Origin of the sequence: Metabacillus litoralis (assembly GCF_020524045.1) — a bacterium.
GTDB classification, from domain to species: domain Bacteria; phylum Bacillota; class Bacilli; order Bacillales; family Bacillaceae; genus Metabacillus; species Metabacillus litoralis_C.
Genome location: NZ_JAIVKL010000015.1, coordinates 1 through 57,671, shown reverse-complemented (window position 1 = coordinate 57,671; position 57,671 = coordinate 1). Strand labels below are relative to the sequence as shown.

The window sequence follows — 57,671 nt, the reverse complement described above, 5'->3', positions numbered from 1 at the left end:
TCTTTTCTTCATAAAAAAGTACCCTTATTGTGAAAAAACACTGTTTTCACTCCAAATTTTGGTTACATAGCAACAATCGTTCAGAAAAGAGCCTTTAATTAATTTACTTTAGATTCGTGTTCCATATCCCATAGCTTTTCAAAAAAGGGTTGTCCCTTTATAAGACGTTCACATAATTGAATATGCTTAGGCGACCATCCGTATAAGGTTTCTTCATACAATTGATTCCACACTTCATTGAACTCTCTTTGTTGAATATCCTCATACTTTGTTGGATTCCACTCTGTGTACCAATATTTAACTTCTGCAGCATTTTTAGTCGCTTGTAATTGATCAAGTGCCATAAATAATAACTGTTTTAATTGTCTTTCTTTTCTCGTTAAGCCTCTCATATACTCTGGAGACAATGACAAAATATGATATTCCTTTGCTGCTGATTCATCATTCATAATTTCAGTAGAAAATTCCTCTGGTTCAATATCCTTAACCATCTCAAAAACTAGCTGCTCTTGACGAGGTATGATTCTGCTTTTACGAATAGGAATCGTGTAACCAATTGTATCAACAGCAACAATCCCAATTCCATCTGTCACAACAAAACAATAATCTAATTGAATTCTTTCATGGTTTTTTCTAATATAAGCCTTCTGAAAAATATCTTTCATTAGACCAGGTGGTAACTCTGCTAAGTTATTTTCTATGTAGTCAAAAAGCAATGAATTAACCTTTAATAGTGGAACCTGATCAAGGAGTTCAACACTGTCATCCTTTCTCCATTCATGGAAATGACATACATTGTACCCATTCTCTTCACCTTCAAACCAATTTACCCAAACATCATGAAGAAATAACATTTTTTTATCCCTCACTTCAGTACCATTTGTCAAACAGTATAGGCAAAAAATAGAAAGTCTATTCCTATATGATTAGATAATCTAGTGTTTTTTCGCTTTTTTATCTTTCAACATCGCTTAGCTTCGTTGTCTGAAACTTGTCCATATCTAACTTTATGTAAAATAAGAGCGAAATATTCAATGGTATAGGTTCATCCCAGCGGATTTCCCTATAGATTACCTCGAACTCTACATTCTACAAATGGATATTATAAAAGGCTCTTTTCTAAAGGCTCTTTTCTGAAAGATTGTTGCTAATTGACCTAATTATGCAGTGGAAACATTGTTGTTATAGCAAAATAGGTACTATCCTATGAAGAAAAGATACCACTATGCTTTAAATAGTGCTGTTTACTTGGAGTTGTTAAAGCAACAAAGTTTACGAAAACAGCCTTTCTAAAAGATTGTTGCTAATTGACATAGTTCTTTATTAGAAACAGTGTTTTCATCGCATAAAAGGTACTATTCTATTAGAAAAGATGCCACTAGACTTTATATAGTGCTGTTTCCATCAAGTATTTAAAAGCAACAAATTTTACGAAAACAGCCTTATAAAAACACCTCTGCATCAACTGCTAATAATTGTTTTGTCTTCTTGCTACTATTCTCCATATATTTCTTCACTAGATAATATCCAACCGAATAACCCAACATAGAAGGATAAAGCCCTGTACCAAACATCAACTGTGAAAACTTTGGGTTTTCTCGCGTTACCTCTTTATTAGGAAGAATGATTCTATCTAAAAATCTTTGACATTGCATTTCTGTGTACCGCTTTGTCCAAGATGCTACAGAATCTTCACCAAGCTTCTCTCTTACAGCATTTTCTGCTAATCCCTCCATAATCATGGTGTCAATGATTGTAAAACTTTTCTCTTTTTTAGATACCACAGCTAAACGACAAACATGATGATATTCATGGATAAAAAGAGATTTTATATGATTCTTTTTTACATCCTGTGATAAAAAAAGAAATAATTTATTATGAAAAGCCAAACCTGATCTACCATCATATTCAATTTGAATTTTACGATTATTTTGTTCGCAAGGAAACGTGAAAATAGGTACATCAGGTCCTCCCCATTCTTCTTTTAACATACTCTCCAGCCTTTTTACATATTTTAATATTTGATCGTTCTCAATTCGTTCAACCCATTCTTCAAGATAGGTTGAACGTTGATACATCCCAAAAGTTTGTAAGTATTTAGCAATTTCATCTTCTTTCATGTTTGTGAAATATCGTTCTAATTTCTTATAAATATCTTGATTAGTTGTTGCTTTTTTTAACCATTCTACTGTATCAATTACACTCACAATCAGCGCCCCTTCCACAAATATTGTATGAAGTTGCTTGAGTTGTTGTGAAAGCTTGATGAGTGCGATGATGACCTTTAGGTGATGGATTTCTCCTTCTTATGGGTTTCATTGGCTCGATGAATGTATACACTTCAACCGAAAAAAAGCATGAATTCTAAATAGAATTCACGCTCTTTTTCACATCATTACGCTTGATACTTTTTAAATATGATTGTTGCATTATGTCCGCCAAAACCTAACGAATTACTTAGAGCCGTATTGACTTCACGTTTTCTCGCTTCATTTGGAACATAATCTAAATCACAATCTGGATCAGGCGTTTCAAAATTAATTGTTGGTGGGATGATCCCTTCTTGAATCGCTAAAATACTTAGGATTGCCTCAACTCCTCCGGCTGCACCTAATAAATGTCCTGTCATTGATTTCGTTGAACTGATTGCAAGCTTTTGTGCATGATCTCCGAAAACCTCTTTGATTGCTAATGTTTCAAATTTATCATTATATGGAGTACTTGTACCATGTGCATTGATATAATCAATTTCATCAGCTTTAAGTCCACTACCTTCAATTGCTTGCTTCATTGCTCTTGCACCACCCTCACCATTTGGTGCAGGTGCTGTAATGTGATGAGCATCACCTGTTGCTCCGTAGCCAACAATTTCAGCATAAATTTTTGCACCACGTGCTAATGCATGCTCAAGCTCTTCTAAAACGATAATTCCAGCTCCTTCTCCCATGACAAATCCATCACGATTTAAATCAAAAGGACGACTTGCAGATTGAGGATCGGGATTTGTTGATAATGCCTTATTCGCTGAGAATCCCGCGAAAGACATTTCTGTTAAAGGTGCCTCTGATCCACCTGTTACCATAACATCCGCTTCACCACGTTCAATTACACGATAAGCATCTCCGATTGAATTTGTTCCTGTTGCACAAGCTGTTACAGTACAAGAATTAAACCCCTTAGCTCCTAAAGCAATTGATACTTGACCTGTTGCCATATCTGGAATAAGCATAGGAACAAAGAACGGACTCACTCGTCTTGGTCCTTTTTCTAACAATAATTTATATTGTTGTTCAAATGTTTCCATTCCACCAATTCCTGAACCGATCCATACTCCAACTCGTGGAGCATTTTCCTCTGTTATTTCTAAATTTGCATCCTTGGCAGCCATAAGTGCTGCCACAACAGCATATTGAGTAAAACGATCCATTTTTCGTGCATCTTTTTTGTCCATATACTGCTCAATATTAAAATCTTTAAGCTCTGCTGCTACTTTTGCTGGGTATTGCTCAGCATCAACTCTTGTTAATGGCCCAATCCCAGATACACCTTTTATTGCATTTTCCCACGTTGTTTGTACATCATTACCAATTGGAGTTAATGCACCTAAACCTGTTACGACAACTCGCTTTTTTTCCATCGATGACACCTCACCTTAGAGATATTAATATTTACTATCCACAATTAAATAATTAAATATGATTGTATTTTTGAAATAAACCTATATCATACAGTCATTTTATTTAGCGACCCCAACGTACAGCAATTGCTCCCCATGTTAAGCCACCGCCAAATCCAACCATTACAATTAGATCGTCGTCTTTAATCTTTCCTGCCTCTACTTCTTCTACTAAAGAAATAGGAATGGATGCTGCAGATGTGTTTCCATACTTATGAACAGTTTTAGACATCTTTTCTACAGGTAATTCCAACCTCTCTCTAGACGCTTCCATTATTCGAATATTTGCTTGATGTGGTATTAAAAAATCTACATCTTCTTTACTTAAACCAGCTTTTTCAAGTACATTAAGACTTGATTCACCCATTTGTCTAACCGCAAACTTAAACACTTCTCTACCATTCATGATAATAAACTCATCTTGATAAAGGTGTTTTCCGCCTGATCCATCAGCACCTAGTTCGAAAGAAAGGATGCCTTTTCCTTCACTAACAGGTCCTATAACAGCTGCACCCGCTCCATCACCGAATAGAACTGCCGTGTTACGGTCATTCCAATCTGTTACTTTAGATAGCTTTTCAACTCCAACGACTAACACATTCGTGAAAGCTCCGGTTTCAATAAACTGTTTTGCTGTTACAACTCCATACATAAATCCAGCACAAGCTGCACTTATATCCATCGCTGCAGCCTTTTTAGCTCCTAATCTTTCCTGAAGCATACATGCAACAGATGGAAATGGTTGATCTGGTGTAACTGTGGCAACTAAGATCATGTCTAGTTGCTCTGCAGAGATCCCAGCATCTTCAAGTGCTTTTTCCGCTGCAAAAAAAGCCATGTCAGACGTATCAATTGAATCATCTGCAATTCGTCTTTCTTCAATTCCTGTTCTAGTTCTAATCCATTCATCAGACGTATCCATCACTTTTTCTAAATCTGCATTTGTAACAATCTTATCTGGTGTGTATCGTCCAATACCAATAAACCCTGCGTTCATATGTCCAACCCCTTATTTTTAGCTTCTGTTAAACATGTTCGGTGAATTTAATACACAGAGCCTTTTGTTTGCTGTGAAACATATAGAACCTCCATCCATAGAGCTTACGCCTGTAAGAGTCTCCAATAAAAGTATCACAAACAACACTTAAATCATCCAACTGGTATTAAAATGAACATTAGCTAAATCTATTTATTTTAATAACTACGCCTTACTAATTTATGCCTCACATTATATTAATATCAATTATTATGACTTGGTACTAATATTATCTTATACAAAAAAAATTTTCAATATTAATGTTTTAGTTAATATGACTAGAACTAGTCATTATAAAAAACATAAACTATATCAAAAGGCTTTTAGTTTGGAGGTATTCAGATGGATTTAGAGGAGATTCTGGCTAATTCTAAAGGTGTTGAAAAAGAATCGGAAGAAAAGCTTGTTGAGGAAAAACAAAAAACAAAATCCACACCAAAACCTGCTGATCGATTTTCACAATTAATGTTCGGATCAAGGAGTGAAAATCATCATCCAAAAGTTGAAGAAATCCAACCAGCACAAGAAAGTGAAAAACAAGAAGTGAATTATTTTACATTAATGGAGCAGATTGATGACATAATGATTTCTGTTGAAAACCTTAAACCAATGCTAAAACAATTTTCACCACTATTAGATTATATTAAAAAGAAAAGCTAACTAATAAAAAGAGTGTAAGGAGCGAGCTCGGCTCTAATTAAAAAAAAGCTGCCAGTGGCAGCTTTTTATTGTGAATCTTTCTTTCCAAGTTCGTATGCTTCACCCATTACCTTTGTGAACAGTTCCATCATAGGTTGGATCGTTTCCATTGAGAGTTCAATACCAGATCCCTCAAGTTTTTCTTTTGCTTCAGGTAAGTATTTCATCGCAATCTGCATAAATTCCATTGTTTTTGGATGTTGGTCCATTACAATCACTCCAATCTCTAAAATATATAGCTTATCACCATGATAAATAAAAAGTTGAATGATTACAATTGATTAGGAAGAAGTCCATTTTCAATATAATCATCAATATAACCTTCGATCTCGAGGCGAAACGATTCTTCAACTAATGGACTAAATTTCCCTAAAGAAATTACACCATCCTGAAAATCGAAATATAATTCACCACTCTGAAGCTTCCCTTCATCATATGATCTTGCAACAACTTCATATAATTGATCCACATGTTGTACAGTACTTGTTAAGACCGTTCCTTTTCCTAAATCTGATTGATCTGACACGAAACCAATTGCATAAAGTCCTTCTTCTTTCAGCTTCTCAATAACAGGTATATTATACCCATCTCCGGCAACATAAACGATATCATTGTTTGCCTCAATGAGCACATCCAATAAATTTAAAGCAGTATCTGTATCATTCCAGTCTTCTACATACTTAATGTCTACATGAACATTTTCATTTTGAAAATAAGCTCCCTCAAAAAAGCCATTTACCTCAGGCTGCCATTCAAAAGCTGCTAGTACGGCAACTTTATTTGTTTTGGTCATCTCTCCAGCGACCATTCCTCCAAAAAAACCCATCGCATTCGCTTCAAAGTTTAAGCTAGTAACATTCTCACCTATTGCTTTTCCATTAAAAAGAACAAAGTGGATATCAGGGTATTCTTTACTAATTTCATTAAAATAATTGGCATATTCACTTCCATGGCCAAATATAAGGTTTACATCATTTTGTTGGAATTCTTCTAATGCAGAGCGAACTTTGTTAACATCATTCACTCCTTCTTTAAAAAATACATCTACTGCAAACTCTGATTGAATCTTTAAAAGGCCTTTATACCCTTTCGAGCCCCATACCTTATCATCAATTGTTTCGGGGACAAGTAAGCCTACATTTTGCAGATTTCCCGCTGCTGTAGGTTGTCCACAACCAAAAAGCGAAAAAAGAAAAATAAGGACAACACCAAGCTTTATGTTCATGGGTAACCATTCCCTTGCATTTTTATCATATTGTTATATTTTATATCTACAGTATTTAAATGTACAAGTACTAACTAGTAATTTTCAATTCTCAGTCATCTTCTTTAAGTATAAGATTTGTTCATTTAGCCCTTCTTCAATTGAAATAGTTGACTCCACTTTAATCGTATATATATCTTTTTGTATCTTTTTACCATCGTTCTTTTGTTTGCGAATTTTAATAGGAAGGTTACTTTCTTCTATGTTAATTATTTCACTTTCAAAGATATAGATCATTCCTGATTCAATATTTCCTAACAAATGATATGTAGCTTCAATCGCATCTTTAACATATAAAATAGAATTCTCAATAAGTATCTCTTTTGACTCATTCTTTAAATACCGAATAATGGATTGATTCGTTTTATTAGATTGCGGTTGAAAAGGTCCGATCAATTGGGGGAGAAGAAGGATTGAATGATTTCCTAAGATTTCAAAAAATATTTCATCTACAGTCTCTCCATTATAAGAGTTTATGTAGAGTAAAGAATGATTAAGATTATTAGCAACTTCAATGGACTCTTGAAGCAAAACATGATCTTCTGCAGAATCTTCTTCTCCACAATAAATAATCAAATCAGCTCTACAATCTTCCTCTGATTGTCTATAAAGTGTATCATTTATTTCAAGCAAAGCATTTCTTCCAATAAACATTAAACGTTCTTCCACTAAATCTTTCTCTTCAGAAGATCTCGTTTCAAAAAAAACACCCTTAACTTCAATGCCTTCTTTCAGTAAATGTTCACAAAGACTAAGTCCAACATACGATTGTGCCCCAAAAATAATGACTCGCTTTAGCATCAAATACCTCCTAGACTGCAGTTATTGTATAGTATGCGAGCTATATCTAGATTAGTCCTCAAGACAATACGCGACCATTTTCTCCCCATTAACAAAAGATCCTACCATACATCACAAAAGTACAAATGCTACAGCTTCACCACTAACTAATGAGTAATGCAGTAAAGGAGCATACTCAAAAACAGCTTAAAACAAAGAAAAGGCGGTATGCTAAGTACCCCTTTTCTTCATATAACCTAACCTTTTACTATGCACATCACAAAGTTATAAAACTTTCTCATATTCTTTATAAAACTTAATAACTGATTGATTTATTCTATAAGGATTTTCACCTAGATGATAAATTAGTTGAATCGGATTTTCTGTATTCTTTCTCAGCGCTTCAAATTTTTTACCATGATCTTCTGGATGATAAATGGTACCGTTCATTTTTTGCCATATCCTCACGGGGAGTTGACTTATATTTGTATGATTTAATGTTGGTAAATCAAGTGATCCTACCTTTTTTGGATCACTCATATATGCAACTGAAATTTCTTTTCTAAGTCTTTTATAGAAGAATTTATGCTCTTTTTCCTTTTCTAGATGTGCTGTAAGGTCAAGGCAAGGATTCAACATTGCCACAGAGCGGATCTTTTCTGGTATATCTTCCATTAATTGTAATGCTGTTAACCCACCCATACCATCCACTAATATGTGGATTTTATGATTCAATATTTCTTTCTTCATGACGAGGTGGTATAGTTGTTTTGCTAATGTTACTGCCCGCGAACTACCCCAATTATTTCCATACAAATTTGAATGAATCAAAGTGTAACCGTTATCCATAAGATCCAAGATAAGCTGATACCTTCCATAATGTTGGTGCCAAAAGCTTGAAGATTTATCAACAAAGTCTGATCTGTCTCCTAGTATGAAGACAGCAAAGCCGTTTGGTTTAGCTGGTATATGAATAACATTCCATTCTGTTTCAATTTGAAAAAAGCGCTCCATCATTTTCATCACTTGCCCACCACCTTTCTATACTGAGACTTTTCTTCTTTATAATGTATGTCTGCTTATTGAAAAAGAATGGGAGCGTGTCACTATTTCATTAAATATAGACGCCATCCAATAAATAACTACAATATAATAATCGTTCTTAGTTTTTATCATTCAATGCAAGTTTTGTATAGTTTATGAATATTTTTAAAAGGTTCTTTTATAATCCAAAGAATTTGTGATAATATATATAATAAGAATTCGTCTGGATAGAGGTGAATACATTGCGTTTTTTATGGACATTTTTTTGGGGATTTTTATTAATACATATGGCTTCTTATGTTGTTAATTCTATGACAGGCGGTCACTATGACTTTATGGTAGCTTCAACAGTTGCTGTCATTGCAATCGTTGTCATTTTCCTAATTGCTGAAGTGATTCCCAACGAACCAGTAGCTAAACATGATCATCATTAAGCTTTTTATCTAATTTCGAAACACAGGTTGTGAAAACTGCCTAAATAAATGATTCGATAAAAAAAGAAAAAACCCTACTTTTGAAGGGTTTTTTCTTTTTGGTTGGCTCTTATTCGCTAACTACCCAACTATCGGCAATATTAGCGCATTTTCAAAAACTAATATTAAGGTTTTCTTTTATATGTCCACTGACGATTATGGTTTGCTGTCTCAGGGAAACGATCTCCAGCTTTCAACCGAATTTGAGCAGGGTTTTTCACATTATCCCCAGTTTCACCAATTTCTACATACATGCCATTATTAGGTGCTTTCTGACCAGTTCGAAAACGATGTTGTTGACCCAATGAATTCCCTCCTCTCTACCTTAACCTTATTATCTCCAGACAGGCTTTTTTCATGAGTATCTATAAAGTTCTTTACAGAGTTCCAATCCTGTAGTTAAATGGAAAAGGATTGTAAAATTTTCACACGGAGGATACGTATATTGGATATTTTATTAATATTGAAATATTTACTTTTAGGACTTTTTCAAGGCTTTACAGAACCTATTCCTATTTCTTCTAGTGGGCACTTAGTTTTTGCTCAACATTTTCTTGGGCTTAAAATTGAAGGACTTTCCTTTGAATTACTTGTTAATGCTGCTTCATTAATTGCCGTATTAATTATTTATCGGGAAGATTTAATTCGCTTGATTGTTAATGGAATAAAATACATAACAACAAAAGATGAAAGTGCAAAAAGTGATTTTCGCTTTATCGTTTATCTCATTGTTGCTACCATTCCAGCAGGAGTCATTGGTGTTTTATTTAATGATGCGATTTCAGAACATTTGAAGTATATTCAAGTAACTGCAATCACCCTTATTATTACCGGAATTGCATTATGGACAATCCGAAATTTACGTGGCCGTAAAAATGATGGAGATTTATCAATGAAAGATGCGATTATCGTTGGTCTTGCACAGGCTGTAGCACTAATTCCAGGAATTAGTCGCTCTGGTGCAACGATTGTTGCTGCTATGGCTCTTGGAATGAAACAAGAAACTGCGTTAAAATTTTCTTTTCTTATGTTTATTCCTGTTAGCTTTGGTGGGATGATTTTAAGTGTAACAGACTTAATCGATGATCCTAATTTAGATACATTTCTTATTCCATATATTGTTGCCTTTATCGCAGCGCTCATTACCTCTTATTTTTCTTTAAAATGGTTTATGAATATTATGGCTAAAGGAAACTTAAAATACTTCTCATATTATTGCTTTATCGTTGGTATTGCTGTATTGGTATTTGTTTAAGAATGTTCATTTAGAACTAGCCTTGTTTAGATAATCGAGAATCACTGGCTTTTAACAGAGTGATCAAAAGATATTGTTCGTTAACTACGGCTTTGAATTTTTACAGAGATGTTTATTAAAGATTCTGCAACAATTTAACGAAAATAGCCTTACCAAAAAGAGCAGATACTGACTTTACCAGTATCTGCTCTTTTCATTGAGCTCTATTCTCAAAATTGTTGTTTTCACATTTTTTACATTGCGTTAAATAAGTGGAATGGAGCGTAAGAAACTTGACTCCTGCGGGTGTAGAGGAAAGGTCAAGACCCCACAGGCGGAGCCGAGGAGGCTTGACTTCCTCCCCGCGGAAAGCAAGTTTCTGGAGCGAAATGGAACGTTTATTGTTACATAACAATTTATTTAAATAAATAAATAAAAGTAATTATTTATCTGCTCTTTTCTTTGGCTTTATTCTCAAAGATTGTTGTTTTACATTTTTACATTGTGTTAAATATAGTGCAATGGAGCGGAAGAAACTTGACTCCTGCGGGTGCAGAGGAAAGCAAGTTTCTGGAGCGAAATGAAACGTTTATTGTTACCTAACAAATTTTTTATTAAAAAGTATAAAAGCAGATACTGACTTTCAAACCAGCATCTGCTTTTTTTAATCTTTTACTATAAATAGAATAGTACCTATTTTCGATAAAAAACACCGAACAAATATTTATTCTTCTTTAAACACAACAATCATTGAGATAAGACCCTATCCCAACAACTTCTTAAGTAAAGCCTTCTGAACATGTAAGCGATTCTCGGCTTGCTCGAATACTGCTGAATGCTCTCCATCTATAATTGATGCTGTTACTTCTTCTTCACGATGTGCTGGTAAGCAATGTAGAAAATGATAATCTGCTTTTGCATGACTTACTAAAGCATCGTTTACTTGGAAATCTTTAAAGGCAACCAATCTTTGCTGTTGTTCACTTTCTTGCCCCATGCTTGCCCAAACATCAGTATATATGATATCGGCGTTATGCACAGCTTCAATCGGATCATTTGTAATAACGATCTTTGCTCCAGTTTCTTCAGCAAGTTTTTTTGCTTCTTTAACAATACTTGGATCTGGTTCATATCCTACTGGACAACCTAATGAAAAATCCATACCCACCTTCGCTGCAGCAATCATTAGAGAGTGAGCTACATTATTTCCATCACCTAAGTAAGCTGTTTTCACACCATTGAATTTCTCTTTTAAACGATAAATCGTTTTTAAATCAGCTAATGCTTGGCATGGGTGAAATAAGTCTGTTAAACCGTTTATAACAGGAATGCTTGCATGTTTTGCTAGTTCTTCAATTTTATCATGACCAAAAGTACGAATCATGATTGCATCAACATACCCCGACAATACCTTTGCCGTATCTGATACAGGTTCACCTCTACCTAGCTGAAGATCCTGACTGCTTAAAAATAAAGCATGGCCCCCAAGATGAAGCATTCCAGTTTCAAAAGACACACGAGTTCTTGTCGATGATTTTTCAAAAATCATTGCCAAGGTTTTGCCTTTTAATACAGGTTGAATTGGATTTTCTTCTAAAGCAAAAGCTTCATCGATCAGTTGAATTATTTCTTCCTTGCTATAATCAAGTAGTGTTAGAAAGTCTCTTTTTTCTACTGTTGTAGGTTTTTTTTGCTTCACATTTATCATTGCTTGACCACTTCCTTCCCCGTTAACTGCTGTATCGACTCAACTGAACCATCAGAGGCTGATATTCCATTTAAACATGCATAATACGTATGAAGATTTGTAAATAGAAGCATACCTTTTTCCAGTGCGAGTTGTCTTTGTAGTTTTGCTTCATCACTATCATTTATTGAGACGAAAATTCCCTTATCTCCTTCAACCCATGACTGAAAATCACCTGCAATAACTTCAAGACCTGCTTCTTCTGTAGCTTTGTTTGCTTCTTCGTTTTCACAATCAAAGAAAACACTTGTTACATTTTCAAGATCTTTAGCAAATATCTTGCGGTAAACACTGTGTAAATTTGTTCCTACACACATACCTTCACCTGTTGCTTTCATTTCAGGTCCTAATGTAATATCTACATCATGAAGAGCATGACTTGAGAAAACCGGATATTTAACAGCAACCATATCATTGTTAGGAAACGGTTTAATAGTCAGTTCACTAAGCGGTTTACCACAAAGCATATATGTTGCATGCTTGATAACAGGAATTCCTGTTACCTTACTTATCACTGGTGCTGTTCTACTTGCACGTGGATTCACTTCAACAACAAAAATATCATTAGAGTTAATGAGGAATTGAATATTCATAATGCCACGGTAATTTAATTTCTTCACTAATTTATTTGCATAATCTGCAATGATTGTCTTCTGTTTATCTGTTATATTTTGTGACGGTAAAATAGCTAAGCTATCTCCAGAGTGAACTCCTGCTGGTTCGACATGTTCAATATATGTTGGGATAAACGCTTCTTTACCATCAGACACAAGATCAATTTCACCTTCAAGCCCTTGTACAAATTGGTCAATCAACACAGGATAAATCATATTTGTACTACCTGATAATAATGACGTTAACGTTTCTTGATTATGAACAACAACCATCCCTTTTCCACCAATAACATATGATGGTCTTAATAAAACGGGATAGCCAATTTCATTTGCTCCATTAACTGCTTCACTTGCATTGTTAGCAGTTAAACCAACCGCATGTGGAATTGAAAGCTCATCTAACAAGTGATAAAATTTGTCACGATCCTCTAACCAATCTAATGTTTCTGTGTCTGTTCCTAATAAAGATACTCCAGCCGTTTCTAATTGCTCTGCAAGGTTAATTGCTGTTTGACCACCATATTGAACAATAACAGCATCGATATTTTCAGATTCAACGACATTTAACACATATTCAAGTGTAATTGGTTCAAAATATAAACGATCTGCTGTTTCAAAATCGGTACTAACTGTTTCAGGATTGTTATTAATCATGACTGCTTCATAGCCTAATTCTTTTAATGCTTTAATACCATGAACTGCACTATAATCAAACTCAATTCCTTGACCAATTCGTATTGGACCAGAACCGATAATAAGGATTTTTTTCTTATCGTTTAATGAAGGTTGTTCATTTTCACCAAAATATGTTGAGTAAAAATAATTAGTACGAGCTTCAAATTCCGCTGCACAAGTATCAACATATTTATAAGACGCTTTAACCCCAGCCGCAAGTCGAGCTTTTCTAACATTTCCTTCTTCTGTTTGTAGTAAGAAAGCAATCGTTCGGTCTGAGAAACCTTTTTCCTTAACCGTTGTAATTAATTCTTCATCTAATGAAGTAACTGATTGTTGCTTTAACTGATTCTCGAGATCGATAATATGTTTAAAACAAGATAAGAAGTAATAATCCATTTCAGTTATTTCATGAATTTCTTCAATACCCATGCCTCTTCTAATAAGCTCCATTACAGCAAAAAAGCGACGGTCATCAGTTATCTTCATTAAATCTATAAGTTCGGCAGAAGTAGATTTTTCTAGTTCTGGTAAGTACGTTCCTATGTTATCTAACTCTAACGATTCACAAGCTTTTTGCAGAGCTGCCTCTAGGTTCCGCTCGATTGCCATAACCTCACCAGTGGCCTTCATTTTTGTACCTAGTTTACGATCTGCTTTGTTAAACTTATCAAATGGCCATCTTGGAAATTTTACAACAACATAGTCAAGAGCTGGCTCAAAGCTTGCATATGTGCTCATTGTTAATGGATTTTTCAACTCTTCTAATGTATAACCAACAGCTAATTTTGCAGCAATTTTCGCAATTGGATAACCAGTTGCTTTTGATGCTAATGCAGACGATCTACTGACCCGTGGATTTACTTCAATAATATAATATTGTTTGCTTTTTGGATCTAAAGCTAATTGAATGTTACATCCACCGACCACCCCAAGTGCCGAGACAATTTTAACAGCTGCTGTTCTGAGCATATGATACTCTTGATCAGAAAGCGTTTGTGAAGGGGCAACAACGATCGAATCACCTGTATGAACTCCAACTGGGTCAATGTTTTCCATATTACACACAGAAATACATGTCCCTTTATGATCACGAATCATCTCATATTCAATTTCCTTAAAACCAGCAATACTTTTTTCAATTAAACATTGCGTGATAGGACTTGCTTGTAAGCCACTTTTCACAAATTTCTTAAACTCTTCTTCATTATTAGCGATTCCTCCACCTTTACCACCAAGTGTATAAGCTGGACGGATAATAATTGGAAAACCAATCTTATTGGAAAATTCAATCGCTTCCTCTAACGTTGTAACAATTGAACTTTCAGGAATAGGCTCATTTAGATCGTACATTAATTGACGAAATTCATTCCGATCTTCACCTTTACGAATCGAATCAATGGATGTTCCTAAAATTTGCACACCATACTTTTCTAACACTCCAGCTTCATGAAGCTCCATCGCGAGATTTAGTCCTGTCTGACCACCTAATGATGCAAGCAGACCATCAGGTTTTTCCTTCTCGATGATTTTTTCTAAGCTCTCAACTGTTAATGGTTCAAAATACAGAACATCTGAATATTCTTCATCCGTCATTATTGTTGCAGGATTATTGTTTACAAGTATAACTGTATAGCCTTCTTCCTTTAATGCTAAACACCCTTGTGTACCTGCATAATCAAACTCTGCCGCTTGACCTATAACAATAGGACCAGAACCAATAACAACGATTTTTTTTATAGATTCGTTTTTAGACATAAAGCATATCTCCTTTTGCAGCCTTGACTAACTCTAAAAATTCATCAAACATCCATTCACTATCTGATGGTCCTGGATGTGCTTCTGGATGAAATTGTGCTGTTAATAGTGGTAATGTTGCATGCGATAATCCTTCGATCGATCCATCATTGATATGATAAAAACGAACACTTAAGTCTGTATCCTTAAGACTATCTCCAATGACAACATAGCTATGGTTTTGAGAGGTCATAAAAACCTTCTTCGTTTTGTTATCAAAAACAGGCTGATTCGCCCCTCTATGTCCGAATAATAGCTTTTTCGTTTTTGCACCAAATGCTAAGGAAATTAATTGATGACCTAAACAAATCCCAAACGTCGGATATTTTACAACCAATTGTTTAATTTGTGAAAAATAAGCTGATAATTGTTCAGGATCTCCTGGACCATTTGATAATAATAGTCCATCAGGATTCAGTTCATTTACTTGATCCATCATTTTGAAAGGAACAGTTGTTACTTTACAGCCTAATTTTAATAATGCAGTTAAAATTGATTTTTTAAATCCGAAATCAATTAAAGCAATATGTTTATCTCCTTCACCATATGTTTCAATTGATGATGAAGCAACTTCAAACACACCATTTTCAAAGATTTCACAAGGCTGTTCTTCTTTATGTTCAAAAGGAGAAATCGTTGCTGCCATTGAACCATGATTACGAATTTTTTTAACTACAGCACGTGTATCAATATGATGAATGATAGGAATATTCCACTTCTCTAAATACTCCTTCATGCTGTACTTTGCTTCAAAATGAGAATAATTCGACGTACATTCATATAAAACAACGGCTTTAACCTGTGGCTTTTTGCTTTCATCATCAGATATGTTAATGCCATAGTTTCCAATTAAAGGATACGTAAATACAACAATTTGATTTTTATATGAAGGATCTGTTAACACCTCTTGATATCCTGTCATTCCTGTAAAAAAAACAACTTCTCCGTTAACATCTTCAGTTGTTCCATTTTCAAGCTTGCCTTTAAATACCGACCCATCTTCTAAATGGAGATATCCTTTCATCTGTTTACACCTCGTTTGTAGTCATTTCTATATAATTTGAGTCTATGACTCTGGAGTAGATCAATAGTGAATATTTATTATAAATATAGTATTTTTATTCATTTAATAGTAAAAAAAATTCACTCTAAAGAGTATTCACTGATTGCTTTAGCTGTGCAAAGGATTGATCTATTTTTTCAATTGCCAAGTCAAGTTCCTCGTATGAAACTGTTAGTGGTGGAATAATTCGTATGACATTAGGACCTGCAGCGATAACTAATAAGTTATTTTCTCGTAGCTCAGTAATAATCGTCCCTGCTTGCTCTCCACAATCTATTCCAATTAATAAGCCTTTACCACGAATTTCGTTAACAATCGGATGATTGCCTACTGTTTCTTGCAATTTAGTCAACAGATAGTCACTTTTCTTTTCTACTTCTTTTAAAAAGTCCTCTGTTAATATTTTTGTAAGTGTTGCCTTAGCTGCAGCCATTGCCACCGGGTTTCCACCAAAAGTTGATCCATGACTTCCAGCTTGAAAGGATCCTATTAAAGATTCTTTACCAATCATGGCTCCAACAGGAATGCCATTTCCTAATCCTTTAGCAGAGGTAACAATATCAGGTGACAAACCAAAATGCTGATAAGCAAACGGTTTTCCTGTACGACCAATTCCAGTTTGTACTTCATCTATAATTAATAAAGCACCAATTCGTTGGCAAGTTTCATTTACTTTATTTAAGAATTCTTGGCTTGCTGGAACAACTCCACCTTCACCTTGAATAACTTCTAACATAATGGCGCCAACATCATTTCCTAACTCTTCTAAGGCCTCTAAATCATTGTATGGAAGGTATTCAAATGTCTCAAGAAGAGGACCAAATCCTTGTTGAATTTTCTCCTGACCAGTTGCTGACATTGTCGCAAACGTTCTGCCATGAAATGATTGAAGAAAAGTGACAATCTTTGTTTTCCCTGTATGCTTACGTGCTAGTTTAATCGCAGCTTCATTTGCCTCTGCTCCACTATTACAGAAAAATACCGCGTCTCCATCACTAGATTCTACAAGTAGCTTAGCAACATCCTCTTGTATTGGCTGATGAAACAAGTTACACATATGCCAATATTCCTTAAGCTGTTCTTGAATTGAAGCTAGCACATCTTCATCTGCGTGTCCTAAGTTACATACAGCAATTCCAGATACAAAGTCTAAATATTTTTTTCCATTTACATCTGTAATCCATGAACCTTTTGCTTCTTTCACAGTGATATCCCATTTTGCGTAAGTTGGAAATTGATAGCTCATGTCGACAATACCTTCCTTTCTTTCACAATTTTAGTGCCTTTAAATTCGTTATCTTCAAGAAACGCTTCCTGACCACTAACAATGATCACTTCCTGACAAATATCTGAAAGTGTAGCAACAGCAGATTGAACCTTTGGAATCATTCCGCCTGTTATTACTTCACTATTAATTAGCGACCTAATTTCAGATGGTGTAATTTCATTAATCAATTGTTTATCTTGATCTAAGATACCCGGAACATCCGTAACAAATAAGAACTTGGTAGCTCCTACAGCATTGGCAATAGCCGCAGCTGCTAAATCCGCATTCACATTTAATGTATCATGAGAGATTGTTCTAGCTAATGGTGCTACAACAGGTATATATCCATTTTTCATTAATAATCCAACAGCCTCAGTATCAACACCATTTATTTTTCCTACTAACCCGAGATGTTCTTTATCAAGGTAATCTGCTTTTAATAAGCCTGCATCACTGCCTGAAACACCAATTGATTTCAAGCCTTTTTGCTGTAACAAATTAGAAAGCTGTTTATTTATTTTCCCAGCTAAAATCATTTCAGCAACCTCTAAAACAGCTTCTGTTGTTTTTCTTTGTCCATTAAAGAATTCTGTTTCTATGTTTAATGCTTGAAGCATTTTCGTAATATCAGGTCCTCCACCATGTACAATCAGTACCTGCCAATATTGATCAATCAAAGCTTTTAAACTATGAAAAAATGACTCTGACAACTGATGAACTGTGCTTCCACCACATTTTAATACAACTGTTTTTGTCATAACATTCTCCTTATGTTCTATAGCTTGCATTGATTTTCACATAATCGTAAGTTAAATCACAACCCCATGCTTTACCTGCTTCTTCACCAACACCAAGATTCACCTTGATTTTTACTGAATCTTGTTTTAAGTATTCTGAAGCAATTTCCTCTGAAAAAGCTTGAGGGCTATTCTCTGTAAATAAACAAATATCTTCTAAATAAATATCTATTTTCTCAGGCTGTACGGATGCTTCACTATAACCAACTGCACAAATAATTCTTCCCCAGTTAGCATCTGCTCCGTATACAGCCGTTTTCACTAAGCTTGATCCTACAATCTTCTTAGCAACAACATTTGCTTCTTGTTTTGTTTTAGCGCCTGTAACTTCTACTTCAATAAGCTTTGTTGCACCTTCACCGTCTTTAGCAATTTGCTTTGCAAGCTCTTCACTTACTTCTTTAAAAGCTGCCTTGAAATCATTCCACTGTGGGTGAGTTTCATTAAGCTGCTCATTACCTGCTTGCCCATTTGCCATCACAAGTACCATATCATTTGTTGAAGTATCTCCATCAACTGTAATTTGATTGTATGTTTTATCGGTTACTTCACTTAATAATGCTTGAAGTGATGCTGAATCGATGTTTGCGTCAGTCGTCACAAAAGCTAGCATTGTTGCCATATTTGGATGAATCATGCCTGACCCTTTAGCCGCTCCACCAATCACTACTGTTTTACCGTCAATCTCCACTTCATAACAAGATGTTTTCATGACTAGATCTGTTGTTAGAATTGCATTTTGAAAAGCATTAGCTGATTCACTTGTTGCTTTTGGATGTAGCTGTTCAATTCCCGTACGAATTTTATCCATTTTTAAAAATTCACCAATTACCCCTGTTGATGCAACAGCTACATAATGTGGTTGAATGTCAAATAAACTTGCACATCGTTCACGCATCTCATAAGCATCTTTAACACCTTGATCACCCGTACATGCATTAGCATTCGCACTATTAACAATAATTGCTTGTAAAAGCCCTTCTTTACCGATACTTTCTTGAGTTACTTTTAAAGGCGCTGCTTGAAAATGACTTTGAGTATAAACAGCAGCACAATTAGCAGGCACTTCACTGTATATGACGCCCAAATCATTTTTATTATATCTAAGACCTGCGTGAACACCGTCAGCCGAAAAACCTTTTGGTGTTACGATTGATCCATCATTAATTTTTGTTATAGCAGATGTTTCTTTTGTTTCTAACACTGCATTTCCCTCCCTAGTTGTCATTATGAATGGATCTTTATACCACAATGTTTTGATTTCATGTAAGATTCCATTCTATGATGGCTGTTTTTAAATATTGCTTTATGGATAAATAGGAGCAAAGAACAACCCGGTTGTTTCTTCAAAGCCGTTCATAATATTGAAGTTTTGTACCGCTTGACCTGCTGCACCTTTCATTAAGTTATCAATAACTGCAACGATTGTTACTCTTCCTGTTCGCTCATCAACCTTTAATCCTATGTCACAAAAGTTTGATCCATACACTTCTCTAGTTGAGGGAAACTCATTATCTTTACGAATTCGAACAAACGGTGAATTCGAATAAAATTCATTATATAAATCTAGTAATTTTTCAGTTGTTGTGGTTTCTGTTAAAGTTGCATAAATCGTTGCCATAATACCTCTAGTCATTGGCATTAAGTGTGTATTAAATGAAATAAATGAGATTGAATCGTTTAAATTATGTAGCGCTTGTTCAATCTCAGGTATGTGTTGATGTTCATGAACTTTATAGATTTTCACATTCTCATTTACCTCAGAATAATGTGTTCCTGGAGATGCATTTCGCCCAGCACCTGATACACCTGTTTTAGCGTCAACGATAATTGATTTCTCATCTATTAGTTTTTGTTTAACAACTGGTGCTAAACCTAATATTGTTGCTGTTGGAAAGCATCCTGGATTTGCAAGTAGGTGAGCCTTTGCAATGTCTAGTTTATTCAACTCAGAAAGTCCATATACTGCCCCTTCAAGAATTTCTTCTTCAACACATTCACGTTTATACCATTGTTCATAAACACTTTTTTGTTTTAATCTAAGGTCCCCGGATAGATCAATGATTTTCACATCTGAGTCTATAAATTGTGGTGATAGTTTACTTGATACACCTGGTGGAGTAGCAAGAAATAAAACATCTACATTTTTTTTCATTTCTTCAACATCTATATTTTTCAATCTATGATCACTTAAGTTATTTAAATGTGGAAAAGATAGTGTATAAGGTACATCCATTTCTGAAGATGAATAAAGTATACATTCGTCGACATGTGGATGATTGGATAATATCCGATACAATTCGACTCCGCCATAACCAGTTGCTCCAACAATTCCGACTTTCACCAAATCACCTTCTCCTTAACAAGTTCATTTTCTGAATTTATTCCTCAATTATAAATATGTATAAAAATAAAATCAAGTGTATAAATAATATTTTTTACTAATTTTTCTGATAAAATTATTCTTATTTAATCATAGAATTAACTTTAAAGTATAAAATCAATTTTTATAGATATACATAAAGTTGTATATTTGAAGAATCCTTTTCACAACAGATTAGATTCTTACACTATAAATAAGAAGTTTCATTATTCAATCCTATCCTATCAAGATAGAGCTTTAACAAAAGAGAGCTGTTTAACTTTACTAACTAATTCATAGAAAAAGAGCTTTGTCTTCCCATAAAGACAAAGCTCTTCTATTCTACTAACTTCAATAATAAGGGTATGGATATGGTGGATAGTAAGGATAAGGATACAGTGGTCTTGGAGTTAATAATGCTCCTGCTGCTAATCCTGTTAAAAACGGAAATCCGAATCCAAATCCACCTAGACCAAAGCCTGGGCGACCAAATCCTATACCTGGAAAGAATCCAAAACCTGGACGACCAAAACCAAATCCCGGGCGACCAAAACCAAATCCTGGGCGGATTCTCTCATTTGATCGAAAAGCATAAATATTATCATAATAGTTATAATTCATTTTTATTTCACTCCTTGATATATAATCAATATCATCCTATTCACTAGTCATATGTCTATAAACTTGTACCTTATAAATGTGTGATCGCCTATATAAAACAAGAAAAGCGAAAGCGACTTGGTCAGCCCAGACAAACATAAGACGATTAGGAATAGAAGGTGCTCTTTACCCTCAATTCCTAATTGGCTTATGACCAAGGAAAATGGAAGTTATTTTTCCCTCGAGGGGCTAGGCGCTGGAGCTAGACATCTAAAATACGTAAAAACTTATACTTATCTTTCTTTAAAGCTCTTTTCGTAAACTTTGTTGCTTTTTTTATTAATTTCAAAATATATCGCCCTGATTGCCAAAAAATAGCCCTGTAAGGATGGAAGAAAAGAGCTGCTCTCCCGATTCAGAAATAAAATCCCTTGTATCCAGGGGGAGTATCCGCCTCCTGGGATTTTTCCGAAAGCAACAATCTATGCGAAAACAGCCTTCTTTAAAAAGCGAAACTGTATCTCTTCACTATAGTAACGGGTATTAGTTTCAGTTTCGCTGTTCATAAAATGTATATTGAACAAGGGACTATTCTATTGAAGGAATAGTAACTATATATGAGATGCCAAAAGATAAAGAAAAACAATAAAAAACTGAAGAGCCGCAATTGACTCTTCAGTATCTTGAATTGAAATAAATTGGAGATTATATTTTAAAGATAGTTTAATCATTGAACTCCTAAAGCTATTTTAGCAAGTCGTGACATTTTGTCTTTTGTCCAAGGAGGACTCCAAACAATGTTCACCTCAGTGCTTTTAACCTCTGGTATATCGTAAAGTGCTTCTTTTACTTTTTCAACGATTGTTCCAGCTAGTGGACAACCCATTGAAGTTAATGTCATTGTTACCTCTGTTTGACCATTTTCATCCATATCTACATCATACACAAGACCTAAGTTGACAATATCTACTCCAAGCTCTGGATCTTCAACTGTTTCTAATGCACCAAAAATGTTTTCCTTTAGTAATTCATCCATCATTTAAACTCCTTTCGTTTTATAAATAACCGAAGCATTCTTTTTTGTCTCTTGATTGCTTCTCCGCTCTTATGATTTCAACACAAGTATAGTAAAGAAAAATCAAGATGAAAAGAATTTTGCTTAATACACTTATAAGTATTTCACAAACCAATCTACTAATGCGAGTACACCTTCACGAGAAACCTTGTGATCTGCTAGCGGATCTGCAATAAACTTTAGCTTGTTTGGTTCTTTCTCATACATTGGTACGATTTCTTTATAAAATTGATAAGTAGGGGCAAAAGGAACCACATCATCTCTTTCACCATGCCAAAATAACAATGGGCGATTATTTAGCTTTTCTCTTTGCAAACTTAAATCATATCTTTCTAACAACTTAAGTTGTTCCTCAATTTGTTCTGATGTCAGCGGGATCTTAACTCCACTTTGCTGTAAAGAAGATAACTGACCTTTTAATAAGGTTGAATAACAAGGGCTTCCCATTAAGCTTACTGCTGCTGTAATCCAATCATATTTAGTCAGTGCACCTAAGGTTGTAATACCACCCATTGAAGTACCAGCGACCCCAATTCTATTTGAGTCGATTAATTGTTTTTGTTCAAAATATTGCTTTAACGTATGAAGTTCTTCGATTTCATTTAATACAATTTTCCAAAACTGCATACCTAATTCATTAGTATCGTATTGTTTACTTCTTTCTCCATGATAAAGGGCTTCAGGTAAAATGACTCGTATCCCTTTTTCTGCAAGATAATAAGCGTAATGTAAATTATTTTCCTTTGCACTTGTAAATCCGTGGATAAACAAAACCATTGGCGTTTTATGATCTTTATCAGATTGGTTTACAATATGTAATAGTGGAATATCTGCTATATGCATTTTTTCAACAATAACCAAAAATAACGCGCCTCCCTAACTATTTTGCCTCAAATTAATTGTAACATGTGGACACAAAACTTGGAAAAAAGATACACTAAAGGAGAATACCTTTAAAAATTCTAGCTAGGGATCGTGTAATACTTCATACGGCATATAAAATTCGATGAGTTATTTAAAATAAGATGTTACCTTGAAATACTATCGAATGCCTAACATTACAACACGCTTCCTTTGTATATGAATTTTTTAGCAATAGGCTATGTTAAAGCTTAAGGTTGTTTTTTAGCACTTGGTTGATTGGAGTGAAAGGCATGAGACTCCTGCGGGGGAAGCGTGTCGAAGGGAGACCCCACAGGCGCTTGCGCCGAGGAGGCTTCCTGACCTAGGAAAAAACGAACTGCATTTTTTCCCGGGAAAGCGAATGCCTGTAACGGAAATCAACCACAAAGTTTAACAGAGCCTAGCAATAAGTGAATACATATAAAAGAAATCGACCAAAGTTTTAATAAACTAATGTAGAATGCGAAGGAGATATTATGGAGAAAAAACCTTTCTTAATTGCTTTAGATTTAGATGGAACTCTATTAAAAGATGATAAAACGATTTCGGTTTACTCAAAAGAAATCATCGCAAAAGCAAAAGCAGATGGTCATATTGTCTGCATTGCTACTGGAAGGCCATTTCGATCAAGTTCTATTTATTATGATGAATTACAGCTTTCAACTCCAATCGTTAACTTTAATGGTGCCTATGTTCACCATCCACAGGATGATCAATGGGGCACATATCATACTACATTAGATTTAAAAGTTGTTAAGCAGATTGTAGATGTCGCAGAAGAACATGATATACATAATATGTTGGCTGAAATTATTGACGATGTTTATTTTCATTATCATGATGAAAAGCTTCTTGATGTATTTAGCATGGGAAATCCAGACATAACCATTGGGGATTTACGTAAAAATTTAGGTAATGATGTAACAAGTGTACTTATACATGCTGCAGAAAACCAAGTAGAGAAAATTCGAAGTTATTTATCTGATGTTCACGCAGAAGTTGTTGATCATAGAAGATGGGCTGCTCCATGGCATGTTATTGAAATTATTAAGGCAGGAACGAATAAAGCTCTAGGGCTAGAGAAAATTTCTTCTTATTATAATATTCCACCGGAGCGAATTATTGCTTTTGGTGATGAAGATAATGATTTAGAAATGCTTGAATACGCTGGACATGGCGTAGCAATGGGCAATGCCATTGATAAAGTGAAAGAAGTCGCAAATAAAGAAACACGCTCAAATGAAGAAGATGGAATAGCTCATTATTTAAAAGATGTTTTAGGACTTTAAGTTTTTCAAATTCTAGAGAAAACCTTAGATTTTACCATTTATATAATCCCTTTGTTCGCACACAATAGTAGTGACACTATTTAGCGTCACACTTTCAAAGGGGGGCTTTTTCAATGGGTAAAAGTAACAAATCAAAACGTTTTGTTCAGCAAGGCAAAGATACAGTTGCTAAACACGATGAGAGGTTCCCTTACCATTCAACATTATCTCAAGTAGAAGAAGCAAACAAAGACGAAGATACCTCACCTGGAGGGATATAAGTGACAAATCCATTATTTCAACAAGCTCGTGAAGCAGTGGCATATGCTAATTCAATTGCAAATGGCATTGAACAAGGTGATAAGCAAGAAGCAGTAATGAAAGCGAAAAACGCTTTATCATCTGCTTATGCGAATTGCACAGATGCTGAAAGAGCACAACTTAGTGAATTCCAACAAACTCTACAATCTATCTAATGAAGAGGCGAACTCAATTTGGGTTCGCCTTTCTTCCACTTGTAATCACCGTTTAATCTTTTCTAAAAAATCCATAAATTCCTGTTGTTTGAACAATATTCGTGAATGCATTAGGATCAACCTCTTTTATAACCTTCTCCAAATCATAAAGCTCATACCTTGTAACAACAATAATCATCATATCCTTCGGTTCATTTGTAAACCCACCCTTTGCAGGTATCGTTGTTATTCCTCTTACCAGCTTAGAATGAATTGCTTTTTTCAGATCATCAGCTTTCTTAGTTATGACCATCGCTGTTAATTTTTCATGTCTAGTATGAATCGCATCAATGACTCTTGTTGAGACATATAGTGTTACGAGAGTGTAAAGGGCCTTTTCCCAGCCATACAGTAATCCAGCCGTTAAGATTATAATTGAGTTTAACAAGAAAAAATAAGTTCCAACCGGCTTATCTTTCATTCGAGACAAAATCATCGCAATAATATCTAGACCACCTGTTGATGCACCATATTTTAATGTAATCCCAACACCAATTGCGACAATAACTCCACCGAACACAGCATTTAGTAAGATATCTTCTGACAGGGAGTGTAATGGAATAATACCTAAGAAAAACGTTGTTGCTGCTACACTTAAAAAACTGTAGAGCGTAAATGATTTCCCTACCTTTTTCCACCCTAATATAGTGACAGGAATATTTAATAATAACAATAAAATACCTGTGGAAAAATAAAAAGGAGTGTATTCTTCAATTACACTAGAAAGTAGTTGGGAAACACCAGTAAAACCACTAGCATAAACACTTGCAGGAATTAAAAATAAGTTTAATGAAATGGCATTAAGTAAAGCACCAACTAACACCACTATTGTCTTTTTTATCTCAGAGCTTATTTGCAATATAAATCCTCCCCTGTTATTTTATTTTCTATCCTATACTTGGTTTTCCCCTTTTTTTAAGAAATGAATACAAAGATTGTATTTTAATTGAAGGATGGTAAACTAAAAGTATTAATACATTTTTTATACATAAGAAAAAAGAGGTGTTCAAAATGAATGTTCACATATTAGCCGACAGTGCATGTGATTTACCTATAGAATACTTTGAAAATCATTCACTTTCCTTTCTACCACTAAGTGTTGATTTAGATGGTAAACAGCTTACAGATCAAAAAGAGGCAAGTCCTAAGAAAATATATGATGCAATGAGAAACGGAGCCATTGTCAAGACGTCTCAAGTATCTCCTTTATTATTTAAAGAAGTTTTTACAGACTTAGCAAAAAAAGGTACACCTAGTATATATGTTGCGTTCTCATCTGAGCTTTCAGGTACATATCAAACAGCGATGATGATTCGTAATGAAGTTTTAGAAGAATTCCCTGACTTTAAGTTGGCAATCATTGATTCAAAATGTGCTTCATTAGGATATGGTCTTGCCGTTATGTATGCAGTAAGCCTTGCAGATAATAACCAAACTTTTGCTCAAATTGAAACCGCTGTAAAAAACTACTGTCCAAAAATTGAACATATTTTCACTGTAGATAATCTTGAATATTTAGCTCGTGGTGGCCGAATAAGCAAAGCTTCTGCCTTTGTAGGCGGTCTACTTAATATTAAACCGCTATTACATGTTGAAGATGGTAAGTTAATTCCATTAGAAAAAATTCGTGGACGTAAAAAAGTACTTAAACGAATCATTGAAGTGATGAAAGAACGTGGAGTTAATTTACAAAATCAAACAATAGCTATTAGTCATGGAGACGATATTGAAGTAGCAAATGAGATGAAAGCATTAATTCAAGAAGAGTTTTCTCCTAAAGAAGTTTATGTAAACTTTGTTGGTGCTGTTATTGGTGCTCATTCAGGTCCTGGTACGTTAGCTATTTTCTTTTTAAATGATGAAATCTAAGGTTTTTAACTAAAGGATGTTTCCGTAAACTTTGTTGGACTGCATAATTAGGTCCATTAAATTCACTTCTTTAGAAAAGCTGTTTTCATAAACTTTGTTGCTATTTAATACTTGATGGAAACAGCATTATATAAAGTCTAGTGGCATCTTTTCTTCTAGAATAGTACCTTTTATGCGATGAAAACAGTGTTTTTAACAGAGAAATAGGTCAATTAGCAACAATCTTCCAGAAAAGAGCCTTTCTAACCGCTGTTTATTGATTTTGTTGTTTGTCAACCAAGTTTGTCACTTGGTTAATATCATCTTTATTCACAAAGTATATCCATGAATAGCTTACGTCTTCAGTTAATATTTTTTAAACTGTATTTTCTATTTCACATAGTTAGCCAAATGCGTGGGAATGATAAGCTTATACTTCTTTGAAAGGAGCTTCTTCATGCCGCATACTAGTGATAATGATAAAAAAGCAAAAGACAATAACGCGAAACTCCATGAGAAAAACATGATGCGTGAGAAAAATCGTCAGCGAGGCGAGCGTCAATATTCAAAAAAAACAGATCATCTTTAATAAAGATACGTTGTTTAAATTCATATGAAAATGTATTTAAGAAGTTAACAAAAAGGACGTTCAAAGTTATCATTACGATAATTTGAACGTCCTTTTTCCTTATTTTATTTTAAATGTTCCAACTGTTGAATTTAAATCATCTGTTAATTCTCGTAAAGTTACTACTTTCCCAACGATTTTTTCAAAGGCTATTAATTGTTCAGATGTTGATGCTGAAATTTCTTCATTCCCAGCAGCTGATTCTTGAACAACTGCACTTATACTTTCAATTGTATTTAATACTTTTTCACCAAAATCTTTTGAGTTTTGAGTACCCTCTAATAATGAGGTAAGACGCTCTTTCATTTCATCAACTTTTGTTTCTATGTCTCCAAAAGCATTTGTGGTTTGATCCATTGACAACTGTTGTTTTTCCGCTATTAACACACCTTTTTGAACAGAATCAGAAATACCTGTAATTCCTTCTTTAATTTTAGAAACCATTTCAAAGATATGTTTAGTGGACTGTGTAGCTTCTTCTGCCAGCTTTCTTACTTCATCCGCTACAACCGCAAAGCCTTTGCCTGCTTCACCTGCACGAGCTGCTTCAATGGCCGCATTTAGTGCTAATAAATTTGTTTGATCAGCAATACCTGAAACTGTTTTTGCCATGTTTTCGATTTCTGTTGCATAATTAGCAAACGTTTTTGTTGCATTGTCTATTGTTTTCGTTGTATTTTGATTTTCAACAATTAGATCTCGCTGTGATTTAATTGCTTCCTGACCTGAGTGTATGGCTGAAACCGCTTCTGTCGCAAATGTAACAGATTCCTCAGAACTTGACACATTTCGTTTCGTCTCCATCTCCATGTTTTCTATTAAGGTAACAGCATCTTGTAAATCATTTGATATCGTTTGTGATCCGATAGCCATTTCATTCGTTGAAACGGCAACTTGATTTGTTATATCAGTGAGCCCTTTATTCTCAGTTTCTAATTCCTTAGCAAAACCTTCAACATCTTTACTAACTGTATCTATTGAAAAAATTAACTTTTTCAGTTGATCTGCCATACTTGTAAATGATGTGTTTAACTCACCTAACTCATCTTTTCCTTTATAATTAATATCCTCAACAACTAAATTTCCTGAAGCAATTTGTTCAGCATTGTATGATAATTTCTTTAAAGGGCGTGTGATTGAATTCGTCATTCTTATAGCGAAAAACATTGATAAGACAATTAATAGAATACTACCTATAAGTGCTGAAACAATGATAAAAGAAATTTTCTTTTCTAAATTATTTTGTAAAACAGTATAATTTTCATTAGCATATTCATTTAATAAATGAACATCATTCATAATACCAGATAGACGAATTGACTGACGTTTTGCTTCTGCACTATTTTTATTATCTAATGCATCTGTAGCCTCAATTTTCCATTGTTCATACTTAGCTATCGCACTATTTAAAGCTCCTGAGCTTTTTTCATCAGAAACGCTTTGTTTCAAAGTACTGTATAAAGTTTCACTTTCCTTAATACTAGTTAGTACTTCTTCTTTTTGAGCATCCGTTGTTGTAACAGAGAAGTTGTTTAACCCCTGTTTTGTACTAGTTAACTCACCTTGCAGTTGTTTTATATTCAATAAATCTGCTACCTGATTTTGACTAGAAGATTGTATAGATAACATATTATAAATAATAAATGCAATCATAAGAATCGCTAATGATAATACACTTATTGAGTTGATTAGTAGTTTATTTTTGATTGTCATGGTGTCCTCCTAGCATCTGTTTATAACTTCTTCTTCCAATCTTCAATTTGTTTTTTCTCTTCATCTGTAAATTGCTTCACTCTAAGAGGTGCGAGATCGATTCCATTTTCCTTTATTCCAAGCTCAACATGACCAGTTGGTACATTACCATTGTCTACGAGCTGTTTAGCCATTTGGTACATCGCGACATCAACATTTTTTAACATTGATGTGATAACAGCTTTTTCGGCATAGAAGTATTGATCACTATCTACACCAATTGCCATTACTTTCTTTGCTTGAGCTTCTTTTAACATCCCTACACCAGTAAATCCTGCTGCTGCATATAAGACATCAACATCATTAGTAATCATTTCACGTGCAAGATTTGCTCCTAGTTGATCATTGCCAAAATCACCTGCATATTGAACGGCAACGTTGATATCTGGATTCACTGCTTGAGCCCCTTCGACGAAGCCTTTTTCAAATTTATTAATTAGTGGAACATCATCTCCACCTATAAAACCAAGTTTTCCTGTTTTTGTTGAGAGTGCAGCAACTACACCTGCTAAAAAGCTCCCTTGATCTTCTTTGAAGGTGATTGAAGTTACATTTTTAAGATCAGAAACTGCATCAATTAAAATAAATTGTTGCTCAGGAAATTTCTTTGCTACTTTTTCTAGATCTTCTTGAACCATAAAACCTAAGCCAACAACAATATCATTATTTTCATGAACTAATTCTGTCAACCCTTTTTCATATGTCTTAGATTTCTTTAACTCTCTATAATCAAATAATATTCCTAACTCATCTCTCGCTCTTTCAAGTCCATAAAATGCTGAATCACTGAAAGATTGGTCTCCTAACCCTACATCTGAAAGCATGATCCCTATCTTTACTTTGTTATCAACAGTACCGGTTGTTTCTGCTTGAGAACACCCAGAAAGTATTATAATTATGATTGTCATTAGCATTGCTGCTACATTCTTGGTCGTCATTTTTCTACCTCTCTTTTTACTATCATTTTTAAACACCTCCTTTTTATCGACAATATTCAGCATTTTTTTACGTATTTAATCATATTTCTTTTATTATCCGTAATCATGTTAAAAACAAAAAAACGACTTTCACTTATCTTTCAATAGTGAAAACCGTTACATTCTGTTCATTATTTTTTTGTATCTTTAAAGTAAGTCCAACCTTCTTCTTGATACACTCGGTCATTTTTCATTAAATGACCGAGTGCTCGCTTAAATGCTGCCTTACTAAGATCAAAACGTTCTTTAATATCATCTGGATCACTTTTATCTGTGAAAGGCATTGCCCCCCCACGTTCTTGCATATATGCATAAATTCTCTCCGCATCCCCACTTAACGCCTCATGCTTTCTTGGAAGCAAAGAAACATTAATTGTTCCATCTTCTTTCACATCAATGACTCTTCCTGTCACTTTTTCACCTAAACGCGGCTCTACTTGTCTTTGTGAAGAATGAATAAAGCCCTTATATCCTTCTTCCGTTATAATAAATGAACCTGCAATAATCATTCGATAAACGGTTCCAGTTATTTCTTTATTAAATAGTGATCTGTCTGCATCTTTAAAAAGTGGTTCAACAATCTCCTCTGTCGCTGGACGAACAAAAAACTTACCATTATGTGAAACCTTTAACGTACAGTAAAGCCTGTCTCCTACATTTGGCCAAACCTCTCTTAAAAACGGAAGATGATCTTGAGCGACTAAGCCATCTTTACTTAAGCCAAAGTATACAAATGCACCCATATCTTCAACTACATCAACAACTTCTACCCATCCATATGTATCTTCAGTAATCAACGGTTTTTTCATCGTAGCGTATAAACGGTCTTGAGAATCTACGCCAAAAAACACCTCAATTTCTTCTCCTACTTTGATTTCCTCTGTCACTTCATTATTGTGTAACAGCACACGTTCATGTCCATCTGTTAAAAAATAGCCATAATCCACTTTCTCGTCTATCGTTAATGTTTCAAATGTACCTGGTATCATTCGATTTTTCATATCCTTTCGTCTATAAACTTCAACCATAAGGTTTAAGATTGTTTTTGTACTTTTTCCTACTATAAAAAAGCCTTACTTGCTGCTCACATTCCACATGAAGAATCTAAAAAGTCCGGGAGTGCACTCAAAAAATCAGTGCTATAGGTGTCTTTCTTTACTCCACTTTTCAAGGCATGAGCCTCTTATATTCATTCTATCTACAAAGTGGTAATTTCAACACTTAGCTTTAAATAGTCTTCCTTATATCGTCCTAAAGTACAAGGAGCTTACTTGTTGTTTTACGTAATAGTTGTGATGCTTGTTTTATTTTACTATAATCAACCTATATTATATACGTTATGGAGGATAATTATGGCTAAAGATAATTCATTTGACATTGTATCAAAAATTGAATTCCCTGAGGTAACAAACGCAATTAATATTGCAATGAAAGAAATTGCTACTCGATATGACTTTAAAGGTAGTAAAAGTACGATTTCATTAGAAAAAGAAGAGCTTGTTTTAGTATCTGATGATGAATATAAGTTAGAGCAACTTAAAGATGTTTTAATTTCAAAGCTTATAAAACGAGATGTTCCGATAAAAAACATTTCTTATAAGAAATTAGAAAATGCATCTGGTGGTACTGTTCGCCAAAAAGCTGAATTGGTTTCAGGTATTGATAAAGACAATGCTAAAAAAATCAACAGCATCATTAAAGATAAAGGTCTGAAAGTTAAAACACAAATTCAAGATGATCAAATCCGTGTAACAGGAAAAAGTAGAGACGACCTCCAATCTGTGATCTCAGCAATAAGAGAAGCAGATCTACCAATTGATGTTCAATTCATCAATTACCGCTAATAAGTGATCTAAATTGAATTTTTGGGGTCAGACTCCTTAACAGGGGTCTGACCCCATTTTTACATTTTTTCACCATTTATTATCTACTCACCAACAAAAAAACGCTTACATTATACAAATTGTCATTTTGCTATTGATATTTTTCTAAATATTAGATAAATTAGTTGTAATACTTTTTATTGCATTAAAGTAAATATGTAATTTCATATCTTATCAAGAGAAGCTGAGGGACTGGCCCATTGAAGCTTCAGCAACCGGTTCAAACGAGTGAAAATCCTAGATTAGCTTGATTAAATTGAGTAAATAACTCTTAGTTATCTTCTCAACATAATCAAATAATACCTACGATTTCTCTCCTGAGTGCCAAGGTGCTAATTCCAGATAAGCATGTAAAATGCTTGAAAGATAAGGGGAAGCTTATGATCATTCAGTCTTCTTCTTAAGAAGGCTTTTTTTATTTTATAATAAAGCTTTATCCTATTCACTTAGAAGAACGGAGGATATTTCTGTGGCAAACAAATTTTTGGAAGATTTAAAGAATAAGATTTTAATTGGTGATGGAGCTATGGGAACAATGCTTTATTCTCATGGTGTTGATCGATGTTTTGAAGAATTGAACCTCTCAAAACCTAATGACGTTCAACATGTTCATGAAGCGTATATTCAAGCAGGAGCAAATCTTATTCAAACAAATACGTACGGTGCAAATGATATTAAACTCTCTCGCTATGGGCTAGAAGATGAGATTAGACAGATTAATAAACAAGCTGTTTCTATAGCGAAAAAAGCAGCAGCTAACTCCGCTTACGTTTTCGGAACAATTGGTGGAGTTCGCTCTTTCAAAAAAAGTGCCCACTCAAACGATGAAATTAAACGTAATTTCAGAGAACAGCTTTTCATTTTGTTGAATGAAGATGTAGATGGTATTTTACTAGAAACTTATTATGATTTAGAAGAAATGAAAGCAGTACTTCAGATTGCTCGTAAAGAAACAAATAAACCGATCATTGCAAATGTTTCACTGCATGAAGCTGGTGTATTGCAGGATGGTACTTCATTAAGAGATGGTTTTTTAACATTAGAAGAATTGGGGGCAAATGTGGTTGGCTTAAATTGTCGATTAGGTCCTTATCATATGATTCAATCACTAGAAGAAGTGCCAATTCCAAAAGAAACTTACTTATCCGTATTTCCAAACAGTAGTTTACCTGCAATGAATGAGGGTCGCCTTGTTTATGAATCTGATGAAAGCTACTTTAAGGAAAGCGCACTTAAATTTAGAGAGCAAGGTGTGAGATTAATTGGAGGCTGTTGTGGTACAACACCTAACCATATAAAAGCAATGGCAGAAGCAGTTGCCGACTTAGCTCCTATTACAGATAAACATGTGCGCATTCCAAAGAATAATATCGTCACTGTTTCTTCCGATCACTCTGAGGATTTGCCACCATTACAAGATATAGTTTTGCAAAAGCGCTCCGTTATCGTTGAATTAGATCCTCCTAAAAAATTAGGAATGACCAAATTCCTTGACGGTGCACAAGCACTTCATGATGCAGGAATTGATGCATTAACTCTTGCAGATAACTCTCTTGCATCACCACGAATTAGTAACCTTGCAGCTGGTATTTTAGCAAAAGAAAAAACAGGTGCACGTACATTAATTCATATTACCTGTCGTGATCGTAACTTGATCGGCTTACAATCCCACTTAATGGGCTTACATTCACTAGGGATGTCAGATGTATTAGCGATTACAGGAGATCCATCGAAAATTGGAGATTTTCCTGGGGCAACTTCTGTGTATGACGTTTCATCGTTTGACTTAATTAGTTTAATCAAACAATTTAATGAAGGTGTCTCTTATTCTGGTAAACCATTAGGTGATAAAACGAATTTCTCTGTTGCTGCTGCCTTTAATCCTAATGTGCGACACTTAGATAAAGCTGTGGTAAGACTTGAGAAGAAAATTGCTCATGGTGCAGATTATTTTATTTCACAGCCGCTTTATTCGAATCAACAAATTATTGATGTATATGAAGAAACAAGAAATTTAAAAGCACCAATTTATATCGGTATTATGCCATTAACATCTAGCCGTAACGCTGAATTTATTCATAATGAAATACCTGGAATCAAATTATCTGATTCGATTCGCAAAACAATGGCTGCAGCTGGAACAGATAAAGAGCAAGCTCGACTAGAAGGCTTAGCTATTGCCAAAGACTTAATTGACACAGCATTTGATTTATTTAACGGTATTTATTTAATTACACCATTTTTACAATATGACCTTACAGTGGAATTAACAAATTACATCCATGAAAAGGAAAAACAGCGAGCTGAGAGGAAGATTACACATGTGTAGCATCAAAAAAGAACTAGAAAAAAGAATCCTTGTACTCGATGGAGCAATGGGGACAATGATTCAAGCTGCAGACCTTACAGCAGAAGATTTTGATGGTGAGGATTATGAAGGCTGCAATGAATACTTAACACGAACAGCTCCTAATGTGATCGAGTCTATTCATGAAGCATACTTAGAAGCAGGCTCTGACATTATATCTACTAATACATTTGGCGCTACTAGTATTGTTTTAGATGAATATGATCTCGGACCTATGGCATTAGAGTTAAATATTGAATCTGCACAAATTGCTAAAAGAGCAGCTGAAAAATATTCAACAGCAGAGAAACCAAGATTTGTTGCCGGTGCAATGGGTCCTACAACGAAGACACTTTCTGTTACTGGTGGAACAACATTTGATATTTTGATCGACAACTATGAAGAACAAGCTAGAGGTCTCATTATTGGTGGAGCAGATTTATTACTTCTTGAAACAAGTCAAGATATGTTGAATGTAAAAGCTGGATTTCTAGGTATTCAAAAAGCATTTGAAACAACAGGTAAAGAATTACCTCTTATGGTTTCAGGTACAATTGAGCCAATGGGAACAACTTTGGCTGGTCAGGATATTGAAGCATTTTATGTATCACTAGAACATATGAAACCTCTTTCTGTTGGTCTAAACTGTGCAACAGGTCCAGAATTTATGACTGACCATATTCGTACATTATCAGGTTTAGCAAATACAGCGGTAAGTTGCTACCCTAATGCTGGTTTACCTGATGAAGAAGGAAACTATCATGAATCACCTGACTCACTGGCAAAAAAATTAGTTGCCTTCGCTGAACAAGGTTGGCTTAATTTAATTGGCGGTTGCTGTGGTACAACGCCAGAGCATATAAAAGCATTAACTGAAGCTGTTGCTACGATATCACCTCGAAAAATGGAGGAAGTATCAAGTGGTCATACAGTTTCTGGAATTGATGCCCTTCTTTACGAAGAAGGAATGCGCCCATTGTTTGTTGGTGAGCGTACGAATGTTATCGGTTCACGTAAATTTAAGAGATTAATTGCTGAAGGTAAATTTGAAGAAGCCTCAGAAATTGCTAGAGCACAAGTAAAAAACGGTGCGCATGTTATCGATATATGTTTAGCAGATCCTGATCGAGATGAACTAGAGGATATGGAAGCATTTATCCCTGAGGTTGTAAAAAAAGTAAAAGCTCCTCTTGTTATTGATTCAACTGATGAGCTTGTTATTGAGAGAGCATTAAAATATTCGCAAGGAAAGGCCATCATCAATTCGATCAATCTTGAAGATGGTGAAGAACGTTTTGATGCAATTGTCCCACTTGTTAAGAAATATGGTGGATCATTAGTTGTTGGAACGATTGATGAAATTGGTATGGCATTAACAGCAGAAAAGAAGCTTGAAGTAGCCATTCGCTCACATGATCTTCTTGTTAAAAAACATGGATTAAAAGCTAGCGACCTTATTTTTGATCCACTTGTATTCCCTGTTGGTACAGGTGATGAGCAATATATTGGATCAGCAAATGAAACAGTTCGAGGAATTCAATTAATAAAAGAACACTTACCAGAATGTTTAACAATATTAGGTGTTAGTAATGTTTCTTTTGGTCTCCCCCCTGTTGGCCGAGAAGTATTAAACGCTGTTTACCTTTATCACTGTACACAAGCGGGTCTTGATTATGCGATTGTTAACACTGAAAAATTAGAACGCTTTGCTTCAATTCCAAAAGAAGAAATTGAAATGGCAGAGACACTGTTATTTAAAACAACAGATGAATCTCTTGCCACATTTACAAACTTTTATCGTGGCAAGAAAAAAGAGGATAAAAAGCCTGTTAAAAATCTTCCGCTTGAAGAAAGACTTGCTCAATACATTGTAGAAGGAACAAAAGAAGGTCTTCTTCCTGATCTAGAATTAGCTCTAAAAAAATTCGAAGCACCATTAGATATTATCAACGGACCACTTATGACTGGAATGGCCGAGGTTGGTGTGTTATTTAACGATAATCAGCTGATTGTAGCAGAAGTTCTCCAAAGTGCTGAAGTGATGAAAGCATCTGTTTCATACCTTGAGCAATTTATGGAAAAGAAAGATGATAGTGGTAAAGGGAAAATTCTGTTAGCTACTGTAAAAGGTGATGTACATGATATTGGGAAAAACCTTGTAGACATTATTTTAAGTAATAATGGCTTTAAAGTGGTTGATCTAGGGATAAAAGTTACACCTCAGACATTGATTCAAGCTGTTAGAGACGAAAACCCTGACCTTATTGGGCTTTCTGGCTTATTAGTTAAATCGGCACAGCAGATGGTTATAACAGCGAAAGATTTACAGGATGCAAATTGTGACCTTCCAATTTTAGTTGGTGGAGCAGCTCTTTCTCGTAAATTTACAAGAATGAAAATCGCTCCACAATATAAAGGACCAGTTGTGTATGCAAAAGACGCAATGGATGGCTTATCTCTAGCAAATCAGTTACGTACATCTCCTGAGTCATTTGCTATTCATGATGAAGCGGCTGTTACAGAAGAAACAAAAACAAAAGCACCACAATCAAAGGCAGTTACTGATTTATTAGAAAAACGAGGTCAATTAACAGAAGCACCAATTTTCCAACCAAATGATACAAAGCGCCACATCCTAAGAAACATAGAGTTGACGCAGATTATTCCATATGTGAATATGCAAATGTTAATTGGTCATCATCTTGGATTAAAAGGAAAAATTAAAGAGCTTATCAAAAAGAAAGATCCAAAAACAATGGAACTATACGAGCTTATTCAAGAGCTTTTAAAAGATGGAGCAAGAAATAAATGGTTCAAGCCTGCTGCTACGTATCAATTTTTCCCATCTTATAGTGAAGAAAATAAACTTCATATCTTAGATCCAAACAATACGGATGTTATTTTACAAACATTTGATTTTCCAAGACAAGATAAATTACCTTATCGTTGTATTTCAGATTATGTTCGTCCGAAACAATCTGATGGCTTTGATTATGTTGCGATGTTTGCTGTTACTGCTGGAAGTGAAATTCGTGAGCTTGCACAAGGATTTAAAGAGCAAGGCGACTATTTAAAGAGTCATGCTGTTCAAGCTTTAGCTTTAGAGCTTGCTGAAGGTTTAGCAGAGCGTACACATCAGCTTATCCGTGATCGTTGGGGCTTTCCTGATGCTCCAGATTTCACAATGGATCAACGTTTTTCTGCAAAATATCAAGGACAAAGGTATTCATTCGGTTACCCAGCTTGTCCAGACCTAGAAGATCAAGAAAAATTATTTAATTTGTTAAGACCTGAAGATATTGGCATTGAATTAACTGAAGGATTTATGATGTCTCCTGAAGCATCTGTAACGGCAATTGTTGTTGCCCATCCAGATGCAAAATATTTCAATGTGATGTAAGTTCCAAGCAATAAAAAGCAGCCCTGAATATCTTTTCAGGGCTATTTTTATTGCTTTAGATGCATCTTTCCTTAGGTACCATAAGTAGAACTTCTAAGATATATCTAACCCTTTATCAATGTTAACAACTACTTCACCTTATTTTTCCTCCTCTTCTACAATAACTGTTTAAGTTTAAACAATAGTGGGAATATCAATACCAATCTTATAAACATACTTTCAGACGTTTTTTCACATAATACTTTACAGTGATAAAAAATTTGAGGAGGAAAACAAATTGAGTAAAGAGCAAAACCAACAACAAACAATGCCAGCTCAACATCAAGATGTACAACCTGGTCATGAAGATTTAATGAATCCCCAACCTACTTTTGATGATTCGTCATATACAGGTAGTGGTAAGCTTAAGAATAAAGTTGCGATCATTACGGGTGGAGATAGTGGAATTGGACGAGCAGTTGCAGTATTCTATGCAAAAGAAGGAGCCAATGTAGTCATTTCTTATTTGGATGAACATAAAGATGCTGAAGAAACGAAGAAACATGTTGAAAAACAAGGTCAGCAGTGTTTATTAATTTCTGGTGATATCGGTGATGAATCTGTTTGTCAAAACATTGTATCTCAAACGATGGATACCTTTGGTTCTCTTGATATTTTAGTCAATAATGCTGCTGAACAGCATCCACAAAAGGGTATTGAAGATATAACAAGTGAGCAATTAGAAAGAACGTTTAGAACAAATATCTTTTCATTCTTTTATTTAACAAAAGCTGCTTTACCACATCTAAAGCAAGGTAGCGCTATTGTTAATACATCATCTGTGACAGCATATGCTGGTAATGAGCAGCTTTTAGACTACTCAGCTACAAAAGGTGCAATTACAACTTTCACAAGATCATTAGCTCTTTCACTTGCTGGAAAAGGAATTCGTGTAAATGGAGTGGCACCTGGACCAATATGGACACCACTTATTCCTTCTACTTTCCCAGCTGATCAAGTAGCTACGTTTGGCGCAAATACGCCAATGAAACGACCTGGACAACCTGAAGAGCTGGCTCCAGCTTATGTTTTTTTAGCTAGTGATGATTCATCATACATGTCAGGACAAATGATTCATGTGAATGGCGGGAAAATTGTAAATAGTTAAGTTGCATTTTGGTATAGTGGATATACACGAAAACAAAGAGGCTAGGACATATTAAAGAACTCATACAAAAAGACGAATAAATCTAAATTCAGTTATCCTGAAAGAAAAAAGTTCGTTCCATTGCGCTGCAGACACTCGCTTTCCACGGGGAGGAAGCTAAGCCTCCTCGGCAAGCCTGCGGGGTCTCAGCCTTTCCTCAATTCCCGTAGGAGTCGAGTGTCTTCCGCTCCATTCCACTAAGTTCTTCAAAATAGTATTCTAAATCAAAAACCTATTGAAGACGACAAATAAAAACCCGAATTATTAGGTGAATGTTTAATTGACAAATCACCTAATAATTCGGGTTTATTTTTAGCTTAAATACTTATGTCCCAATCTCTTCATTTTGATACTAACACAATTTACCCCATTGCTATATTACTTTTTCTTTCCACGTCTTTTCGCTAAAAGTAAAAAGCCGATAAATAATGAAGGGACAATAATAAATACACTAATAAACGGGATATTTAAGCCTGTTTTTTCTTTAATTTCATATACTTCTGCTAGTTCACGATCTAATATAAACTCATATTGATTATTTTCTTCTTGAAATGCATCTCCAGTTAATAACCCTTGAAGTTTCTTATCTTCAGCAATTTCACTTGCCGGAATACTCACATTTTGTGACTTAGAAGAATTATTTATCGCTATAATAACACTTTCCTCTTGATAACTGCGTTTATAAATGACCATTCCATCTTTTTCATATAACAGCTGATAATCCCCCATTGTTAGAGAAGGGAAATTGGTTCTAATTTTCGCTAGCTTTCCCATATAATCTATTAACTCTTCATCAGATTGGAAGTTAATTAATGGTCGATTTAATGGAGGTTCTCCACCATCTAACGCAATTTCTGATCCATAATAGACAAACGGAGTTCCAGGTAAAGTATACATGTATGAAAATGCAATTTTAAATCTGTTTCCAGGATGTTGATTATTTTCAATTGAATTTCTAGTAAAACGAACAGTATGATTATTATCAAGATAGTTTGTTAATTGATTTGGAGTTTCTTCTATCACCTTAGATATGGTTGATAGGTTATTGTCAACATTATCAAATACCATTGAAGCTGTTTCTTGAAAAGGTGTATTTAAAATAGAGTCAAATCCAGAATCCATATAGCTGACTACCTTTGATTCATCATATTGTTGCATCACACCTATTAAATATTTATCTGATAGTTGTTGATTGAAATCTTCCCAAAAATCCTCTGAAATGACATCAGGATAATTAATGTAATAGCCATTAATGTCCAGTTCATTTACCCATTTTCTTCCTTGTTCAATTAGCTGAGCACGATCTTCCATACTATAAGTTTTTCCAGTATTTATATCAAGCGATAAAAGAACATCAATGTTTAACTTATGTGATTCGTAAACAAGATTCTGAAGTTCCTCAACTGTACCAAAGTGTTCGTTGATTTTTCCAGCGATATTATTATCTTCTTGTTCAAAAATTGAGGATAAGATAATTGTTGAAAAACCCATTTCTTTAATATATTCAAGCTTCCTAACAATTCCTTCAAAATCTCCACCATGATATGCTAAAGGATCATCAGGATTAAATTCAGCACCATCATTTTGTGGATCTCCATTATTAAAGCGATCTACTTCTATAAAATATACGATTTCATTTTGCCATGTTTCTTCTTCACTTTCCTCTGCACTTACTGGTATAGACGAGAAAAGTAGAATTGAAATGAATAATGTTAATACTAGCTTATACATGAATGTGTATGTTCCTCCTATGATTTACGATTGTATTATCTCTGCTTTTAAGAGTATCTCTTTCACCTATTAAACGTCAATTTTTTTATGGTTACTAAAAAAACTTTTAAAATGTTTTTGTAAATATTGTTACTTTTTAAACTAAAGTTGTTCACTAAGCGAAAATACCTCTTAAATATATTTAATGATTTCGCAAGGGTCGCTTATTATTAACTAGCTACAGTGTCTAGTTTTTACATTTATAGACGCACTTCTCTTTTCTTAGTCCCATTTTCACTTTTTTCTATTCAATGAATATCATTATGATGATTTGATCATGCTATTCTAGTAAACTTTATTGTTTTAGAATCCTTATGGAAACAACAAAGTTTAGTGGCATCTTTTCTTCTACAGATTGCACCTTATATGATATAAAACCAATTCAGCAAACTTTCAAAAAAGATTCTTTTTTAAAATTAACCTGAAAAAGGAGTACCTATGCTTAAGGAAGCCATTTATCATCGTCCTAAAAATCAATTTGCTTATTCACTCCATGACGGAACAATTCAAATACAGCTTCGTACAAAACACAATGATGTTGATTCAATTTATATCTATTATGGCGATCCTTTTCATTTTACCGAACATAAATGGATAAATTCATCAGTTCAAATGAAAATAAGTGGACGTGATGAATTATTTGATTATTGGATTGCTTCTCTACAGCCTCCCCAAAACCGTCTTAGGTATGCTTTTGAGTTAATACAAAATGAGCAGTCCTTATTTTTACTGAAAAGGGATTTTGTGAAACGAAACACGATGACTATTCCACATATTTTTGTTTTCCTTTTTATCATCCTACAGATAGCTTTCATGCACCAAATTGGGTAAAGGATACAATATGGTATCAAATTTTTCCTGATCGTTTCGCAAATGGTACACCTAAAAATGACCCCAGTGATACATTACCATGGAATTGTACAGCACCTACAGCTTCAACAATATTTGGTGGTGATATAGACGGTGTAATTAAGAATCTTGATTACTTAGTTGATCTAGGAATTACAGGTATTTACTTTACACCGATCTTTAAAGCAAATTCAAATCACAAATATGACACAATAGATTATTTCGACATTGATCCCCAATTTGGAGACCAATCAACATTCAAGAATTTAGTCCAAGCTTGCCACAAAAATGGGATTAAGGTCATGCTTGATGCAGTATTTAACCATTGCGGAAAGAATTTCCCAGCTTTTCAAGATGTGATAAAGAATGGTGATGCTTCTCCATATAAAGATTGGTTTCATATTTCGGAACTACCTTCAAATGAGTTTCACTATGAAACCTTCGCTTTTGATAAAACAATGCCTAAATTAAACACTTCAAATCCAAAAGTAAAAGAATATTTACTTAAGGTTGGACAATATTGGGTAAAAGAATTTAATATTGATGGCTGGAGACTAGATGTTGCCAATGAAATTGATCATCAATTTTGGCGAGAGTTTCGTCGAGCGGTTAAATCAATTAAAGAAGATGTATTTCTTGTTGGTGAAATTTGGCATGATGCTTTACCATGGCTTGAAGGTGAGCAATTTGATTCTGTTATGAATTATCCTTTAACAAATATGATTCACCGTTTCTTTGCTTATGAAGAAATTAATGCTGAACAATTTAGTCATGAGCTTCAAAAATATTTACATCAATATCCTAAACCACAATACAATTTCTTATTTAATTTAGTTGGTAGCCATGATACCCCTCGAATTATTAACATCGCTCAAAAGAATAAACAAAAGGTAATGTTAATAAAAGCCTTTCAGTTTAGTTTTCTAGGCTCACCTTCTATTTATTATGGTGATGAAATTGGTTTAACTGGCGACAAAGATCCCGGCTGTAGAAGGTGTATGGTATGGGATGAAAACTTACAAGATCAAGAAATGCTCATGTTTATGAAAAAGCTTATAAAGCTTAGAAGAAAATATCCAATCATGGCCAACAGTGGTAACTTCAAGATATTATCTGTCAGTGGTCATCTAAATTACCTTTGTTATAGCAGAGAAACAGAAGATCAGCTGTTTATCGTGGTGATGAATAATAGTTCGAAAGTACAATCAATACCACTTCCTATTGATATAAAAGACAAGACTATTCTTGATCTCTGGAAATCAAAGGAATTTGCAGCACATTCTAGCACGATCAATGTCACACTTAAGGCTTATGATTTTTCTTTCTTATTAATCAGATAATGGAATCCATTTTATTATTAGTTAAATAAAGACTCTGTTAAACTTTGTTGTTGATTTCCGTTACAGGCATTCGCTTTCCCGGGAAAAAAGTACCTTTTTTCCTAGGTCCGGGAGCCTCCTCGGCGGCAAGCGCCTGTGGGGTCTCCCTTTAACACGCTTCTCCCGCAGGAGTCTCATGCCTTTCACTCCAATCAACAAAGTGCTAAAAATCAACATTAAGCTTTAACATAGCCTAAACAAAATCAAATCATTTATCTTATCCTTGACGTCTATTAATCACCTTGCGATACTCTATAGGGCTCATTCCCTCTAATCTTTTAAATAGCTTTGAAAAATAGGTAGAATCTGAAATTCCAACTTCTAGTGATATATTTGCAATTTTATCATTTGTTGTTGCAAGCATTTTTTTCGCTTGATTCATACGGTATTTATTTAAATATAAATTAGGGGTAATGCCTGTTATCTTTTGCATACATCGTGTTACATAATCTGGGTGAAAATGAAGACTTTTTGAAAGGTCCTCCATTTTCACTTCTTTTTTATAATGTTTTTGAATATACGCCACAGTTAACTCGACGACTTTTTCAGCTGCTGTCGGTATCTTACAAGCTTCCTTTTGTAAATGTAAAAGGAATTCATGGAAGTATAGTTGTTGTCTTAATTGATAATCAGGTGCTTGGTGATCAATTCCTAAAATATTGTCAAAAATATTTTCAACAAAAGTATTATGTTCAATTTCTCCATAACATGGAATTCTAAGTTTATAAATAGAAGGAGTCACATGATCACCTTGAAATTGTTGAATATCACCCCAATTATCCAAACCGTTTTCTACCAGATCATAATCTGTTGGAATTGAAAAATGAAACCAATAATATTCAGTTTTCACAGGACTTCCTTTATGTCCATAGTGTTCAAAACCAGGAGTTAAAATAATGTATTGACCCTTACTAACCTTAAAGCGATTCTCATCTTCTGTAAGATATAACTCCCCTTTTTTCACGTAAATTAAATCAAACACAGAAAAAACACGGCGAAAGTGCTTTGTCCCTTTTTCAAAAACAGCATATCCTTCTGTAATTAATGTTGGAAAAGGAGGTGTATTGAATTCAAGATAAGACATAAAAAACCAATCCTTGTAGTCGTATTTTTCCAAAAGTTATCGATTTCCTCTCTTTCTATTATACAACATTCTCTGTAAACTTAATAAGGATTGTTGACGTTTAATAAAGGGAGTTGATCATCATGTCGTTAACAAAACAAGATCGGAAAATAACATTATTTGCGCTTACATGGCCTATATTTATTGAGGTACTACTCCATATGTTAATGGGTAATGCAGATACACTTATGCTTAGTCAATATTCAGATGAGTCAGTAGCTGCTGTTGGTGTATCAAACCAAATACTATTCTTATTAATTGTCATGTTTGGTTTTATCGCAACAGGTACAACGATTTTGGTTGCTCAATACTTAGGGGCAAAACAATATAAAAATGCAAAGGACATCTCTTCTGTCTCAATATCTGCAAATCTATTAATTGGACTATTAATAAGTGTAATTATCTATCTCGCAAGTGAAGATATTTTACATTTGATGAATATTCCTGAAGAACTTTTAGCAGATGCTACCTTTTATCTACAGTTAGTTGGAGGATTTTCATTTGTTCAGGCCTTAATTATGACAGCCGGTGCCGTTCTTAAAAGCTATGGTTATACAAAAGATACGATGTATTTAACCATTGGCATGAATATTTTAAATATTATCGGAAACTATTTTTTCATATTTGGTCCTTTTGGTTTTCCTGTTTTAGGAGTTCAGGGTGTTGCCATATCAACTGTTATTTCAAGAATTATTGGATTAGTTGTTATTATGTATATATTAAAACAACGTGTGCACTTTACCCTTAATATCAAAGAAATCTTCTCCCTTCCCGTTCATCATATTAAAAACCTGTTACACATAGGTGTACCGACAGCCGGTGAGCAGTTTTCATATAATACCTCACAAATGGTTATTACTGTTTTTATTACGATGATTGGAACAGAAGCTTTAACAACCAAGATATACACGCAAAATCTAATGATGTTAATTTTGTTATTTAGTCTTGCTGTAAGTCAAGGTACTCAAATATTAATTGGTTATTTAATTGGATCTAAAGATTATGATGGAGCTTATAAACGTTGCTTACAAAGCTTATATGCTGGTGTAACCATTTCAACTATTATGGCGATTATCTTTTCTATTTTTTCCGAATCACTACTTGGGATTTTCACAAATAATGAAGATATCCTTAAAACAGGTAGTGTGCTCATATTATTAACAATTATCCTTGAGCCAGGAAGAGCATTTAATATGGTCATCATTAGTTCATTAAGAGCCGTTGGTGATATCCGCTTTCCTACTTATATGGCGATCATTTCAATGTGGGGATTAAGTGTTCCAATCGCTTATATTCTAGGCATTCATTATGAATTAGGTCTTGTTGGTGTCTGGATTGCCTTTATTGCCGATGAATGGTTTAGAGGGGTTGTTATGCTCCATAGATGGAGATCAAGAATTTGGGAAACAAAATCTGTCATTACAAGAGCTGCTACAAATTAACGTAAGCTAAAGACAAAAGAGACTGATAATCTGGATGATTATCAGTCTCTTTTGTATTGCTATGTAGAATGCAGCTGAAACTGAATTTCCTCCGAATCAACATGAGAGACAAAGCATACTATGATTGTACAAACATTGATGAATCTACTATAATTCTGGATAGAAATGAGGGATTTTTTTATGAAAATTGATGAATTAACATTTAAACTATTTCTAATTTGGTATACTGTTGGCATCATTCTATTAACCTTTGATCTTATCCCGTCATATTTAGAATGGGCTAATGTCGTATTTTTAGTTCTGGCTGGTTTAATCGGTGGAATATATTTTTTAAAAACATTTGGCACGACACGAGGTATAAGTTTAAGTCTTTTCATCGTCAGCTTTTCAATCTTCGCTGAACATATTGGTGTAGAATATGGGCTACTTTTCGGAGATTACTATTATACAAGTGACTTTGGTCCCCAAATTATTGGAGTACCTGTAGCTATTGGATTTGCATGGCTCATGATTATTGCTGGGACACATGCTATATCATTGGTTATAACAAAACAACAGCATTTTCTTTACTATACAATAGTCGCTTCACTACTTACTGTATTAATCGACCTTGTCATTGATCCAGTTGCATATGAGGTGAAAAATTATTGGGTATGGAACGCAGAAAGCTTTTACTATAATATTCCGATGTCAAACTTTATTGGCTGGTTTATTGTAGCTTTTATCCTACATACAGTGATTTTTTTATTTTCTATAAAATCGAAAAAAATGATGACCATTTGGCACTCACGAATCGTGCTCGTATATTTTCTTGTATTAGTGATGTTTCTTTTATTATCACTTTTCCATACACAATGGCTCGCAGTTTTCATCACAGGAATTTTTAGCATGATCACGTTCATTTTTTATATAAGAAATCGTCAGCACTTTTCTTTCTGATGTTGAAATGAGGAATATTAATGATTGAAGCCAATAAAAAAGCTTGGTTTGAAGCTGTTTTTAATATTTACAATCGCCAACTTTTAAAGAAACACTTTAAAGGTATTTATTTACAAACTGCTGAACCATTACCTACTCAAGCTGTTTTTACAATAAATCACAGTTCCTGGTGGGATGCACTTGTTTTATTTCATTTGAATCGACATGTTCTTAAACATAATTTGTTTGTCATGATGCATGAAAAAGGATTAAAGGATTATCCTTTCTTCGGTAAACTAGGAGCATACTCAGTAAACAGACTTCTTCCAAAGGATATTGTCAGAGCTTTACACTATAGCACTACTCTTTTAAAAGAAGAAAAATCGGTTGGTCTTTTTCCACAAGGTGATGAATTTCATTTAGAAAAAAGACCTCTTTCTTTTTTACCAGGTGCTATCGCAATAATTGAAAAACACCATAACATTCCAATCCTTCCGATCACATTCTATTATAGCTTTGGACATGATAAAAAACAGGAAATTTACATTGATGTTGGTGATCCAATTTATTATAAATCCCTTCAAGGAACATCTCGTAAAGAGAGAAATCTTGCATTCGAGCAGATTTTCACTCACCAACTTGATTCGTTGAAACAAGCTGTTGTAAATGAAAAAACACATTCATTTCAAGCAATTCTCTAAGTAAGGGCTGTGAAAAGGTATGAAGAAAGTTGCGATTATAGGTGCAGGACTTGGTGGATTAGCAGCAGCAATCTCACTAGCATCTAAAGGCTATCAAGTAGACGTATTTGAAAAAAACAGTCATTGTGGTGGAAAGTTAATGCCTTATGAACTTGGAACACACAAATTTGATTTTGGTCCTAATACCATCACAATGCCACATATTTTCAAACAAGTATTTGAGTTAGCAGGAGAAAATGCTGATGACTATATACAATTTATCAAGCTTCCCGTTCATACAAGAAATATCTTTTCTGATGGAAGTAGATTCGATTTTACGAATGATCATAATTATATGAAAAAGCAACTAGAACAATTAGATCCTTTTGGTAAAGATCAATTTGATTCATTTATTAAGGAGATCACTAGACTTTACTCCTTGTCTGAGCAGCACTTCTTTTACAAAACATTTCAAAATCTAGGTGACTATCTATCTCCCAAACTGGGTATGGCCCTTATGCAGGTTAGACCAAATGAATCATTGCATCATTTTTTCTCACGATTTTTTAAAAAGCAAGAAGTCATTGAAGCTCTGTCACGTTATGCAACATATATTGGCTCATCTCCATATGTAAGCCCTGCAACATTTGCAATGATTGCATATTTAGAGCTTGTCCAAGGCGTTTATTATATACAAGGTGGAAATGTTAGGCTTGCTCAAGCATATGAACAACTTGCTAAAAAACTTAACGTAACCATTCACTTAAATACAAAAGTGACAAATATTTATGTGAAAAATCAAAAAGTAAAACATATTGAATTTGATCATCGCGAAAATTTTATTCCAGATGAAGTCATAATGAATGCAGATTTGTTGAAAGCCTATCCTGAATTAGTCAAGGAAGAAGATCGGCCACACTTTTCTACCAAAAAACGTGATCGATACCAATCATCAATCTCTGCATTTGTTATCATGGCGGGATTATCTGTTCGTAATAAACAGTTACTACATCACAATGTATATTTCTCTAACAATTATCAACAAGAATTTCAAGATTTATTTACTCATCAAACATATAGTGATAATCCAACTATTTATATTAGTAATAGCTCATATACAGATAAAACCCAATCTCCAAACGGAGATAACTTGTTTATTTTAGTCAATGCACCTCCTCTACAAGAAAACGGTGAGCTTGGAATAGATCCAGTGGAATATAAAAATAAAATCTATCAATTATTAGAAAATAGAGGTTTATCAATTCGTCATCATTTAATGCATGAAAAAATTGTAACTCCAAAGGATATTTCTGAGAAATTCGGTGCATATAAAGGTGCTCTGTATGGTCTTTCTAGCAATAATAAACTCGATGCTTTTTTAAGACCAAGTAATTTTGCTAAGGATATTAGAAATCTTTCGTTTGTAGGTGGCAGTACACATCCTGGCGGAGGATCGCCAATGGTCGTAATTAGTGGATTAAATGTAGCGAATGTCTTGTCGAAACGAAAATAGAATGCGGAAACACTTATTTTAAAGAGGGACAGGCAATGATTTCCTTCAAATTTCGAGTGGGTGTTTCAACAAAAACAGAGGCTGGGACTTAATTATTTAAGTTAATGATAAACCCAAATTATTAGGTGATATTTCAAATAAACATTTGCCTAATAGTTCGGGTTTTTATTTGCCGTCTTCAATTTTTTGATTTTGCATACTATTATTAAGAACTAGTGGAATGGAGCGGAAGACACTCGACTCCTACGGGAATGGAGGAAAGGCTGAGACCCCGCAGGCGCTTGCGTCGAGGAGGCTCAGCTTCCTCCCCGGAGAATGGAGTGTCTTCAGCGCAATGGAACAAACTAGTTTCTTTCAACTTAACTGAATTTAGATTTATTCGTCTTTTTGTATGACTTCTTTAATTATGTCCCAACCTCTTTTTTATCCAGATATTCTTGAAAGAATAATCGACTTTTCTTCATTGCTCACATATTGCTTCTCATCAAACACTTTATACTGTTTTTTCCTAATCTTAGACAAAATTTCTCCATACAATACAGCCGAGGCTTTCACTGGAGTTCTTGAATAGATCGGATACTCATTCATAGTTTCCATCGCTTTTTTATAATGTTGCTCTGCTTCTTTTGCAAGATGTTCCCATAGATTGATAAAGTTTTGATTCATTAGACCTTTTTGTAAATTCTGCTCACTATATTGATAACGATCCATAAGATCTCTTGGCAAATATATCCGATCTCTTGCTAAATCATCACCAATATCTCGTAAGATATTTGTTAATTGCATACCAAGCCCTAGGGCAATAGCTCCTTCACGTAGCTCTTCTACCTTATTTGGTGCTAGAATTGGTAAAAGCATTAATCCAACAGAACTTGCAACATGATAGGAATAAGTTAACACTTCTTCAACCGTGTTATACCGTGTTTTTACTAGATCCATTCGCTGCCCTATAATCATATCTAAAAAAGCATCTTTATTTAGATCATAGTGAGTAAAAGAATCATGTAATGCAACCCACATAAAATGATAGTTGCCTTGTGGAATTTTCCCATTTAGGAATAAATGAAATTCTTTTTCAAAGAAAGCTAATTCCTCATGTGGTGCAGAGCCTTCATCAACAATATCATCAACAATTCTACAAAATGCATAAACAGCCCAAACTGCTTTTCTTTTATGCTCTGGTAATAAAGAAAATGCCTTATAAAACGTCTTGGAGTGATATTTAATCACTTGTTCACATTGCCTATATGCGTTTGCTACATCGACCATTTTTCTGCCTCCTGTTCATTGTCATTTTGTAAAACATCGACCATATTTTTTGCTCCTTGCATCACAATTGGAATTCCACCACCTGGATGAACTGATGCCCCTACTGCATACACATTTTGTAGTGATGATGGTTTTGCTTGAGGACGAAAAACACCTGATTGAAATAGGATTGGTGCAATACCAAAGCTTCCTCCTTGAAACAAGCCTTCTTTTTCAGCAATATCTGGATTTCTTACCTTTTTCCAAACAATATGATTCCTTAAATTCGGATAACCTCTCACTTCTAATTCATCAATAATTTTCTCAATAAAATCTTCTTGTTGTGACCAGTCAATATGAGTACCCGATGGTACTGGGACGAGTGTATATAATACACCTTTACCCTCTGGTGCAAGGCTTGAATCGATAACAGAAGGATGAAATGAGTAAAACGATGGATCTGTTGGTACAATTTTGTTTTCAAATACTTCTTTCATATGGTTAGAAAAATCACTACTCATAAAAAATTGATGAACAGGAGTATTTTCATAGACTTTATCTAAGCCAAAATAAAGCAATAAACAACTAGATGAAGGTGTAAATTTACGTTCTGATTGTTTCGTTGAATGGAGTAATTTAGACATAATAGGAAAATCACCGTTTAATATAATGTGATCGGCGCTAACCCACTCATTCTCAATATAAAGTCCTGTTGCTTTGTCACCTTCAGAAGTGAGTGAAGTTACCTTTGAATTCAAATGGACCGGAATGCCCCTTTTTTCTAACTCTTTCTCCAAGACTTCTACTAAACTTGCGTAACCACCTTTAAGATAATAGATTCCATGTTTATGCTCACTATATGAAATAAGAGAATACAATGCTGGTGATTCATAAGGATTTCCACCTATATAAAGAGATTGAAGTGAGTAGGCTAACCTCATATTCTCTTCTTGAAAATAGGTTTTTAATGATTGATAGACTGTACGATATGCCTTAAGCTTTACTAATGTTTTGAGATTTTTCTTAGTCCAAAAATCCCTTTTATTTGAAAAAGATCTTTTTATAAAAGATTCCATACCTTGTTCAAATCGATGATCCATAACTTGCATGAACTTTATATAACCTTTTTTCTCATTAGGATAAAGTCGTTCTACCTCATTTAGCTGTTTTTCGTGATCATGATATTTTTGATATGTTGATCCATCTTTAAAATGAATTGAATAGAGTGGATCAATTTGAATAAGCTCATAATTTTCTGCTGGTACACCAGCTTCATCTAATATACTCGTAAGCATATGTGGTAAAAGCACAATTGTTGGACCTTCATCAATCTTAAAGTCATCTTGTTCGACATAAGATAGTCTCCCACCTAATCGATCTCGCTGTTCGATAATAGAAACATCATAACCCTTCTTATTCAAAAGCAAGGCTGACACTAAACCACCAATACCTCCACCAACAATAACTGACTTCATTTTGCATCCCCCAAATCCACTGGCAGATTAACAGTCTTAACCGAATGTTTATTTTGCTTTTCAATTGCATTTGTCGTGATACGCGCTGATTCAAGAATCGTAGGGAGACCACTACCTGGATGTGTTCCACCACCAACTAGCCAACACTTTTTCAACTCTTCAAATTCATTATGAGGTCGAAGGACCATCATTTGTGTTAGCTGATGACCAAGGTTAAAGGTAGCACCTTCATAAACAAGAATATCTTCTTCCCAATTTTTCGGTGTAATGATTTTTTCTACTTGTATATGTTTCTCTATATCTTTAAACTCTGTTTTTTCTTGAATTGTTTTGAAAACTAATTCTCTAAACTTTTCCTTTTGTGTTTCCCAATCAATTTGACTTAAATTACTAGGAACAGGAGCTAATATATATAAAGCAGAATGACCTTCAGGTGCTAATGTTGGGTCTGTCACACTAGCATTTTGAATATAAATAGAAGGATCTTCAGGCATCGTTAATGTTTTTGTAATTTCTTCGACATTTCTTTTATAATTATTTGCAAAAACAATTGTGTGATGTGGAAGATCATGTTTTTTATCTAAACCCACATAAATCATAAAAGTTGAACATGAATATTTCTTCTTTTTCAGCTTCTTTTTTGAGTATTTTTTCAACACACCGTCATCTACAAGGTTTGTCATAACATGGGCAAAATCGCCGTTAATGATCACTTCATCAGCTAAAACTTTCTCTCCTGTTTCAAGTTCTACCCCTGTAACCGTTTTACCTTCAAGTAATAGCTTTTTCACACCTTTACTTAAATGGATTTTACCACCAAGTTCTTCAAATGCTTTAGCCATCCCTTTAGATAACTGATTCACCCCTCCTTTGGGATGATATATTCCATATTCATGCTCCATATACGAAAGAATCGAAAAAGCTCCTGGGCATTCCCATGGCGACATTCCTAAATATTTTGATTGAAATGTAAAAGCAAGCTTCATACGTTCATCATTAAAATAGGTTGAAAGGACATCATATAAACTCTTGGAAACAGTCAATTGCGGAAGTGCTTTAACAACTCTCCATCTTAAATAATGATAAAATCGATCCATTTTACTTTGTAAAATAGGTGTTAGTGCATTCATTTTTTTTCTCGTATCATCCATAAATTTTTTATAGCCATCCCCTTCACCAGGGACTATTTCATTTAAACGGTTTATCATATCACGTTCATTTCTTGTCATATTGATGGTGGCATCATCAAAAATGAGTTGGTACATCTCTTCAATTTCAATGAGGTCAACATAATCATGCAAGTTTTTACCTGAGGACTGAAAAATTTCCTCTGCTATATGTACCATACTCAAAAATGTAGGGCCCATATCAAAAGTATAACCTTCCGCTTCGATCGAGGCATTCCGACCACCTATGTATGATTGTTTTTCATAAAGATCAACATCGTATCCCTTGCTAGCTAACATCATCGCAGCAGCTAACCCACCTGGTCCTGCTCCGATCACAACCATTTTTTTCATGATGAACACCTCCATTAATTGTACAATAATTATACAAACATTATACACAGTAAACCTATAAAACTCAAACAATAATAACCTATTCAATATGCTAACTTTTTTTCACTTAAATCCTTATATGAAAAAAAGACAGGCTTTATGTATTTTTTTAAAAATTAGAGTCAGATCTGAAAGAAATAAAACATTCTTTTTCATCAATTCCTGAGAAGGAATTCACTTAGAAAAAAAGAATTATTTTCCCATGCAACTGCATCTCAAGTTTGATGACAATACAAAGTTCAGCCAATCAAAAAAACTGCTCCTATTAAAGAGCAGTTCTTTTGAATTTGTATTATCTTTCATCTAAATTAATTGAGTAACTTTCAAACCATACATGAATTTGAGCAAGATGAGCAAGAAGCTGTGGACCTGACATTAACTGGCCAAACCATGGTACTTGAAAGGCTTTACCTTCAGATTGGATAATATTGTTTAATTTTTGTTCATTTAATAAAACATGTAAAATCGAATCATTCTTATTCACAAGTGATTGCAACCATTCTTTTACTAGTCTTGTATACTCAGGATTATGTGTTTTCGGATACGGACTCTTTTTGCGGTATAAAACTTCGTTTGGTAATATACCTTCCAACGCTTTTCTTAAAATTCCCTTTTCACGATCACCATGCATTTTCATATCCCATGGAATGTTCCAAGCATATTCTACAAGGCGATGATCAGCAAATGGTACGCGAACTTCCAAGCTAGCTCCCATACTCATTCTATCTTTCCTATCCAATAAATTCGTCATGAACCAATGCATATTTAAATAGAAAAGTTGACGTCTTTGAGTTTCTAATTGTGATTCTCCTTCAAGTAATGGTGTTTCGTTGACTGTGTCTTGATACCTAGCTTGCACATATTCATCTAGGTTTAATTTCTCTTGCCATTCTGGTTTTAAGAGGCTAATTCTTTCATCAGTAGATCGCATCCATGGAAATGCTTTATTCGCAAGATCTTCAGGTCGATGAAACCAAGGGTAACCACCGAATATTTCATCTGCACATTCACCTGATAAACCAACAACAAATTCTTTTTTTATTTCCCGACAAAACCATAGCAAGGAGGAATCCACATCAGCCATTCCAGGTAAATCACGAACAGAAGTAGCTTCAATTAAATGATCAACAAGTTCCTGTTGTTTAATGACACTACTATGATGTACAGTGTTAAACGTTTCACTCATTTTCTTAATCCATGGTCCATCAGAATTTGGTTGGAATTCATTCGCTTTAAAAAATTGCTCATTGTCTTCATAATCGATTGAATACGTATGAAGCCTTCCCTTACCTTCGTTTTTATAATGTTCAGCAGCAATTGCCGTTATTGCACTTGAATCAACACCACCAGAAAGAAAAGTACATAAAGGAACATCTGATACTAGTTGACGCTTTACTGCATCAGTAAATAAATAACGAACCTTTTCTGCTGTTTCATCAACATTTTCTTCATGTGGCTTACTCTCTACATCCCAATATCTCCATTTCTTCAATCCATCCTTTGAATAAATTAAAGCATGTGCTGGACGAAGTTCATCAATTCCTTTAAACACTCCAACTCCAGGAGTTCTAGAAGGTCCTACACCAAAGATTTCTGACAGTCCGTTTTTATCTATTACAGCTGAAACAGAAGGATGTGCTAATATCGCCTTTAATTCTGAACCAAAGATTAATGAACCGTTTTCCTCTTTAAAAAATAATGGTTTTACCCCTAAACGATCTCTTCCAATAAACAGCTTTTCTTTCGTTGAATCCCAAACAGCAAATGCAAAAATACCATTTAAGTGATGAACACACTCTTCTTCCCATTCAATATATGATTGAAGCAATACTTCTGTATCAGAGTGTCCTTGAAATGAATAACCGCGAGAAAGTAGCTCCTTACGGATATCTTCTGTATTATATAACTCACCATTGTAGCAAATTGTATAAGTATGACCATCTTTTGAACGAGTCATAGGCTGAACTCCACCGGAAGGATCAACGACTACTAGTCGTTTGTGTCCGAATAATACATGGTTTTCTCCCCAAATGTTTGTATCATCCGGACCTCTTTTTGCTAAAGTTTCTGCCATTCTCTTGATTGTTTTTTGCTCAGAGCGTATATTCCCTTTAAAATTTATCCAACCTGTAATTCCACACATTTAAGCATCATCTCCCTAGCACAAATTTATCCTTCAATACTCACTATGCCTATGTCCTCTAACAGATGTAGGTATCATATGCCCATATTCACTAAAGTGTGAATTGTCCAATATCAACATTTATGCATAATTTAAAGAGTTTTTGTCTAAAACGATGGTAGCGACATCTAATTCACACACATATTTCAACTGGAGGGTTTAACATGAGTCCGTATAAGCGAACAGATCTATTACTAAATCAAGAACGTTCGTACGTAACTGGACTGATTGAAGTCACGAACAATCAGTATGTCATTTATGATGATATGAGTGATGAGCTTCATTTATTAGAAGAAAATAATGAACCTCATTTAGAAATACTTAGTCCTATCGGCTGGAAACCTGGTAAATGGTTAGGATTAGGGAAGGTGAAAACCTCGTCTGGAATCTTTTCAGTAAATGGTGGAGACACCGTCAGAATAAGAAAGAAGCTTCCATTAGCTTTAGACGAAATGTTAAAAGAGCTTCAAGATGAGACATTTATCAAATTACTAAAACATCTTAATTCAAAAGGGTTTTCACCTTTTGACTGTATCTATTCTTACAATCAGCTATTATTTTTAGATAATCAAATTCATAAAAATGGTGTTTCTTTTTATCAATTTGATAATGAAGAGGAAATTTGTGCAATTCAGCATCATTTTAAGCGAGGAGTTCATTCTTCCGATCGGTTTGAAATAACAACAAGCGTCGGAAAAAGAAGTATAATTAGTGGGCTTTTTTGATTTAGGAAAAATCTTAGGTTTTTCTAGTTCACTGTTTAATGTAATCATCCATACAATCAAAAAATGCCTGCTCTAATAGTAACGGGTTCCGATTCGGGGTGCAAAAAGATAAATCACATTATGTTTTTAGCGTGAATTCACATATGAATTCACGCTTTTAATTTTGTTGGTAAATCAATTCTCATTCAACTTCTTCACAAAATACTCCTTATATTTCGCATAAAGTTTCTTTAAATTGACAATACTTGTTGTACAGTGAGAACGTACGTGCGAAAATAGTTGTGAAATAGCCTGCGAATTGAATATTTATTTCATTGATGCTGAATAATATAATGAAACATTATTTGGAGGTGATACTGATGAATAAAACATTCATCCTTGTAAGTGGTCTATTAGTTGTATTTGTTCTAAATTCTTTACATATCAATGCCGAGGCACCACCAAAACTATCCCCTGAATGTATTAAGAAAATGGAAAAGCGAGATGAACAATTCACAAGCCTTATTATGAGTGATGTTATTTCTAGCTTTGATTTAGATATTGATGAACATAGCTATATTGAGGTGACATCTAGGGATTTGGATGCTGCAAATATGATATATGGCGGTAAGGAAAAAGACGATTACTACAATTCGCTAATGCAACATTTCAATGTTGCATCTCGTGGAAAACCTAGGTTGTTTATTAAACCACAGGAAGCATATTTATTGTATAAAGAACCAGATTACACAGACGTAATGATTCATTTGGAGCTTAAAGGTTCTAAATGGGAAGTAATTGACCAGAAAAAGAAAAAGGGTAACGAAATTGAATACAAACAAATTAAGTGTGAGAAAGAATACATTAAAAAGAAGAAAGAATATTACTCGAAATAAAAAAACGCTGTTGAATATGAATTAATCAACAGCGTTTTCTTATGCGATTTATTGTGTGAAATATTGCTTGTTTTAAAGTGGAAATACATAAGGGATTATACTTGTTTGCACCTTAAAACGGAACCCGTTACTCTAATAGAGCAGGCATTTTTTGATACACTAGAAATTTCTTAAAAATGGAAAATCCCTAAAGGAAGTCTCATTCCTAATAAAATGGTTAAAATAAGGACAACGACAAATTGAATCCAAAAAATTCTTGTTGGTTTGCCTTTTTTTGATCTAACCAGAACCATTTCCATCGTACCGATTGTCCATATTCCTAGAATAATCTTAGCAATATATTCACCATTCAATTGATACACTCCAGAAACGATGACAATCCCCGTAATAATAATCAAAATATAGAATAATCGTAAAACCATATGTACAATTTTAAATGGTTTTTCTTTCCCAGACTTAAAGAATGAGAATGCCACAAAGAACAGTATAATTCCTAGTAACCATGTAGTAATATGTGCATGTATCATTTTCTTCCTCCTTCAATTCCTTAACCCACTTTATTTTAGCATGATTTTACGAAAAACTTAAAGAAAGTATCATAAATTCCTATATTCTTGTGTCATTTTTTTGAATTGAATTAAATTTCTACATTAAGAATGGATTATGATACTTTTCAATGGGAGTATAAGGAACTATCTTGTACCTGATATCAAAGTAAGAACTTTCATTTAATATGCCGCAGAGTAAAGGTTCTAGTTTCTTTAATAACATGCTTAGTTGTTTAGACACTTAACAGGATCGATTTTAATGGATACCCAGTTTCCTTTAGAATCCTTTTTATATTGAGAAATTAATACATCTGTATCATTTGTTAATTGTTGAACTACCCGCCACTTAACTGCTCTCGAGCTGTTTGAAGTGGGGGATTCCTAAGAACACCAGCGCACCCGCCAGTTATGGTTAGGCTACACCCGCAGTCCCTGCGGTTAGAAGTCTTATCGCTTCATTTTTAAGATTTTGTCC

The 57,671-nt window shown here is 34.3% G+C and carries 50 protein-coding genes and 1 riboswitch; of the genes, 20 read left to right on the top strand and 30 right to left on the bottom strand.

Translation table 11 applies throughout. From position 1 onward, the window contains the following. Nucleotides 1–98: 98 nt before the first annotated feature. The 4 genes from LC076_RS18560 to LC076_RS18545 all read right to left on the bottom strand — a co-directional run bounded on the left by LC076_RS18560 (nt 99) and on the right by LC076_RS18545 (nt 4,673). Nucleotides 99–854, bottom strand: coding sequence for a YjbA family protein (locus LC076_RS18560; RefSeq protein ID WP_226670579.1), 756 nt, complete (start codon nt 852–854; stop codon nt 99–101). A 588-nt stretch (nt 855–1,442) separates the two neighbouring features. Continuing rightward, nucleotides 1,443–2,207, bottom strand: coding sequence for a DUF2268 domain-containing protein (locus tag LC076_RS18555; RefSeq protein WP_226670578.1), 765 nt, complete (start codon nt 2,205–2,207; stop codon nt 1,443–1,445). Nucleotides 2,208–2,395: 188 nt separating this feature from the next. Further along, nucleotides 2,396–3,637 carry a beta-ketoacyl-ACP synthase II gene (gene fabF / locus LC076_RS18550; protein ID WP_226670577.1) on the bottom strand — a complete coding sequence of 414 codons (1,242 nt, stop codon included), beginning with the start codon at nt 3,635–3,637 and terminating at the stop codon, nt 2,396–2,398. 103 nt (nt 3,638–3,740) lie between these two features. Then, nucleotides 3,741–4,673 carry a beta-ketoacyl-ACP synthase III gene (locus tag LC076_RS18545; protein ID WP_226670576.1) on the bottom strand — a complete coding sequence of 311 codons (933 nt, stop codon included), beginning with the start codon at nt 4,671–4,673 and terminating at the stop codon, nt 3,741–3,743. A 381-nt stretch (nt 4,674–5,054) separates the two neighbouring features. Between LC076_RS18545 and LC076_RS18540 the strand changes: the two genes are divergently transcribed. Further along, a complete protein-coding gene (locus LC076_RS18540) occupies nt 5,055–5,372 on the top strand; it encodes a hypothetical protein (protein WP_226670575.1) in 318 nt (105 codons plus the stop codon). 65 nt (nt 5,373–5,437) lie between these two features. Here the strand turns inward: LC076_RS18540 and LC076_RS18535 are convergent, their stop codons facing one another. The 4 genes from LC076_RS18535 to LC076_RS18520 form a co-directional block, all read right to left on the bottom strand. Continuing rightward, complete coding sequence (locus tag LC076_RS18535) at nt 5,438–5,620, bottom strand: ComZ family protein (RefSeq protein WP_226670574.1); 183 nt, start codon at nt 5,618–5,620, stop codon at nt 5,438–5,440. A 62-nt stretch (nt 5,621–5,682) separates the two neighbouring features. Then, entirely contained in the window at nt 5,683–6,636 is a 954-nt protein-coding gene (locus tag LC076_RS18530) for a BMP family ABC transporter substrate-binding protein (protein ID WP_226670573.1), read from the bottom strand. Between the two features lie 84 nt (nt 6,637–6,720). Next, nucleotides 6,721–7,476: a hypothetical protein gene (locus LC076_RS18525; protein WP_226670572.1), complete on the bottom strand. Its 756-nt coding sequence runs from the start codon at nt 7,474–7,476 to the stop codon at nt 6,721–6,723. Nucleotides 7,477–7,740: 264 nt separating this feature from the next. Beyond that, nucleotides 7,741–8,478, bottom strand: a complete 738-nt coding sequence (locus LC076_RS18520; RefSeq protein WP_226670636.1) for a hypothetical protein — start codon at nt 8,476–8,478, stop codon at nt 7,741–7,743. A 263-nt stretch (nt 8,479–8,741) separates the two neighbouring features. Here LC076_RS18520 and LC076_RS18515 point away from each other — a divergent pair, with 263 nt between their 5' ends. Next, on the top strand, nt 8,742–8,933 hold the full coding sequence (locus LC076_RS18515) for a YjzD family protein (protein WP_226670571.1): 192 nt from the start codon (nt 8,742–8,744) through the stop codon (nt 8,931–8,933). 164 nt (nt 8,934–9,097) lie between these two features. Here the strand turns inward: LC076_RS18515 and LC076_RS18510 are convergent, their stop codons facing one another. Then, a complete protein-coding gene (locus tag LC076_RS18510; protein WP_146948972.1) occupies nt 9,098–9,277 on the bottom strand; it encodes a YjzC family protein in 180 nt (59 codons plus the stop codon). 140 nt (nt 9,278–9,417) lie between these two features. On the opposite strand from LC076_RS18510, the gene LC076_RS18505 reads away from it, so the two are divergent. Further along, nucleotides 9,418–10,227: an undecaprenyl-diphosphate phosphatase gene (locus LC076_RS18505; protein WP_413466006.1), complete on the top strand. Its 810-nt coding sequence runs from the start codon at nt 9,418–9,420 to the stop codon at nt 10,225–10,227. A 742-nt stretch (nt 10,228–10,969) separates the two neighbouring features. On the opposite strand, the gene argF is transcribed toward LC076_RS18505, so the two are convergent. From argF to yjfP, 10 genes are all read right to left on the bottom strand, one after another. Beyond that, on the bottom strand, nt 10,970–11,914 hold the full coding sequence (gene argF / locus LC076_RS18500; RefSeq protein WP_226670569.1) for an ornithine carbamoyltransferase: 945 nt from the start codon (nt 11,912–11,914) through the stop codon (nt 10,970–10,972). Further along, the gene (locus tag LC076_RS18495) at nt 11,911–15,000 is read right to left on the bottom strand and encodes a carbamoyl phosphate synthase large subunit (protein WP_226670568.1); all 3,090 of its coding nucleotides are present in this window, start codon (nt 14,998–15,000) and stop codon (nt 11,911–11,913) included. The genes argF and LC076_RS18495 overlap by 4 nt, the downstream gene beginning before the upstream one ends. Beyond that, the gene (locus LC076_RS18490; protein ID WP_226670567.1) at nt 14,993–16,063 is read right to left on the bottom strand and encodes a carbamoyl phosphate synthase small subunit; all 1,071 of its coding nucleotides are present in this window, start codon (nt 16,061–16,063) and stop codon (nt 14,993–14,995) included. Before LC076_RS18490 ends, LC076_RS18495 begins: the two co-directional genes overlap by 8 nt. A 124-nt stretch (nt 16,064–16,187) precedes the next feature. Then, on the bottom strand, nt 16,188–17,348 hold the full coding sequence (locus tag LC076_RS18485) for an acetylornithine transaminase (RefSeq protein ID WP_226670566.1): 1,161 nt from the start codon (nt 17,346–17,348) through the stop codon (nt 16,188–16,190). Continuing rightward, the gene (gene argB, locus LC076_RS18480; protein ID WP_226670565.1) at nt 17,345–18,127 is read right to left on the bottom strand and encodes an acetylglutamate kinase; all 783 of its coding nucleotides are present in this window, start codon (nt 18,125–18,127) and stop codon (nt 17,345–17,347) included. Before argB ends, LC076_RS18485 begins: the two co-directional genes overlap by 4 nt. Before the next feature lie 10 nt (nt 18,128–18,137). Beyond that, nucleotides 18,138–19,370, bottom strand: coding sequence for a bifunctional ornithine acetyltransferase/N-acetylglutamate synthase (gene argJ, locus LC076_RS18475; protein ID WP_319005549.1), 1,233 nt, complete (start codon nt 19,368–19,370; stop codon nt 18,138–18,140). Between the two features lie 102 nt (nt 19,371–19,472). Continuing rightward, nucleotides 19,473–20,510 carry an N-acetyl-gamma-glutamyl-phosphate reductase gene (gene argC, locus LC076_RS18470; protein WP_226670635.1) on the bottom strand — a complete coding sequence of 346 codons (1,038 nt, stop codon included), beginning with the start codon at nt 20,508–20,510 and terminating at the stop codon, nt 19,473–19,475. A 369-nt stretch (nt 20,511–20,879) separates the two neighbouring features. Beyond that, nucleotides 20,880–21,149: a spore coat protein gene (locus tag LC076_RS18465; protein WP_226670563.1), complete on the bottom strand. Its 270-nt coding sequence runs from the start codon at nt 21,147–21,149 to the stop codon at nt 20,880–20,882. A gap of 706 nt (nt 21,150–21,855) precedes the next feature. Continuing rightward, nucleotides 21,856–22,164 (bottom strand): metal-sulfur cluster assembly factor, encoded by a 309-nt coding sequence (locus LC076_RS18460; protein ID WP_226670562.1) that lies wholly within the window; start codon nt 22,162–22,164, stop codon nt 21,856–21,858. Nucleotides 22,165–22,296: 132 nt separating this feature from the next. Then, nucleotides 22,297–23,064 carry an esterase gene (yjfP, locus tag LC076_RS18455; RefSeq protein ID WP_226670561.1) on the bottom strand — a complete coding sequence of 256 codons (768 nt, stop codon included), beginning with the start codon at nt 23,062–23,064 and terminating at the stop codon, nt 22,297–22,299. A gap of 518 nt (nt 23,065–23,582) precedes the next feature. Between yjfP and LC076_RS18450 the strand changes: the two genes are divergently transcribed. From LC076_RS18450 to LC076_RS18440, 3 genes are all read left to right on the top strand, one after another. Beyond that, complete coding sequence (locus tag LC076_RS18450) at nt 23,583–24,395, top strand: Cof-type HAD-IIB family hydrolase (RefSeq protein ID WP_226670560.1); 813 nt, start codon at nt 23,583–23,585, stop codon at nt 24,393–24,395. 113 nt (nt 24,396–24,508) lie between these two features. After that, nucleotides 24,509–24,655: a hypothetical protein gene (locus tag LC076_RS18445; RefSeq protein ID WP_226670559.1), complete on the top strand. Its 147-nt coding sequence runs from the start codon at nt 24,509–24,511 to the stop codon at nt 24,653–24,655. Further along, a complete protein-coding gene (locus LC076_RS18440) occupies nt 24,656–24,850 on the top strand; it encodes a DUF3813 family protein (protein ID WP_204953941.1) in 195 nt (64 codons plus the stop codon). Between the two features lie 52 nt (nt 24,851–24,902). Here LC076_RS18440 and LC076_RS18435 read toward each other — a convergent pair whose 3' ends face one another. After that, nucleotides 24,903–25,742, bottom strand: a complete 840-nt coding sequence (locus LC076_RS18435) for a YitT family protein (protein ID WP_226670634.1) — start codon at nt 25,740–25,742, stop codon at nt 24,903–24,905. Between the two features lie 158 nt (nt 25,743–25,900). Between LC076_RS18435 and LC076_RS18430 the strand changes: the two genes are divergently transcribed. Together LC076_RS18430 and LC076_RS18425 are read left to right on the top strand one after the other, a co-directional pair. Further along, nucleotides 25,901–26,758: a DegV family protein gene (locus tag LC076_RS18430; protein WP_226670558.1), complete on the top strand. Its 858-nt coding sequence runs from the start codon at nt 25,901–25,903 to the stop codon at nt 26,756–26,758. Nucleotides 26,759–27,194: 436 nt separating this feature from the next. Then, nucleotides 27,195–27,326, top strand: a complete 132-nt coding sequence (locus LC076_RS18425) for a DUF3941 domain-containing protein (protein ID WP_226670557.1) — start codon at nt 27,195–27,197, stop codon at nt 27,324–27,326. 99 nt (nt 27,327–27,425) lie between these two features. Here LC076_RS18425 and LC076_RS18420 read toward each other — a convergent pair whose 3' ends face one another. From LC076_RS18420 to LC076_RS18410, 3 genes are all read right to left on the bottom strand, one after another. Further along, entirely contained in the window at nt 27,426–29,078 is a 1,653-nt protein-coding gene (locus tag LC076_RS18420; protein ID WP_226670556.1) for a methyl-accepting chemotaxis protein, read from the bottom strand. 20 nt (nt 29,079–29,098) lie between these two features. Then, a complete protein-coding gene (locus tag LC076_RS18415) occupies nt 29,099–30,055 on the bottom strand; it encodes a BMP family lipoprotein (protein WP_226670555.1) in 957 nt (318 codons plus the stop codon). A 170-nt stretch (nt 30,056–30,225) separates the two neighbouring features. Further along, entirely contained in the window at nt 30,226–31,083 is an 858-nt protein-coding gene (locus LC076_RS18410) for a S1 RNA-binding domain-containing protein (protein ID WP_226670633.1), read from the bottom strand. Between the two features lie 363 nt (nt 31,084–31,446). Between LC076_RS18410 and LC076_RS18405 the strand changes: the two genes are divergently transcribed. From LC076_RS18405 to LC076_RS18390, 4 genes are all read left to right on the top strand, one after another. Then, entirely contained in the window at nt 31,447–31,938 is a 492-nt protein-coding gene (locus tag LC076_RS18405; RefSeq protein WP_204953946.1) for a YajQ family cyclic di-GMP-binding protein, read from the top strand. A gap of 207 nt (nt 31,939–32,145) precedes the next feature. Then, nucleotides 32,146–32,350, top strand: a riboswitch (SAM riboswitch). A 153-nt stretch (nt 32,351–32,503) separates the two neighbouring features. Further along, nucleotides 32,504–34,306 carry a bifunctional homocysteine S-methyltransferase/methylenetetrahydrofolate reductase gene (locus tag LC076_RS18400; protein ID WP_413466008.1) on the top strand — a complete coding sequence of 601 codons (1,803 nt, stop codon included), beginning with the start codon at nt 32,504–32,506 and terminating at the stop codon, nt 34,304–34,306. Further along, nucleotides 34,299–37,724 carry a methionine synthase gene (gene metH / locus LC076_RS18395; protein WP_226670553.1) on the top strand — a complete coding sequence of 1,142 codons (3,426 nt, stop codon included), beginning with the start codon at nt 34,299–34,301 and terminating at the stop codon, nt 37,722–37,724. The genes LC076_RS18400 and metH overlap by 8 nt, the downstream gene beginning before the upstream one ends. Nucleotides 37,725–38,001: 277 nt before the next feature. Then, nucleotides 38,002–38,871 (top strand): SDR family oxidoreductase, encoded by an 870-nt coding sequence (locus tag LC076_RS18390; RefSeq protein ID WP_226670552.1) that lies wholly within the window; start codon nt 38,002–38,004, stop codon nt 38,869–38,871. 417 nt (nt 38,872–39,288) lie between these two features. Here the strand turns inward: LC076_RS18390 and LC076_RS18385 are convergent, their stop codons facing one another. Further along, on the bottom strand, nt 39,289–40,641 hold the full coding sequence (locus LC076_RS18385) for an alpha-amylase family glycosyl hydrolase (RefSeq protein ID WP_226670551.1): 1,353 nt from the start codon (nt 40,639–40,641) through the stop codon (nt 39,289–39,291). A 477-nt stretch (nt 40,642–41,118) separates the two neighbouring features. Between LC076_RS18385 and LC076_RS18380 the strand changes: the two genes are divergently transcribed. Next, the gene (locus LC076_RS18380) at nt 41,119–41,511 is read left to right on the top strand and encodes an alpha amylase N-terminal ig-like domain-containing protein (RefSeq protein WP_226670550.1); all 393 of its coding nucleotides are present in this window, start codon (nt 41,119–41,121) and stop codon (nt 41,509–41,511) included. Further along, a complete protein-coding gene (locus LC076_RS24405; protein WP_319005552.1) occupies nt 41,403–42,869 on the top strand; it encodes a glycoside hydrolase family 13 protein in 1,467 nt (488 codons plus the stop codon). The genes LC076_RS18380 and LC076_RS24405 overlap by 109 nt, the downstream gene beginning before the upstream one ends. Before the next feature lie 256 nt (nt 42,870–43,125). Here LC076_RS24405 and LC076_RS18370 read toward each other — a convergent pair whose 3' ends face one another. Continuing rightward, the gene (locus tag LC076_RS18370) at nt 43,126–43,992 is read right to left on the bottom strand and encodes an AraC family transcriptional regulator (protein WP_226670549.1); all 867 of its coding nucleotides are present in this window, start codon (nt 43,990–43,992) and stop codon (nt 43,126–43,128) included. Nucleotides 43,993–44,114: 122 nt separating this feature from the next. On the opposite strand from LC076_RS18370, the gene LC076_RS18365 reads away from it, so the two are divergent. From LC076_RS18365 to LC076_RS18350, 4 genes are all read left to right on the top strand, one after another. Further along, complete coding sequence (locus LC076_RS18365) at nt 44,115–45,473, top strand: MATE family efflux transporter (protein ID WP_226670548.1); 1,359 nt, start codon at nt 44,115–44,117, stop codon at nt 45,471–45,473. A 180-nt stretch (nt 45,474–45,653) separates the two neighbouring features. Continuing rightward, entirely contained in the window at nt 45,654–46,412 is a 759-nt protein-coding gene (locus LC076_RS18360) for a carotenoid biosynthesis protein (RefSeq protein WP_226670547.1), read from the top strand. Nucleotides 46,413–46,432: 20 nt separating this feature from the next. Next, entirely contained in the window at nt 46,433–47,092 is a 660-nt protein-coding gene (locus LC076_RS18355; protein ID WP_226670546.1) for a lysophospholipid acyltransferase family protein, read from the top strand. A gap of 19 nt (nt 47,093–47,111) precedes the next feature. Continuing rightward, nucleotides 47,112–48,584: a phytoene desaturase family protein gene (locus LC076_RS18350; RefSeq protein WP_226670545.1), complete on the top strand. Its 1,473-nt coding sequence runs from the start codon at nt 47,112–47,114 to the stop codon at nt 48,582–48,584. Nucleotides 48,585–49,007: 423 nt separating this feature from the next. Here LC076_RS18350 and LC076_RS18345 read toward each other — a convergent pair whose 3' ends face one another. The 4 genes from LC076_RS18345 to asnB form a co-directional block, all read right to left on the bottom strand. After that, complete coding sequence (locus LC076_RS18345) at nt 49,008–49,853, bottom strand: phytoene/squalene synthase family protein (RefSeq protein WP_226670544.1); 846 nt, start codon at nt 49,851–49,853, stop codon at nt 49,008–49,010. Beyond that, nucleotides 49,841–51,307 (bottom strand): phytoene desaturase family protein, encoded by a 1,467-nt coding sequence (locus LC076_RS18340; RefSeq protein WP_226670543.1) that lies wholly within the window; start codon nt 51,305–51,307, stop codon nt 49,841–49,843. The genes LC076_RS18345 and LC076_RS18340 overlap by 13 nt, the downstream gene beginning before the upstream one ends. Beyond that, a complete protein-coding gene (locus LC076_RS18335) occupies nt 51,304–52,827 on the bottom strand; it encodes a phytoene desaturase family protein (protein ID WP_226670542.1) in 1,524 nt (507 codons plus the stop codon). The genes LC076_RS18340 and LC076_RS18335 overlap by 4 nt, the downstream gene beginning before the upstream one ends. 331 nt (nt 52,828–53,158) lie before the next feature. Then, entirely contained in the window at nt 53,159–55,009 is a 1,851-nt protein-coding gene (gene asnB / locus LC076_RS18330) for an asparagine synthase (glutamine-hydrolyzing) (RefSeq protein WP_226670541.1), read from the bottom strand. Nucleotides 55,010–55,212: 203 nt separating this feature from the next. Here asnB and LC076_RS18325 point away from each other — a divergent pair, with 203 nt between their 5' ends. Together LC076_RS18325 and LC076_RS18320 are read left to right on the top strand one after the other, a co-directional pair. After that, the gene (locus LC076_RS18325) at nt 55,213–55,773 is read left to right on the top strand and encodes a DUF2777 family protein (RefSeq protein ID WP_226670540.1); all 561 of its coding nucleotides are present in this window, start codon (nt 55,213–55,215) and stop codon (nt 55,771–55,773) included. A 359-nt stretch (nt 55,774–56,132) separates the two neighbouring features. Continuing rightward, on the top strand, nt 56,133–56,648 hold the full coding sequence (locus LC076_RS18320) for a hypothetical protein (RefSeq protein ID WP_226670539.1): 516 nt from the start codon (nt 56,133–56,135) through the stop codon (nt 56,646–56,648). Nucleotides 56,649–56,818: 170 nt separating this feature from the next. On the opposite strand, the gene LC076_RS18315 is transcribed toward LC076_RS18320, so the two are convergent. Beyond that, nucleotides 56,819–57,175 carry a YisL family protein gene (locus tag LC076_RS18315; protein ID WP_226670538.1) on the bottom strand — a complete coding sequence of 119 codons (357 nt, stop codon included), beginning with the start codon at nt 57,173–57,175 and terminating at the stop codon, nt 56,819–56,821. Nucleotides 57,176–57,671 lie beyond the last annotated feature (496 nt).

Bases quoted from the DNA above. Each gene is read 5' to 3' on its own strand.
- LC076_RS18430 (WP_226670558.1), top strand. From the start codon at position 25,901: ATGAATGTTCACATATTAGCCGACAGTGCATGTGATTTACCTATAGAA.
- LC076_RS18315 (WP_226670538.1), bottom strand. From the start codon at position 57,175: ATGATACATGCACATATTACTACATGGTTACTAGGAATTATACTGTTC.
- LC076_RS18545 (WP_226670576.1), bottom strand. From the start codon at position 4,673: ATGAACGCAGGGTTTATTGGTATTGGACGATACACACCAGATAAGATT.
- metH (WP_226670553.1), top strand. From the start codon at position 34,299: ATGTGTAGCATCAAAAAAGAACTAGAAAAAAGAATCCTTGTACTCGAT.
- LC076_RS18425 (WP_226670557.1), top strand. From the start codon at position 27,195: ATGCCGCATACTAGTGATAATGATAAAAAAGCAAAAGACAATAACGCG.
- asnB (WP_226670541.1), bottom strand. From the start codon at position 55,009: ATGTGTGGAATTACAGGTTGGATAAATTTTAAAGGGAATATACGCTCT.
- LC076_RS18410 (WP_226670633.1), bottom strand. From the start codon at position 31,083: ATGATACCAGGTACATTTGAAACATTAACGATAGACGAGAAAGTGGAT.
- LC076_RS18320 (WP_226670539.1), top strand. From the start codon at position 56,133: ATGAATAAAACATTCATCCTTGTAAGTGGTCTATTAGTTGTATTTGTT.
- LC076_RS18380 (WP_226670550.1), top strand. From the start codon at position 41,119: ATGCTTAAGGAAGCCATTTATCATCGTCCTAAAAATCAATTTGCTTAT.
- argF (WP_226670569.1), bottom strand. From the start codon at position 11,914: ATGATAAATGTGAAGCAAAAAAAACCTACAACAGTAGAAAAAAGAGAC.
- LC076_RS18535 (WP_226670574.1), bottom strand. From the start codon at position 5,620: ATGGACCAACATCCAAAAACAATGGAATTTATGCAGATTGCGATGAAA.
- LC076_RS18370 (WP_226670549.1), bottom strand. From the start codon at position 43,992: ATGTCTTATCTTGAATTCAATACACCTCCTTTTCCAACATTAATTACA.
- LC076_RS18460 (WP_226670562.1), bottom strand. From the start codon at position 22,164: ATGGATGAATTACTAAAGGAAAACATTTTTGGTGCATTAGAAACAGTT.
- LC076_RS18415 (WP_226670555.1), bottom strand. From the start codon at position 30,055: ATGACGACCAAGAATGTAGCAGCAATGCTAATGACAATCATAATTATA.
- LC076_RS18530 (WP_226670573.1), bottom strand. From the start codon at position 6,636: ATGAACATAAAGCTTGGTGTTGTCCTTATTTTTCTTTTTTCGCTTTTT.
- LC076_RS18360 (WP_226670547.1), top strand. From the start codon at position 45,654: ATGAAAATTGATGAATTAACATTTAAACTATTTCTAATTTGGTATACT.
- LC076_RS18385 (WP_226670551.1), bottom strand. From the start codon at position 40,641: ATGTATAAGCTAGTATTAACATTATTCATTTCAATTCTACTTTTCTCG.
- LC076_RS18485 (WP_226670566.1), bottom strand. From the start codon at position 17,348: ATGAGCTATCAATTTCCAACTTACGCAAAATGGGATATCACTGTGAAA.
- LC076_RS18365 (WP_226670548.1), top strand. From the start codon at position 44,115: ATGTCGTTAACAAAACAAGATCGGAAAATAACATTATTTGCGCTTACA.
- LC076_RS18345 (WP_226670544.1), bottom strand. From the start codon at position 49,853: ATGGTCGATGTAGCAAACGCATATAGGCAATGTGAACAAGTGATTAAA.
- LC076_RS18560 (WP_226670579.1), bottom strand. From the start codon at position 854: ATGTTATTTCTTCATGATGTTTGGGTAAATTGGTTTGAAGGTGAAGAG.
- LC076_RS18400 (WP_413466008.1), top strand. From the start codon at position 32,504: ATGGGAACAATGCTTTATTCTCATGGTGTTGATCGATGTTTTGAAGAA.
- fabF (WP_226670577.1), bottom strand. From the start codon at position 3,637: ATGGAAAAAAAGCGAGTTGTCGTAACAGGTTTAGGTGCATTAACTCCA.
- LC076_RS18335 (WP_226670542.1), bottom strand. From the start codon at position 52,827: ATGAAAAAAATGGTTGTGATCGGAGCAGGACCAGGTGGGTTAGCTGCT.
- LC076_RS18405 (WP_204953946.1), top strand. From the start codon at position 31,447: ATGGCTAAAGATAATTCATTTGACATTGTATCAAAAATTGAATTCCCT.
- LC076_RS18495 (WP_226670568.1), bottom strand. From the start codon at position 15,000: ATGTCTAAAAACGAATCTATAAAAAAAATCGTTGTTATTGGTTCTGGT.
- LC076_RS18490 (WP_226670567.1), bottom strand. From the start codon at position 16,063: ATGAAAGGATATCTCCATTTAGAAGATGGGTCGGTATTTAAAGGCAAG.
- LC076_RS18355 (WP_226670546.1), top strand. From the start codon at position 46,433: ATGATTGAAGCCAATAAAAAAGCTTGGTTTGAAGCTGTTTTTAATATT.
- LC076_RS18465 (WP_226670563.1), bottom strand. From the start codon at position 21,149: ATGAATTATAACTATTATGATAATATTTATGCTTTTCGATCAAATGAG.
- argB (WP_226670565.1), bottom strand. From the start codon at position 18,127: ATGACAAAAACAGTTGTATTAAAATGTGGTGGAAGCACAGTTCATCAG.
- LC076_RS18420 (WP_226670556.1), bottom strand. From the start codon at position 29,078: ATGACAATCAAAAATAAACTACTAATCAACTCAATAAGTGTATTATCA.
- LC076_RS18325 (WP_226670540.1), top strand. From the start codon at position 55,213: ATGAGTCCGTATAAGCGAACAGATCTATTACTAAATCAAGAACGTTCG.
- LC076_RS18540 (WP_226670575.1), top strand. From the start codon at position 5,055: ATGGATTTAGAGGAGATTCTGGCTAATTCTAAAGGTGTTGAAAAAGAA.
- LC076_RS18350 (WP_226670545.1), top strand. From the start codon at position 47,112: ATGAAGAAAGTTGCGATTATAGGTGCAGGACTTGGTGGATTAGCAGCA.
- LC076_RS18525 (WP_226670572.1), bottom strand. From the start codon at position 7,476: ATGCTAAAGCGAGTCATTATTTTTGGGGCACAATCGTATGTTGGACTT.
- LC076_RS18520 (WP_226670636.1), bottom strand. From the start codon at position 8,478: ATGAAAATGATGGAGCGCTTTTTTCAAATTGAAACAGAATGGAATGTT.
- LC076_RS18445 (WP_226670559.1), top strand. From the start codon at position 24,509: ATGGGTAAAAGTAACAAATCAAAACGTTTTGTTCAGCAAGGCAAAGAT.
- LC076_RS18340 (WP_226670543.1), bottom strand. From the start codon at position 51,307: ATGAAGTCAGTTATTGTTGGTGGAGGTATTGGTGGTTTAGTGTCAGCC.
- LC076_RS18450 (WP_226670560.1), top strand. From the start codon at position 23,583: ATGGAGAAAAAACCTTTCTTAATTGCTTTAGATTTAGATGGAACTCTA.